Source organism: Microbacterium sp. NPDC058345 (genome assembly GCF_042723855.1).
Taxonomy (GTDB): Bacteria; Actinomycetota; Actinomycetes; order Actinomycetales; family Microbacteriaceae; genus Microbacterium.
The window spans coordinates 201560-257667 of record NZ_JBHXIG010000002.1; the positions used below are offsets into that span (position 1 = coordinate 201560).

Below are 56108 nucleotides of genomic sequence, written 5' to 3' on the forward strand. Positions count from 1 at the left end.
GTATACAAACACCCCTATTATCGGGGGCAGCGTCTTTTGTTAATAACAGCCCGGGCCCCTCTTTTTTACGCTCGGCGTCCAAACCGACGCCGAGCTTCTCGAACGTGCTCTGACGCATCGCTCCTATGCCTACGAGCATGGCGGCATCCCGCACAACGAACGACTGGAGTTCCTCGGGGACTCCGTGCTCGGCCTTGCCGTGACCGTGATGCTGTTCACCACGCATCCTGATCTCGATGAGGGTGCGCTGGCGAAACGACGTGCCAGCGTGGTCTCGACGGTGGCGCTGGCCGAGGTGGCCCGCGGCATCGGGCTCGGCGCCCACCTGCGGCTCGGGCGAGGCGAGGAGCAGACCGGTGGTCGCGACAAGGATTCGATCCTCGCCGACACCATGGAGGCCGTCTTCGGTGCGACCTACCTGTCGGCAGGCCCCGACGCCGCGACCGAGCTGGTGCTGCGTCTGACCGAGCCGCTGCTGGCCGATCCGGAGCGCTACGGCGCGGCCATGGACCCGAAGACCAGTCTGCAGGAGCTCGCGGCGCGCCTCGGAGGTCCGCCGCCCAGCTACACCGTGCTGTCGGCCGGCCCGGACCACGACCGGGTGTTCACCGCCACGGTGACGGTCGGCGAACTGGCCTGCACGGGTTCGGGCACCAGCAAGAAGACCGCCGAGATGGCCGCCGCGCTCACCGCGTGGCGGCGCCTCAGCGAGCGCGCCGAGATCCCCGGTGCCTGAGCTTCCCGAGGTCGAGGTGGTCCGCGCGGGCCTGGCCCCGGCGGTCGTCGGTGCGCGCGTCACCGCGGTCGACGTGCACGACGACCGCGCGCTCACTCGGCACCCGCTCGGCGCCGAGGACTTCGCGGCGCGTCTCGAGGGGCGCCTGGTCACGGCGGCCGCCAGACGGGGCAAATTCCTCTGGCTGCCGCTGCAGAGCGACGACGAAGCCCTCACCGCGCATCTCGGCATGAGCGGGCAGATGCTGCTCAGGGCGCCGGATGCAGCGGCCGAGCGCCACGAGCGCATCCGTCTGCACGTCGAGCATCCGCTGCACGGCCGCCTCGCCGTCGTGTTCGCCGACCAGCGGACCTTCGGCTCGCTGGCGGTCGACACCCTGCTCGACACGCCCGACGCGATGCCGGGCGGTCATGGCAGCACCATCGCGCGCGTGCCGTCGCAGGTCGCGCACATCGCTCGCGACCCGCTCGACCCCGCCTTCGACGACCGCGGGTTCGTGACGGCGGTGCGGCGCAGGGCGAGTGCGATCAAACGCATCCTGCTCGATCAGAGCCTGGTCAGCGGCATCGGCAACATCTACGCGGACGAGTCGCTGTGGGCCGCTCGCATCCATCCCGAGACCCACGGGCGGTCGCTGTCCGCACAGGCGGTGCGCCGGCTGCTCGGGGAGGTGCAGGTGGTGCTCGAGAAGGCGCTGGCCGAGGGCGGCACCAGCTTCGACGTGCAGTACGTCAACGTGAACGGGCAGGCAGGTTATTTCGCGCATTCCCTGAACGCGTACGGACGCAGCGGGCAGGCGTGCCCGCGTTGCGGCGGGCCGATCCTGCGTGAGGCGTTCATGAACCGGTCATCGCACTACTGCCCGCGCTGCCAGCGGCGTCGCTGAGCCTGCCGTGCCGTCCAGGATGGCCGGCCCCGATCGAGGTCGGCCATCGCGGACGTCGGCGTCGCTCAGGCCGGTGCGAACGCCTTCGCCAGTAGCGGACGGGTCGCCAGGGTGCTGAGCCACACCAGCAGGATCCCCGCGGTGAGCACAAGTGCGATCGTCATCAGCGACAGCGGATCGACGATCAGCGCGAGGCCGATCAACGGGAAGACGACGACCGCGGCGACGAGGGCCGATCCGACCGCCGTCAGCAGCAGGGGGGACATGATCGCGCGCCGGCGGGCGGAATCGACAGTCTTCAGCGGCATGCCCAGCTGGTGCAGGCTGCGATGCAGCGGCCGCTGATCGAGGGCATCCGCCGCCTGGGTCACGCCGACCGACGCCGCGACCATGAGGAACGAGCCGACCAGGGTGATGATCAGACCGGTGCGCATGTCGACGATGAGCTCGAGATCCTGCGGCGCGGCGCCGGCGCTCATCACGTTCATCGTCGAGACGCCGGTTCCCGCGAACACGCCCATGAAGCTCGCCATCGCGATGCCGCCGACCTGACGCCACGCCGCCTTTGGATCGTCGAGCACGGTGCGCGCCGCCAGCAGCCGCTCGGGCGTCGACGCGCGCTTCGCCTGGCGGCGTGCCCCCACCGCGAGCGCCCACGGACCGACGAGATTCAGCAGAGCGAGCGTCCCGCCGAAGAGCGCGGCCAGCACCACCGCCACCGAGAGGGATGCCGCGAGGGAGGGAACCGCCTGCGCCAGCAGGAACGCGCACGCCAGCAGGACCGCCGCCAGCACACCGCGGATCCAGTGCACCCCCGTCGCCTGCGCCCGCATGCGCACCCCCAGAGGCGAGATGATCACGCGCCGCAGCCCCATGATCGCGCTCACGGCGGCCAGGACCGCCGTGGCCGCGCAGACCGAGGCGATCGCGGCGGGGGAGAGCAGCACGGCTTCCGCACCGAGCGGTGCACCGCGGAACGGGATGAGCCCCACCAGAGGCACCAGCAGCAGGTGACCGAGGATGCCCGCGAGCACTCCGGCCGACGCGATGATGGTCGATTCCGTCACCGTGACCACGCCGACGCCCGCCGGGGTGACCCCGAGCAGCCGGAGCGTGGAGAGCCGCTCGTCCCTGCGCCGGGCCGAGAGGCGTGCCGCGGCGCCCGCCACCGAGGCGAGAGGCACGACGAGCAGAACCAGGGCGACGGCGGCGAGCGCCTGATAGACCACGGCATCCGGGTCGCTCCACGTCCAGAACGACTGCGCGCCGCCCACCACGGTCAGCGTTAGGGCGGTCACGATCGCGAACGCGGTGGCCGGGATGACGATGGTCGCCGTGCTGCCGGGCGCCGGGCGCAGCAGCATCCGCATCACGCTGAGATTCATGCGTGCACCTCGGCGGCGGGCGCGGTCTCCGCGGCGACGGCGCCGTCGCTCATGCGCAGGGTGCGCGAGCATCGGGCCGCGACCTGCGGGTCGTGGGTGACGACGACGAGTGTCCGCCCCTGTCCCGTGGTCGACCACAGCAGGGCGTCCATCACCTCCGTCGAGGTCTGCGAGTCGAGCGCCCCGGTGGGTTCGTCGGCGAAGATGAGTTCGGCGCCGGTCACCTGCGCTCGCGCGATCGCCACTCGCTGCGCTTGGCCGCCGGACAGCTCGCCGATGCGACGGTCCTCCATGCCGGCGAGTCCGAGCGCGTGCAGCCAGGAGGCGGCGTGGTTCGTCGCGTCCTGACGCTTCATCCCGTTGATCATGAGCGACAGAGCGACGTTCTCGATCGCGGTCAGCTCGGGGATCAGCAGTCCCTGTTGGAAGACGAAGCCGAAGCGCTCACGACGCAGCTTCGAGCGGCCGGTCTCCGACAGCCCCGTCACGTCGATGCGCTCGCCCGTGGCCGGAGCGAAGACGACGCCGCCGGTCTCGGAGTTCACGATGCCCGCCAGCACGTGCAGCAGCGTCGTCTTCCCCGAACCGGAGGCGCCCATGATGGCGAGCGACTCGCCACGCCGCACCTGGACGTCCACGCCGGCGAGGGCGCGGGTCGGGCCATAGGACTTGAACAGGGAGTGCGCATGCAGGACGAGATCGCTCATGGATCCAGCATCCGTGAGCGAACCGGGCGGGATCATCGCACCAGCGGATGATCCCGCCCTCGCCCCGTCATCCTCTCGGATGATCCGGGGTCAACGTCGTTCAGGCGAGTCGCTTCTGCCACGCGCCCGCGTACGACACCGGAGCGAAGCCGAGCGCCTCGTTGATGTCGAGCATCGGCCGGTTCTCCTCGGCGTTGAAGGTGCTGATGCGGGGGGACAGCGGGGCGATCCGACGCCAGCGCAGGATGTTCGCGCACTTGACGACGATCCCGAGCCGATGTCCGCGGTGCTCCTTGAGCACGAGCGTGCAGTACTGATGCGTGACCCCCTCGGGATCGGCACCGATCGCGAGCTCGTTGAACGCCGCCAGCGTGCCGGTCGGCACGTGCTCGACCGCCGCCACGGAGACCGTCTGACCTCCGTCGAGGAAGCGGGCGTCGCGTCGAGCGATCCGCTCTGCGTCCCAGGTCTCCTCGTCGACCTCGAGCCCTCCGCTCGGAGCATCCGTCGACATGCGCGACAGCGCCCACGCATAGCCGTCGCGACGCTCGGGCGGTGTCGGAAGTGTCCACTCCACCACGCGGTACTCTTCGCCGGCGACGGCGAGAGCCGCGTCGAGCGCGCTCTGGATCGGCGTGAGGTCGCCCTGCAGATCGAAGGCGCTGGTGCGCTCGACCTGCTCGAGCGCGTACCCGCTGTCGAGCAGGAGCGCCGCGAGCGGGCTCCGCGGGATCTCACCCCACCCGGTCGCCGGAGTCAGCATGGCCCCGGTCCGGTCCGCGCGGTGCAGAGTCCACGACTGGATGACACTGCGGCCGAGCTGCCGCACCTCGTCCTCGGCGCGCGCCAGTAGTGCCTGCTCGATGCCGCGTCCCCAGTTCTCCGGGAGGACCATCAGGTCGATCTCGGCGCTGGTCGGCTCGGCGACGGCGTAGTACAGCGTGATCGCGCCGACGAGGACGCCGCCCTCGCGCGCGAGCAGCGTGCGACGCACGGTGTCGGTGCGGTCCTGCCAATGCGGCAGCAGCTCCTCCGCCGTGCTCTGCAGGTCGAGCAGGCCGGTGTCATTGAGGCAGACCGCGTTGTTCAGCGCGACCGACGCATGGAAGTCGGCGGCGTCCACGTCATCCAGCCGGCCGGGGACGGTCATCTCGACGATGGTGAGTGCGGTGAGCGCGTCGATCGTGCTCATGTGAGGACCTTCTTCCAGGCGCCTTCGTAGGCGATGGGCGTGAAGCCGACGGCTTCGTTGATGGAGAGCATGGGCCGGTTCTCCTCGGCGTTGTACGTGACGACCCGGGGCGAGAGCGGGTACCGCTCGCGCCAGGACAGCAGCCCGGCGCTCTTCACCAGCGTGCCGAGACGGTGCCCGCGATGATCCGACAGCACGAGGGTGTCCTCCTGATCGGTGCTCGCGGAGTGATCGGCGCGGATGGCGAGTTCGTTGAACGCGCAGAGCTCACCGGTGGCGATGTGCTGCGCTGCCGTGACGAGCACGGATGCTCCACGAGCCGCGTAGCGCGCGTCGTGTCGCCGTACGCGATCGGCGTCCCACATCTCGACGGGCATCCCGAGCTCCGCGTCCGGCACGTCGGTGGACATCCGCGATTTCATCCACGCGTAGCCGTCGATGTGCGCGTCGGGGGTCGGAAGCATCCACTGCACCACCCGGTAGTCCCGGGAGTGCATCTCGGCGTCGCGTCTGAGCGCCTCGAGTCGTGCGACGGTGGAGCCGTCCCAGACCAGCGCGCTGACCCGCTCGACCTGCTCCAGCGTGAAGCCGTGCCGGATGAGGAACCGGGCGGAGCGCTCGCGGGGAACAGCGCCGAACCCGGTCGGCGACGGAAGGACCCCGTCCGCGTCGTCACCGGCATGGTGTTCGCTCCAGCCCACGAGCTTGCGAACGCCCTCGTGGCGCGCGCGATCCTCGACGAGCCGAAGCACCGCCCCTCCGATCCCGCGGGACTGGTGCGCTCTGCGCAGGGTGACCGTGCCGAACGCTGTGGCCGCGCCGTCGTCCTGGAAGACGTTCAGCGCCGCGCATCCGACGACAGCGCCACCGATCTCGACGTACCACTGGCTCCGCCGCATGTCCGCGTCGCCGTAGAGCAGCGGCAGCAGCGCTTCGGCGGTCTGTGCGTCGTCGTCGCGTCCTGTCTGCTCGCGGATGCACGCGTTGCGGACGGCTGCGTACTCGCGCACGATCGGGCTGGGCCCCGCGTCCGCCCGAGCGGGAAGCTCGAGCGGACGCAGGGTGGCGCCGGCGGGAAGTTCGACCATCATCTCCGCTCCTGCCCTCACAGCATCCTGCGCTGCAGGTCGAAGGTCAGCAGGGCGATCGCCTGCCGCTGGTCGAGCGCGAGGCGCTTCAGCTCCTCGCGCTGCTGGTGCCTCGCGGCCGCGTCCGTGCGGTCGACGTCCTCGGAGCGCAGGCTGCGCTCGAGCAGCCAGAGACCGACGCGGAGGCTGAGACGATCGGCCAGCGCGAGCTGACGGCGGTCGTCGTGATCGGGGATGGTGAGGATCTGACGATCCTCGGTATCCGGTGGATGGATGGACGTGTTCTGCCGCCGATCGGCGGTCAGCAGTGTGGTGCTCACAGTGCGTGCTTTCTTTCGATGGATGGGTGCGGACATCGCGGAGGATGCGCACAGCGCGGACGGCGCAGGCGCATCCGGGAGAAGACGCGCGGGCGGAGAGTCGCCCGCGCGCGGGAGCCCGTGAGAACGGGGCGGGAGCCTGCTGCGCGAAAGGCAGCGGCGTCGATCATCAACCGGACGTGAGACGTCGGGCGAGTCGAGAGTGGGGCGTGGCGGTGCTAGCCTGCGACGCCGGCGAAGGTCACCGGGAGCGCGGCGTTATGCGCGCCGACAGCAGCTGCGGCGTGGCGCCGGCTGTTTGGCTTCGTGATCATCATCGGTGACCTCCTCTCGTGTGATCGGAGAGTCACGCTAGCGACAATTCCCATCCGCCGTCAAGCATTTCGTCGATTCTTCGGCGTGTCGCGGCATCCGACATCCGTCGAAGAGGCGGGCGATCCGGGTGGGGCCGCGCGGGCTCCCGGTTGCGCGCCGTCGTTCCGGTAGCGTGTTGCCGTGCTCCACGCGAACGCTCATGCCCTTCCGACGCCGGGAGCTGCGGCATGCATCTGAAGAGCCTGACGCTCAAGGGCTTCAAGTCGTTCGCCCAGCCGACGACCTTCGTGTTCGAGCCGGGTGTGACCTGCATCGTCGGGCCGAACGGCTCGGGCAAGTCCAATGTGGTCGATGCGCTCGCGTGGGTGATGGGGGAGCAGGGCGCGAAGACCCTGCGCGGCGGCAAGATGGAGGACGTCATCTTCGCCGGCACCTCGACCCGCGGGCCGCTCGGCCGGGCAGAGGTGCAGCTCACGATCGACAACGCCGACGGGGCGCTGCCGATCGAGTACGCCGAGGTGACGATCAGCCGTACGCTGTTCCGCAACGGCTCGAGCGAGTACGCGATCAACGGATCCAGCTGCCGGCTGCTCGACGTGCAGGAGCTGCTCAGCGACTCCGGCCTCGGGCGGGAGATGCACGTGATCGTCGGGCAGGGCCGACTCGACACCGTGCTGCAGGCCTCGCCAGAGGACCGGCGCGGATTCATCGAAGAGGCGGCCGGAATCCTCAAGCACCGCCGGCGCAAGGAGAAGACCCTTCGCAAGCTCGATGCGATGGAGACCAACCTCACCCGGCTCAGCGATCTCGCCGGTGAGATCCGCCGTCAGCTGAAGCCTCTCGGCCGGCAGGCCGAGATCGCCCGCGAGGCGCAGACGATCGCCGCGGTGGTGCGGGATGCGAAGGCGCGGCTGTTCGCCGACGACGTCGTGGCGCTGCGCACCGCGCTGGCCGACCACACCCGCACGGAGCACGAGCGGCACACCGAGCGGCTCGTGCTGTCGGAGCAGCTCGACGCGGTGCGCGCGAACATCGCCCGGCTCGAAGCCGAGCAGAACTCCGTCGCCGTCGATGACGCACGCCGGGTGGCGTTCGGCCTGGAACAGGCGCAGGAGCGGATGCGGGCGCTGTACACCCTCGCGAACCAGCGGCTGGCGCTGCTGGGCACCGACGACGACGATACGGTCACCGCGATCACCGTCACGCAGGACACCATCGACGAGGCCAAGGACGAGATCACCCGGATCTCGGATGGACTCGGCGACGCGCAGGACGCCGCTGCGGCGGCGAGCCGCGCGGTCGTGAACGCCAGAGCCGAGCTGGACACGCTCGATGTCGACATCGCCGAGCAGAGTGCCCTGGTCTCGGAGTACGACATGCGCCTGACGGCGCTGCGCGGTAACGCGGATGCCGCCGCATCCGCTCTCGCCGCCGTGCGCGGCGCGGTGCTGCGTCAGGAGAACGCTCTGGAAGCCGCGCACGCCCGCAGGCGCGAGGCTGCGGAGGCGCTCGAGGCGATCGAGGACGCCGAGACTCCTGACGGCTCCGCCGCGGAGTTCGCCGCGGCGTACGAGGACGCCCAGAAGGAGCTCAGCGCAGCCGAGACGGAACGGGACTCGCTGCGCGAGCGTCTCCATGACGCCGAACGCGAGGCCGGCGCCCTGACGGCGAAGGCCGCGGCACTCGGCAGTGCGCTCGCGCTGTCCGGAGGAGCCGCCGAGATCGTCGCATCGGGTGCGTCCGGCGTGCGCGGGCTCGTCGGCGACTCCGTGCAGGTGCAGGCCGGCTTCGAGGCGGCGATCGCGGCCGTTCTCGGCCCTCTCGCCGAGGGCGTGCTGGTCGACGGCGTCGACCAGGCCTTCGCGCTGATCGCGGACGGCGGCGCCAGAGGCACGGTCGATATCGTCATCGCCGGGGCGTCGGCGACGTCCGAGACGATCGTCGTCGACATCCCGGGTGCGGTTCGAGCCGTCGATGTCGTGGACGCCCCTGACGGCGTGCGGGCGATCCTCGACTCCGTGCTCATCGCCGATGATCTCGCGGCGGCGCGGTCGGCGCACACCGCGCTGACCGCGGTCTCGGATTCGCGGACGACCATCGTCACGAGGACCGGCGAGGTGGTGACGGCCCACACCATGCGCGCCGGTTCAGGCGAGACCTCTCGTCTGGAGCTCACCGCGGAGCGCGACGCCGCCACCGAGCGCCTCCAGGAGGTCCGGGTCGTCGTCGACAGCCTGCGGGCCGCCCGCGGTGATGCGACCGAACGGGTCGAGCAGGCACGGCGGCGCTCGAAGGACGCGCTGCAGGCGCTGCGCGAGCACGACGCGGCGCTCGCCACCCACGCCGAGCAGGTGAATCGGGTGACCGTGCAGCACGAGGCGGCGGCCGCGGAATGCGACCGGCTGGAGACCGGCCTCGCCCAGGCGCAGTCCGCCGTCGCCGACGCGGAGAGCGCGGCGCAGAGAGCGAGCGCCGAACTGGCCGCGTCGGAGTCGGAGCCGCGACCGGTGCTCGACGCCTCGGCCCGTGACGGGCTGTTGGAAGCGCTGGAGACCGCGCGCGAGGGCGAGGTGCGCGCCCGGCTGGACGTCGAGACCCTGCGGGAGCGGGTCCGCGCCGCTCAGGCGCGCGTGGTGGCGCTCGAAAAGCAGCGCGAGCACGAGCGCGATGCCGCGGCCGAGGCGGCCAGGCGTGCGGTGATCCGGCGTGCGCAGCGCGAGGCCGCTTCTGCCGTCGCCGACGAGCTGCCGCGCGTCCTCGACTCCCTCGACCGCTCCGTCACCGAGGCGCGCATCGCCCTGACCAAGGCCGAGGAGGAGCGGTCCGCGCACAACGAGGAACTCACCGTGCTGCGCACGCAGGAGGGATCGCTGCGCGAGCGACTCGCCGGGTTGACCGAGAGCGTGCACGGACTGGAGCTGCAGATCCACGAGAAGAAGCTGCACCTCGCGGGTCTGCTCGAACGCGTGGCATCGGAACTCGCCCTCGACGAAGATATTCTCGTAGCGGAATATGGTCCTGACCAGCGCGTTCCGCGTGATCCCGATGCGACGGATCACGATGACGATGCGGCGATCCCTTACGACCGCCGCATCCAGGAGCGGCGGCTGAAGGACGCGGAGCGCAAGCTGACCCAGCTCGGCAGGGTGAACCCCCTGGCGCTCGAGGAGTTCGCGGCGCTCGAGCAGCGTCACGCGTTCCTCACCGAGCAGCTGGCCGACCTGACCAAGACCAGGCAGGATCTGCTGACGATCATCGCCGACCTCGACGAGCGGATGCAGGTCATCTTCGCGGCGGCGTTCGAGGACACTAGGCAGGCGTTCGGCGAGGTGTTCCCGCTGCTCTTCCCCGGTGGCTCCGGCAGCATCTCTCTGACGGATCCCGACGACATGCTCAGCACGGGGATCGAGGTCGCGGTGCGGCCGGTGGGCAAGAAGATCGAGCGTCTCTCGCTGCTCTCCGGCGGGGAGCGGTCGCTGGCCGCGGTCGCGCTGCTCGTGGCCATCTTCAAGGCGCGGCCGAGCCCGTTCTACATCCTCGACGAGGTCGAGGCAGCGCTGGACGATGCGAACCTCGGGCGGCTGCTCACGGTCTTCGAGCAGCTGCGCGAGAACTCGCAGCTGCTCGTGATCACGCACCAGAAGCGCACGATGGAGATCGCCGACGCGCTCTACGGCGTCTCGATGCGCCAGGACGGCGTCTCAGCGGTCGTGGGTCAGCGGGTCGGGGATCGCGCCGCGGCATCCTGACCACCCGGCCCGCGGGGTGCGTCGTGCGCCGTCCGCAGCCGGGCGTCGAAGGCGCGCACCGCCGGTGCGAATCCCGGCAGGTCCTGCGGGCGGTGCCCGGCGCCGGCCAGCACGACATGTTCCGCCCCTTCGCCGGTGAGCAGCCGGGCGATCTCCTCGTACTCCGCGTTCCAGCCGCCGGTGACGACGAGCGTCGGCAGGTCGCGGACCATACCGACGCGCACGCCGTGACCCCACGGCAGCTCGGCGACGGACCAGTGCTCGGCGACCGCGCGCTCGCGCTTCCAGCCCTCGTCATCGGCCGGGTCGAACGACCCGGCGAACATCACCGGTCGCAGGATCGCCCAGAACGCCCGCAGACCCGCCTCATCGACCTGGGCGCGTGCCTCGGTGATCGCGGCGATGTGCTGCTCGACGGCGCGGTGACCCCGCGCGACGTCATACAACGCCGGTTCGACGAGTACGAGACCCGCCGGGCGGACCAGGCTCGCGGCCAGCACCGCCGCGACCCCGCCGATCGAGTGGGCGAAGACGACCGTGCGGCCGGGCTCGATCGCATGGCGCAAGCGCGCGGCGCAGTCCGCCACCGGCGCGCCGGGCGCGAAAGCGAGGAAGCGGTCGTGGTCGGCATCCGCGTCCGGCCAGGCCTCGAGACCCGCGCGGTTCGCACCGTGCAGGCGGAGCCGCGGAGGGATGCTCATCCCGTCACCCTAGCGACCGCGCCCGAGAGCGCGGCACCGTAGGCTGGTCGCATGGCGGAGAAATCCTGGTCCCTCGGTCGCGCACTGCGCGGCATGTTCGTCAAGCCCACGATCGACGAGACGACGTGGGACGACCTCGAGACGGCGCTGATCACCGCCGACTTCGGCCCCGACATCACCGAGCAGCTGATCGACGAGCTGCATGAGAAGGTCGACCGCTATCGCACCACTGATCCCAGGGATCTGCAGCGGATGCTGCGTGAGACCCTCGAGGAGCGCTTCGCGAAGTTCGACACCACACTCAAGCTCACCGAGCGTCCGGCCGTGGTGCTCGTGGTCGGCGTGAACGGCGTCGGCAAGACCACGACGATCGGCAAGTTCACCAAGTTCCTGCGCGGCTTCGAGCGCAGCGTCGTCGTGGGCGGCGCCGACACGTTCCGCGCCGCGGCGGTGGACCAGCTCGCGACCTGGGCGCAGCGCGGGGGAGCGGCGATGGTGCGTCCCCAGCATGAGGGGCAGGATCCGGCGTCGGTGGCCTACCAGACAGTGGAGTACGCGCGGCAGCAGGGGATCGAGATCGCGATCATCGACACCGCCGGCCGGCTGCATACCAAGGGCGGCCTGATGGACGAGCTCTCCAAGGTGCGCCGCGTCATCGAGAAGCAGGCGCCGATCAGCGAGGTGCTGCTCGTGCTCGATGCCACCACCGGGCAGAACGGGGTCATGCAGGCCGAGGCGTTCCTGCAGCATGCCGGTGTCACCGGGCTCGTCATCACCAAGCTCGACGGCTCCGCCAAGGGCGGATTCGTGCTGGCCGTGCAGGAGCGCACGGGCATCCCGGTCAAGCTCCTGGGTCAGGGCGAGGGGATCGACGACCTCACCGGATTCACCCCGCACGTCTTCGTCTCGTCGCTCGTCGGCGCGTAGGGCTACCGCCGCACTCGAGAGGCTGGTTTCATAGCGATATGGCGATCGAACACGACTACTTCGGGGTTCTCTCCTCGGGACCCGACGGTGCCATCTTCTGGACCGAGCGGGTCGAGTTCGGCGACCAGTCGGTGACGGTGGATCTCACCGCGCCGGATCAGGATGACGTCTCTCAGGACGCGCTGGACATGGCGGCCGCGCTCATCGCGGGCATCGAGAACCTCGACGCCTCAGTGCGCCGCGCGATGCTGAGCGAGGTCGACGACCGCACCAGCGAGGTGACGGAGTACATCCTGCAGCAGCAGGAGGCGTTCGGGGAGGACCTCGAGGACGTTCTCGTCGATATCAGCGGGGACGCCGCCGTCGACATCATCCGCTCCCTGCGCCTGACGAGCATGACGATCCTCGCCGACGAGCACGGCGGCGACGACCCCTTCGCGGTGATGGAGTACGCACTCGACGCCGATGCGACCGACGAGGTGCTGCTGGTCAATCTCGGCTCCGACGGCGCGGTGCTCTCGGTGATGAGCGCGGACTAGATCCCCGTGCCCCGCAGGCCCCGGGCGCGCGACCCCGCTGCGGAGGTGACGTACTCCGCTAGACAGCCTGGGCGAACCCCCGCTCCGCGCCCTCGACGATGTGCGCGAGATGCGCGGGGATCGGTCGCCCCTTCGACAGCATGGACTGCGCCCAGAGGCGCCCGGCACGGTACGAGGAGCGGACCAGCGGGCCGGCGAGCACGCCGAGGAAGCCGATCCTCTCGGCCTCCGCCTTGAACTCGACGAACTCGTCGGGCTTCACCCAGCGCGCCACCGGCAGGTGGCGCGGCGACGGACGCAGATACTGCGTGATGGTGATGATGTCGCACCCCGCATCGTGCAGATCCTGCAACGCGTGGACGACCTCCTCGGGCTCCTCGCCCATGCCGAGGATGAGGTTCGACTTGGTGATCAGACCGGCCTCATGGCCTTGCGTGATCACGTTCAGAGAGCGTTCGTACCGGAACGCGGGGCGGATCCGCTTGAAGATCCGCGGGACCGTCTCGACGTTGTGCGCGAAAACCTCCGGCTTGGCATCGAAGATCTGCCCGAGGAACGCCGGGTCGGCGTTGTGCTCGTTCGCGAGCAGCTCGACCCCGGTGCTCGGGTTGAGCGCGTGGATCCGTCGCACCGTCTCGGCGTTCAGCCAGGCGCCCGTGTCGGGGAGGTCGTCGCGTGCGACGCTGGTGACGGTGGCATAGCGCAATCCCATGCGCCGCACGCTCTCGGCGACGCGGCGCGGCTCATCGGTGTCGTAGTCGGCGGGCTTGCCGGTGTCGATCTGGCAGAAGTCGCAGCGACGGGTGCACTGCGACCCGCCGATCAGGAAGGTCGCCTCGCGATCCTCCCAGCACTCGTAGATGTTCGGGCAGCCGGCCTCCTGGCAGACGGTGTGCAGTTCCTCGCTCTTCACCAGCGAGTGCAGCGCCTGGTACTCCGGCCCCATCCTGGCCTTGGTGCGGATCCACTCCGGCTTGCGCTCGATGGGGGTGGAGGAGTTGCGGATCTCGAGGCGCAGCAGCTTGCGCCCTTCCGGTGCTGCGGCGCTCACGCGGCGGCCTCCGCATCGGATGCCGCGTGGTCGTCGGCGAAGGCGACCGAGACGGCGTCGACGATGTCGGCGGGGGAGATGCTCTCGCCGAGGATCTCGCTGATGGTGGTCACCCCGGCATCGGTGATGCCGCACGGGATGATCCCGCGGAATCCTGCGAGCGTGTTGTCGCAGTTGATCGCGAACCCGTGCATCGTCACGCCTTGCTGCACCCGCACGCCGATCGCCGCCACCTTGTCCTCACCCAGCGGACGGCGCACCCAGACGCCGCTGCGGCCCTCGACCTGATAGCCGTCCACCCCGATCGGGCGCAGCACGTCGATCAGCAGACGCTCGAGCCTGCGCACATGGGCCACCACGTCCACGGGTGCCGGCAGGCGCACGATCGGGTAGCCGACCAGCTGTCCAGGACCGTGCCAGGTGATCTTGCCGCCCCGGTCGACGTCGACCACCGGAGTGCCGTCCTGCGGTCGCTCATGGGACTCCGTGCGCTTTCCCGCGGTGTAGACCGCCTCGTGCTCCAGCAGTAGCAAGGTGTCGGCGCGGTCGCCGGTGACGACCTCGCGGTGGATGCTGCGCTGCAGCTCCCAGCCCTCGATGTACGGGACGTAGTCCGGTGCGAGACCGGTGACGCGGATGTCGAGCATGGGCGGCTCCCTCCTTCACGGATGACGCGACACCAGCGCATCGCATCGTTATTGGATCGCGTCCAACAATAGATCAGAGACCACCATACGCCCGCCCCATCCTCGGTCCGGATCGCCGCGCGGGGCTACAGTGGCGACTATGACAACCGAGACCCGCGCCGGCCGGCCGAAGGCGTCCTCCCGCGAGACCCTCGCCGAGGCGGCCTGCGAGCTGTTCCTCGAGCAGGGTTACGAGGAGACGTCGATCGCCGACATCGCCCGTCGGGCCGGTGTGAGCCGTTCCAGCTTCTTCAACTACTTCTCGTCGAAGAGCGACGTGCTGTGGTCGGGGCTGGACGCGCGGATCGAGGCGGCATCCGTCGCTCTGGCCGGCCTGGGCACGGATGCCGACGGCGCCGCGGTCCGCGCCGCCGTGATGCCCATCGTGCACGGGTTCGCGCCCGATCCGCTCGCGCTGGCCCTGCGCAACGCCCAGGCGATGGGACTGGAGTCGGAGCTGCTGCGGGACACCGGGCTGCGCCATGCGCGGATCGCCTCGGCCGTGGCCGGCGCCGCGCGCAGCGCCGGTGTCGACGAGATCCGCGCCGACATCCTCGGCTCCGCGCTCGCGACCGCGGTGCTCTCGTCGCTCCGTGTCTGGGCCGAGCAGGGTGCGGGTCAGGCCTCTCTCGAAGCGCAGTTCGACGCCGCGCTGCGCAGCATCCACGATCTTCCCTGGCGCTGAGCGGACGTTTCTCGGAGAGCCGGACAGGTACAGAGTGAACCCGCTCTGAAGGAGGCGCTCATGTCCGATCCGCTCGATGACCTGCTGACGAGATCCGCCCCCCCTCTCGCCGATCGAGGCAGTGGTCAGGACGCGATGCTGCGGCAGATGGCGAAGGATGCCCGAGACACGGTGCGTCCTCGGACGGCGCCGAAGCGGCGCGTTGCCTTGCTGAGCGGGGTCATGGCTGCGCTCGTCCTGGGCGGCGCCGGTGCCGCTATGGCGGCGGGAGTGACGTTCCCCTGGACGCAGGAGCAGAGGGATCCCTACGTCGCTGTCGAGTTCACTCTTCCTAGCGGATTGGCCTGCGAGCAGCGGATCTCCATCGCAAAGGAGTCGGATTACCAGGACAGCGGGATGGGGGGATGGATTCGGACGTTCGCCGCCGAGAACGACCTCCTCGCACTCGCGGATGTCGATGGCTATCTGGCGATGGTGGAGGGCACTCCGACCCAGGGTGAACACGAAACGGAACTGAGCAAGGACGTCAAGTACTGGCATGCGGTGAGCGGTTCGCTGTCAAGAGTCGTGATCGAGGAGGCTCGGAAGGCTGGATTCAAGGTCGGTGAGCTGGGCGCACAGACCTATTGCACCGATGCCGCTGGCAACGTGGTGGTTCCGCAATGACGCGCCACAAGGATCCGTTGAGCTGCGCCCTCGAGATTTCAGCATCCGACCTGCTCGCCTACCTGGAGCGTCGAGTCGGGCCGGACGACGCGCCCGACCTCCTGGGCGAGACCATGGTGGTCGCCTGGCGCCGCGTCCGCGATCTTCCGCATGACGATGAGCGCGCACGCATGTGGCTGTTCGGCATCGCGCGCGCCACGCTGCTCAATCACGCTCGCGGTGTACGGCGCCGCTGGGCGCTGGCCGACCGCATCCGCCTGCAAGTGCGCGATTCGGCGACGGCGCCGGCCGCGGACGTGGGCGCGGAGGTGCGCGACGCGATCTCGAGGCTCGATCCCGACCTCGCCGAACTTGTGCGCCTCGTGCACTGGGACGGCTTGAGCATCGTCGATGCGGCGGAGTTGCTCGGCATCCCGCCCTCCACCGCACGTGGCCGCTACCAGCGTGCCAAGGAGCAGCTTCGGGTCGCGCTGAGCGTGGCGGCGTCGCTCGCGTAGAATCGGAGCCACCATGGCTACCTTTGGCACGCTCTCCGATCGGCTCACCGAGACCTTCCGCAACCTCCGCACGAAGGGGAAGCTGACTCCCGCCGACGTCGACGGCACCGTCCGCGAGATCCGTCGCGCCCTGCTCGACGCCGACGTGGCGCTCACCGTCGTGAAGGAATTCACCGCGAAGGTGCGCGAGCGCGCGCTGGGTGACGAGGTCAACAGAGCGCTGAATCCCGCCCAGCAGGTCGTGCAGATCGTCAACGAGGAGCTCGTCGCCATCCTCGGTGGCGAGCAGCGTCGTCTCGAGTTCGCGAAGAACCCGCCGACGGTCATCATGCTCGCGGGCCTGCAGGGCTCGGGGAAGACCACCTTCGCGGGCAAGCTCGCGAAGCAGCTCGAGGGCGAAGGGCACACCCCGCTGCTGGTCGCCGCCGACCTGCAGCGTCCCAACGCCGTCAATCAGCTCCAGGTCGTCGCCGAGCGCGCGGGAGCGGCGATCTACGCGCCCGAGCCCGGCAACGGCGTCGGTGACCCGGTGAAGGTCTCCAAAGACGGCGTCGAGCACGCCCGGCGGCAGCAGCACGACGTGGTCATCATCGACACGGCGGGCCGCCTCGGCGTCGACGCGGAGCTCATGAAGCAGGCCGCTGACATCCGCACCGCGACGAAGCCCGACGAGGTGCTGTTCGTCATCGACGCGATGATCGGTCAGGATGCCGTGAACACGGCCAAGGCGTTCCAGGACGGCGTCGACTTCACCGGCGTGGTGCTGTCGAAGCTCGACGGCGACGCCCGAGGCGGGGCCGCGCTCTCGGTCGCATCCGTCACCGGGCGACCGATCATTTTCGCCTCCACGGGTGAGAACCTCGAAGATCTCGAGCCGTTCCATCCCGACCGCATGGCGAGCCGCATCCTCGACCTCGGCGACATCCTCACGCTCATCGAGCAGGCGCAGCAGGCGTTCGACGAGGAGGAGGCGCAGAAGGTCGCCGAGAAGCTCGCGAACGAGGCCTTCACCCTCGAGGACTTCCTCGAGCAGCTTCAGCAGATGAAGAAGATGGGCTCGATGAAGAAGATGCTCGGGATGCTCCCGGGCATGGGCCAGATGAAGCAGCAGCTCGACGACTTCGACGAGCGGGAGATCGACCGCACTGAGGCGATCATCCGCTCGATGACTCCGGCCGAGCGCCGCAACCCGAAGGTTCTCAACGGCTCGCGCCGGCTGCGCATCGCCCGCGGCTCGGGGATGACGGTCACCGATGTGAACCAGCTCGTGCAGCGTTTCGAGCAGGCCGCGAAGATGATGAAGACGGTGGCGCGAGGCGGCATGCCGCAGATCCCCGGGATGGGGCCGATGGGCAAGCCCGGCGCCTCCGCGAAGCGTGGCAAGAAGGGCTCCAAGGGGAAGGGCGGCTCGCGCTCCGGCAACCCGGCGAAGCGGGCGGCGGAGAACGCCGGTCTCGCCGGGACGAGCTCCACGCCGACCGGATCCGGGTTCGGGCTCGGCGGCGGTCAGCCGGCGCCTAGCGAGACGGACCTCGCCGACATTCAGAAGCTGTTCGGACGGGGCTGATCCGCACACGAGAGGCGGGGTCGGGCGTGTCGCCCGGCCCCGCCTTTCGTGCATCGAACGCAGGCGGTCAGTTCACTCTCACGGTCCACTTGACCCACTTCGTGACGGCGAACAGGCCGATGTTCGAGCCGTGCACGACATGCCCGATGCTGCTGCCGCCCCCGCCCCCCGAATGCACCACCTGCGTCTCGGCGGGTTTCACGTCGTCGAGCTCGGGCGGCTGCCGGTCGAAGCAGATGCGGCCGATCGCGACGCCGTTGGTTCCGAACACCTCGTAGTGCCCGTCCACCGACCACACGGTCATCGCCGTGCCGTTCTTCGCGAAGTACTCGTCGACCATGGTGCCGCGCTTCTGGACGTAGCTGTACTCGCCGAAGGTCGAGGGCGATTTGTCGGGACAGCTGATCTGCCGCGCCGACGGGAGAGCCGGCGACGATGCCGACGCGGGCGATGCGACGACGAGCGCTGCGGTGGCGGCCAGCGCGGCGGCCGCGGCGACGGATGCGATGCGTGAAAGTCCGGTCATATCTCTTCTCCTCTGATGTCGACCCGGAGTCTGCGTGACGACAGCACGCTACGCGCATGGATCGGCATGCTGACCCGATTTTGTGGCATCCGCACAGCTCGGCGCCGTGACTGGTCGCCTGGCATGTGTGCCGGCATGCTCCGCCGGACCCGAGAAGACCGTTCGGCCCGGCCTCAGGTCTCAGCGCACGTCCTCGTCGACCCAGTCCATCGACTTCGTCACGGCCTTGCGCCACAGTCGCAGCTGCCGGTCGCGCTCCGCGACGTCCATGCGAGGTTCCCAGCGCCGGTCCTCCTGCCAGTTCGACGACAGGTCGTCCAGGCCGCTCCAGAAGCCGACGGCGAGCCCTGCGGCGTACGCGGCGCCGAGCGCCGTGGTCTCGGCCACGACGGGGCGCACCACCGGCACACCGAGCAGATCGGCCTGGAACTGCATGAGGGCGTCGTTCGCGACCATGCCGCCGTCCACTTTCAGCTCGGTGAGATCGACACCCGCGTCGGCATTCACCGCGTCGAGCACATCGCGCGTCTGGAACGCGACCGCCTCCAGCGCGGCACGCGCGATGTGATTCCTGTTCGCGTAACGCGTGAGGCCGACGATTGCGCCCCGCGCATCCGACCGCCAGTACGGGGCGAACAAGCCCGAGAAGGCCGGCACGATGTACACCCCGCCATTGTCGTCGACCGCGCGGGCGAGCTCCTCCACCTGCGGGGCGGTCTCGATGATCCCCAGCTGGTCGCGCAGCCACTGGATGAGCGAGCCGGTGACGGCGATCGAGCCTTCCAGGGCGTAGTGCGCCGGAGCGTCGCCGAGCTTGTACCCGACGGTCGTGAGCAGGCCGTTCCGGGACTGCACGATCTCCTCTCCGGTGTTGAAGATGAGAAAGCACCCGGTGCCGTACGTGTTCTTGCTCTCGCCGGCACGGAACGCGACCTGCCCGAAGGTGGCGGCCTGCTGATCGCCGAGGATGCCGGCGATGGGCGTCTCACGCAGCAGTGACGAGTTCTCCGCCCTGCCGTACACCTCGGACGACGATTTGATTTCCGGCATCATCGACCGGGGCACGCCGAACGCTTCGAGGATGTCGTCGCGCCACTCGAGCGTCTCGAGATCCATGAACAGCGTGCGTGAGGCGTTCGTCACGTCGGTCGCGTGCACGCCGCCCTCGACACCGCCGGTCAAGTTCCACAGCACCCAGCAGTCCGTGGTGCCGAACATCAGGTCACCGGCGTCCGCCTTCTCACGAGCGCCGTCGACGTTCTCCAGGATCCAGGAGATCTTGGTGCCGGAGAAGTAGGTCGCCAGCGGCAGACCCACGACGGCTTTGAACCGGTCGCCTCCTCCGTCGCGGGCCAGACGGTCGACGATCCCCTGCGTGCGCGTGTCCTGCCAGACGATCGCGTTGTAGACCGGTCTTCCCGTGGTGCGGTCCCAGACGACGGCGGTCTCGCGCTGGTTGGTGATGCCGACCGCGGCGATGTCGTGCCTGGTGAGGTGCGCGCGGGTCAGCGCGAGCCCGATCACCTCCTGCATGTTCTGCCAGATCTCCGCCGGATCGTGCTCCACCCACCCCGCACGCGGCAGGATCTGCGCGTGCTCCTTCTGTCCTGTCGCGACGACGGTCCCGGCCCGATCGAAGATCATCGCCCTGCTCGACGTCGTGCCCTGGTCGATGGACAGGATGTACTCGGGCATGGGCCCTCCTTCGTGCGATCGGCGTCGTCGGCGCGCGCTCAGCCCCGGGCGGGAACGGCCAGGGACAGGCCGTGCGCTTCGTTCAGAAGCTGCACGGTCGCCTCGACCTCCGCATCCCGGCGTTCGTCGTCCCATCCCATCAGATCGGCGAGCGCGTCCGCGACCTCCTCGAGCACCGCGGTGGTCGTGTCGCCCACGAACGCGATGGCCGTGCGGCGGAGGATGACGTCGGCGAGGCGCACCACGAGCTCGTCGTCGACCATCCACCCGAGTTCGCGGGTCGACAGCGCGCCGTCGGCGAGCGGGCTATCCTGCCCGCGCCGGATGTGCGCCCACACCTCCGCCGACCGCGTCCCGTACCGGGCGAGCAGCTGATCACCACGGGCGCCGGCGTCGGGCAGATTCGTCTGCTTCCACGATTTCCTGGCGCGCACCGTGCGCGGGAAGCCGCGACCACCGCCGATCGGCAGACCCACGGTCGAGACGACGCGCGGGCGGCCGAGCAGCTGCAGCACCCGGTCGGAGAGCGCCTCGCCGAGAGCGCGGAAGGTGGTCCACTTGCCGCCGACCAGGCTGAGCAGAGGCACGTCGCCGTTGCGGTCGAGCTCGATGCGATAGTCCCGCGAGACGAATCCGGGTGCGGTGTCCTCATGGCGAGGCAGTGGCCGGATCCCGGAGAAGCGATAGACGATCTGCTGTCGCGTCACCTCGATGCCGGGGAACACATGCGTGATGAGATCGAAGAAGTAGTCGATCTCGTCCTCGGTGCACCGCGCCGGCTCGCGCGGGTCCGCGTCGATGTCGGTCGTCCCGACGAGCACACGGCCCTTCAGCGGGTAGATGAGCACGATGCGACCGTCGGAGTGCTCGAAGAAGATCTCCCTGCCCTGCGTCGCCGCGAACAGCTCGGGATGGTCCAGAACGATGTGCGAGCCCTTGGTGCCGCCCATGAACCGGGTCGTGGCTCCGAGCGCCTCGTTCGTCAGGTCGGTCCAGGGGCCGGACGTGTTGACCACGACGTCGGCCGCGATGCGGAACTCCTCGGCCGTCTCGCGGTCGCGCAGCACGACGGTGTCGCCGTCGCGCCCCACCGCTTCGAGGTAGTTGACGGCGAAGGAGGAGGGATGGGCGGTGCGCCCGTCCTGCAGCACGTCCAGCGCGAGGCGCTCGGGGTCGTGCATCGACGCGTCGTAATACGTGGCGGTGTACTTGATGTCGGGGTCGAGCGCGGGCAGCTCCGACAGCGAGCGCCGTCGGCCGAGGAAGCGGTGCCGCGGCACCGAGCCGCCGTCGCGGGAGAAGGTGTCGTAGATCGTCAGGCCGGCCTTGATGAGCACGGCGCCGCGCTCCTGCGGCTTGCCGCTGCGGTGGGTCAGGAAACGCAGCGGCGCCGACAGAATGCCTGAGAAGGTCGAGTAGATCGGGATGGTCGTCTGCAACGGCTTGACGTAGTGCGGTGCCGTGCGCAACAGTCCGTTGCGCTCCTGCACGGATTCGCGCACCAGCCGGAACTCGCCGTTCTCGAGGTAGCGGATGCCGCCGTGGATCATGTGGCTCGACGCGGCGGACGCGCCGCCGCCGAAGTCGCCGCGCTCGACGAGCACGGCATTCACACCCTGCAGGGCGAGATCGCGGAACAGCGAGATGCCGTTGATCCCGCCTCCGATGATGAGAACGGTGGTGCGTCCGGCGGTGCGGATGCTGTGCAGCTCGTCATCGCGGCGTGCGGCGCGCGTTGTCGCGGTCATGGCCTGCCCTTCCCTCTGCCACCAGGATCGACTGGATGACGGCATCGTGCAAACTCGCTGCATGATGGATCCCGTCGAGGACGGCGGATCAGTTCGGTGCCGACCCCGCAGGACCCGCGCGGAACTCCCGGATCAGGTGATGCACGACGGCGCGCAGATCGCCCTCCGCCGCCTCGGCGGCACTCACCTGGCGCGCATAGCTCGCGCCGCCTCGGAGGATCGCGCGCACGCCTTCGAGCTCGGTGACGCAGCCGAGGTCGCGCGCGACGGGCAGCAGGTCGTCGATCACGGCGGCGAGGTGCTCCCGCACGGGCACCTGCGATCCTGCCTCGTCGACGATCACACGGGCATCGAGCCCGTAGCGGGCCGCGCGCCATTTGTTCTCGCGATGGAACCACGGTGCCAATGTGGGCAGCACACGGCCTTCGTCGAGCTCGCGGGAGAAGTGCTCGACCAAGCACTGGGTAAGGGCGGCCACCGACGCCAACTCGGTGATCGTCGACATCCCGTCGCACGCGCGCACTTCGATCGTTCCCCACTTCGGTGCGGGGCGGATGTCCCACCGCACCTCCGAGGCATCGGTCATCACGCCGGTGCGGAACATGTCGTCGAGATAGCTCTCGAACTCCCGCCAGGTGCGCAGCGGCCAGGGGAGACCCGCGGTCGGCAGCTGCTGGAAGACCAGCGCGCGATTCGAGGCGTACCCGGTGCGCTCGCCCGCCCAGTACGGGCTCGACGCGGACAGCGCCTGCAGGTGCGGCAGGAAGGAGCAGAGTGCGCCGATGATGGGCAGCACCTTGTCGCGGTCGTCGACCCCGACATGCACGTGGATGCCCCAGATCATCATGTTGCGCCCCCACCACTGGGTGCGCTCGATCAGCGTGTGATAACGGGTCTTGTCGGTGACCCGCTGATCGAACCACTGCGCGAACGGGTGGCTGCCCGCGCTCAGCAACGCCACGCCCGCGGGATCCGTCGACCGGCGTACGGCCGCGATCGCCGCGGCGATGTCGTCGACGGCGTCCGCGACGCGGGTTCCCACGCCGCTGGTCACCTCGATGGTGTTCGTCAGCAGCTCTCCGGTGACGGTGTGGCGCTCCCTGGCGCTCTGCGCCTCGAGGGAGGTGAGCAGCTCCGGCGCGCGTCCGACGAGATCGCCGGTCCGCGGATCGGCGAGCATGATCTCCCATTCCAGGCCCACCGTGGACCGGGCGGACGGCGCGAAGTCGAGCGGCACGCGCTCAGTCTGACACGCCGGTTCCGGGCCGACCACGGTCCGTGTCGCCCGGTTTCGCGCAGCGCGCCTGATCTGGCAGAATAGAGGGTCGGACGGCCTGCTCGACCCTCTATCCAGCATCCGTCCACCCGCAGAGCTTCCGCCGGGTGTGCACCCCACCTCCAGGCGACCGGTTCATCTTCCTTTCCACACCATTCAGGAGAATCGTGGCTGTCAAGATCCGTCTCAAGCGCATGGGCAAGATCCGCGCGCCGTACTACCGCATCGTCGTCGCCGACTCGCGCACCAAGCGCGACGGTCGTGTGATCGAGGAGATCGGCAAGTACCACCCCACCGAGGAGCCCTCGTTCATCGAGGTCGACTCCGAGCGTGCGCAGTACTGGCTGTCGGTCGGCGCGCAGCCGACCGAGCAGGTCACCGCGCTGCTGAAGATCACCGGCGACTGGGGCACGTTCAAGGGCGACAAGGACGCCAAGTCCACCCTCAAGACCGCCGAGCCCAAGCCGGCTTTCGAGGTCGACGCCGCCAAGAAGTCGGTCGTCAAGCCGAAGGCTGAGAAGAAGGAGGAGGCTCCCGCTGCGGAGGCTCCTGCCGACGCTCCCGCCGAGGACGCAGCCGAGGCTGCGACCGACGCGGAGTAATCCGTCGTGCTCGCCGCCGCGCTCGAACACGTCGTCAAGGGGATCGTCGATCACCCTGAGGACGTCCGCATCACCGAATCCGCGTCGCCTCGTGGCGACCTGCTCGAGGTGCACGTGCACCCGGATGACCGTGGTCGGGTGATCGGGCGCGGCGGCCGCACCGCCAAAGCGCTGCGGACGCTCATATCCGCACTCGCCGACGGCCGCCGCGTCCGCGTGGACGTCGCGGACGATTGACGTGGCCGCCGAGAGGAACCAGCTCCGCGTCGGCCGCCTTCTCAAGGCACACGGCCTCAAGGGTGCGCTGAAGCTGGAGCTGTACACCGACAACCCCGAGCGACGGTTCGTCCCCGGCGCGGAGTTCACCCTGCAGGTGCCCGAAGCCTCCACCTGGCACGGCAAGACCGTCACGGTGCGCGAGTACCGCGTCATGAACGGCAATTCGGTCGTCTTCCTGGATGGCGTCGAGGACCGCACGGCGGCCGAGTCGCTGGTGAGGGCGATCCTCTGGGTCGACCAGGATGACGAGCCCGAGGACGACGCCTGGTACGACCACCAGCTCGTCGGTCTCGACGTCGTGCGCGACGACGCCGTGATCGGCCGTCTGCTGCGTGTCGAACACCTTCCGGCACAAGATCTGCTGATCGTGAAGACCGGCGACCGCGAGGTCATGCTGCCCTTCGTGCAGGCCTTCGTGCCCTCCGTCGACCCGACGGCCGGCCGCATCGTCATCACCCCGCCCACCGGGCTGTTCGAAGAGCTCCCCGCGGACGACCAGACGACGGCGTCGGGCGGCGACGCGTCCGCCGCGTCGGAATGACCGTTGGTGAGCATCGACGCATGCGCATCGACATCGTCTCGATCTTCCCGTCCTACTTCGACGGCCTGACGCTGTCGCTGCTGGGCAAGGCGCAGAGCTCCGGCATCCTCGACCTGCACGTGCACGACCTGCGCGACTGGACCTTCGACCGTCACCGCACCGTCGACGACACCCCGTACGGCGGCGGAGCGGGGATGGTGATGAAGCCGGAGCCGTGGGGGCTCGCCCTCGACGAGCTCTCCACGTCCACCCCCGAATCGCGTCCCACCATCATCTTCCCCTCGCCGGCAGGCGAGGTGTTCAGTCAGGCGACCGCGCGCGATCTCGCCACCCGAGAGCATCTCCTCTTCGGATGCGGACGGTACGAGGGCATCGACGAGCGCGTGTTCGACTACGCGGCCTCCCTCGGCGAGGTGCGGCTGATCAGCCTCGGCGACTATGTGCTCAACGGGGGAGAGGTCGCGGTGATGGCGATGGTGGAGGCGATCGGACGACTGATCCCCGGCGTCGTCGGCAACCCGGAGAGCCTGGTCGAGGAGTCGCACGAGGACGGCCTGCTCGAGTACCCGTCGTACACCAAGCCCGCGGTGTGGCGGGAGCGTGAGGTCCCGCCGGTGCTCCGCAGCGGCGATCACGGCCGTGTCGCGGCGTGGCGGCACGAACAGCAGCTCGAGCGCACCCGGCGTCGCCGACCGGACCTGCTCGCGGACTGACGGCGCGGACGCTCCCGTCGGGTAGCGTCGACGTCATGGCCGACGACACCCTGGCGAAGTCCTTCCAGAACATCGGCGCGGACTACGACCGGTATCGGCCGGGCTTTCCGGATGCCGCCGCCGACGCGATCATCCCCGTGCCGGTCGACACGGCGCTCGACCTTGGCGCGGGCACCGGCAAGTTCACCGAGCGGCTGATCAGGCGGGCATCGCGGGTGATCGGCGTCGAGCCCTCCGCGCAGATGCTCGCGGTGCTCCGCGACAAGCTGCCCGGGGTCGACGCGCGCATCGGCAGCGCCGAGAGCATCCCGGTCGCCGACGCGTCGGTCGACGTCGTCACCGTCGCGCAGGCGTTCCACTGGTTCGACCGTGAGCCCGCGTGCGCCGAGATCCGCCGTGTGCTGGTGCCCGGTGGCGTGCTCGGCCTGCTCTGGAACCACTCCGACGCCGGCTGCGCGTGGGACAGGGCGTGCACTCGCGTCGCGCATCCCGGACTCGGCGACGGCCTGACGGCATCCGCCGATGTGGTGGAGCTGCTTCCCGGTTTCGCGGAGCCGAGGTTCGTGCAGATCCCGTGGCGTGAGCGGATCCGTCGCGGCGACTACCTCGCTCGCTGGCTCACGGTGAGCTCGTTCCTGGCGGCATCCGCGGTCGACCGCGCCCGCATGGTCGGGAAGATCGAGGACATCCTCGACGCGGACCCGGAGACCGCGGGGCGCGAGGAGTTCGAGCTGCCGCAGGTGACGGACGTGTACGTGTACCGGGCGGCCTGAGCGGACCGGCGCGGAGGCGGCGGTCAGTCGACGCCGAGGAAGGAGCGGTCGGTCAGGACGATCGGCCCGTTCTCGGTGATGGCGACGGTGTGCTCGGAGTGAGCGCCCCGCGAGCCGTCGGCGCTGCGCAGGGTCCAGCCGTCCGGGTCGGTGATCAGCTCGTCGGTGCTGCCGAGGAACCACGGCTCCAGGGCGAGCACGAGGCCCGCGCGCAGCGGGAAGCCGCGCCCGGCACGGCCGTCGTTGGCGACGTGCGGGTCGCCGTGCATGGTGCGCCCGACACCGTGCCCGCCGAAGTCGGTGTTGATCGAGTAGCCCTCGCCGTGCGCGACGAAGGCGATGGATGCGGAGATGTCGCCGATCCGATGACCCACCACGGCCGCCTCGATCGCCGCGGCGAGGGCGCGCTGCGTCGTGTCGATGAGCCGAAGGTCCTCATCGCGCGCGGTGCCGACCACGAACGACACCGCCGAGTCGGCCACCCAGCCGTCCACGGAGACCGCGAAGTCGAGCGAGACGAGGTCACCGTCGCGGAGGGTGTAATCGTGCGGCAGGCCGTGCAGGACCGCATCGTTGATCGACGTGCAGATGACCTTGCCGAAGGGACCGTTGCCGAACGAGGGCGCGTAGTCGATGTAGCACGACTCGGCGCCCGCCTTGCGGATCAGATCGTGCGCGCGGCGGTCGATGGACAGCAGGTTCGTGCCGACCTTCGTGTCCTCGCGCAGGGTCGCCAGCGTCTCGGCCACGAAACGGCCTGCGGCGCGCATCTCTTCGATCTCGGCGGGGGTGCGCAGTTCGATCATGTCGGGAAGATCCTCTCGTCAGCATCCATTCTCGCCGATGTGCGGTCTGCGAAAGCCCACAGCGAACTCGTTCGCCCGCCGGGAGTGCCCGGCGTACGATCGAAGCATGTGGTTGCGACAGGCGTTCTTCCGCTGGCTGCTGCCGGCCGCGTTCGTGCTGCCGCTGTGGATGCTCGTGGGCTGGGCGATCTTCGGCCAGAGCGGCTGGGCGCTGCTGTGGGTGCTTCTGATGGCGATGCCCGCCGTCTTCGTCGGACAGCTCGTGCTCACGCTGCTGACCCGCTCGCGTCCGTCGGTGCGCGCCGAGCGTGCGCTGTCCTGGTGGGACGTCGCCGGGTTCGGCCTGTGGCATGGGCTCACCATCGCCGTCGGCTGCTTCATCGACGGCGCGTTCGGCTGGCTGCTCACCGGGGCGATCGTCGTCGGCATCGCCCTGATCTGGCTGCAGCTGTGGCAGCTGTGGAGCGAGGCGCGGGGCAGCGGAGCACGCATCCGCGAGACGATCACCTGGTCGGTGAAGCCGTCCGCCGACGCGAACCGGTCCCGGAAGTCTCCCGACGTGATCATCATCGACGAGCTCCGCTCCCAAGACTGACGCGCCGCTTTTGGTGCGGTGCCCCGTTCATGGCAGAATGGACTCTTGTGCCGTGACCCGGCTCTGCCTCAGGGGAGCCCACGGACGCCACGCGCGCCGTTCGGCACACACCCGTTCTTGTTCCTTTGAATCATGCACCCGACCTGTGGCGAGTGCAGAGAGAGACGATCATGCAGATCCTCGACGCCGTCGACGCGGCTTCGCTCCGTTCCGACATCCCTGTCTTCAACCCCGGTGACACCGTCAAGGTGCACGTGAACATCACCGAGGGCAGCCGCTCGCGCATCCAGGTCTTCCAGGGCGTCGTCATCGCCCGTCAGGGCGACGGCGTCCGCGAGACCTTCACCGTGCGCAAGATCAGCTTCCAGGTGGGCGTGGAGCGCACCTTCCCGGTGCACTCGCCGGTGATCGACCACATCGAGGTCGTCACCCGCGGTGACGTGCGCCGCGCCAAGCTGTACTACCTGCGCAACCTGCGCGGCAAGAAGGCGAAGATCAAGGAGAAGCGCGAGAACTGACTCTCTCGCAGCAGCCTCGATGAGAACCCCGGGACACACCACGGTGTGCCGGGGTTCTCTGGTTCGCGCCGTCATGTGCGAACCTGGTACTGCCGTCTTGCGCGGCACGCTCGATTGACAGGATGCAGATGACGACCGCCGCCGCCGACCACGCCTCGCCGCCGAAGCGTCACCGCGGCTTCCTCGTGTTCCTGCGTGACGTCCTGGTGATCATCCTCATCGCGGCGCTCGTGTCCTTCGTGGTGAAGTCGTTCGTCGTCCGGTCGTTCTACATCCCGTCGGGATCGATGGAGCGCACGCTGCTCGTCAACGACCGCATCCTCGTCGACGAGCTCAGCCCCCGCTGGGCGGGCTACGAGCGCGGCGACGTGGTGGTGTTCAAGGATCCGGGCGGCTGGCTGCCGGCAGCACCGCAGACACCGGCCCGCCCTCCGCTCATCGAAGCGATCGACTGGGTGCTCACCTTCGTCGGGATCTCGGCCACCGATTCACAGGATCACCTCGTGAAACGGGTGATCGGCATGCCGGGTGATCATGTGGTGTGCTGCAACGCGCTCGGTCAGGTCACGATCAACGGGTCTCCGATCGACGAGCTGTCGTATCTCAACCTCCCCGACGGCGACACCGCCGCCTCCAACACGGACTTCGACGTCACCGTGCCGGCCGACGCGATCTGGGTGATGGGCGACAACCGCGACCGCTCCCAGGACTCGCGGGCCCACCAGGATCTTCCCGGCGGTGGATTCGTGCCGCTGGAGAACATCGTGGGCCGCGCCTTCCTCACGACGTGGCCGCTCGACCGGTTCGGGCTGATCGACACCCACGACAGGGTGTACCGGGATGTGCCGGAGGACGAATGACCGTCGTCGCGCCCAGACTCACCCTGGAACGGTCGCTGCTGAAGGAGTTCGACCTGATCATCGCCCTCGACGAGGTCGGTCGCGGAGCGCTGGCCGGACCGGTCGCCGTCGGTGCCACGGTGATGGATGCCGCGGGCGCGCGCCGGCGGGTGCCGGACGGACTGCGCGATTCGAAGCTCATCACGGAGAAGCGCAGACCCGCCATGGCGGATCGCGCCCGCGGGTGGGTCAGCCACTCCGGAGTGGGCTGGGCGACCGCGGCGGAGATCGACGAGGTCGGGATCACGCGCGCGCTCGGCCTGGCCGCGTCCCGTGCCGTGCAGGCCGTCGTCGATGATGGCGTGAGCCTCGAGCGCACCCTGGTGATCCTCGACGGCAACCACGACTACGTCTCGCGCGTGCATCCGGCACCGCTGCGCGTGCGACCGGTCGTCAAGGCCGATCGCGACTGCGCGTCGGTGTCGGCGGCATCCGTGATCGCGAAGGTCGCTCGCGACACCCTGATGGCCTCTCTGCATCCCGAGCATCCCGCCTATCAATGGGACCGGAACAAGGGCTACGCCAGTCCGGAGCACCGGCAGGCGATCCGCGACCTCGGCCTGTCGCCGCTGCATCGCTCGTCGTGGGCGATCGCCGACGCCCCGACCCTGTTCTGACCGGCGCGTCGGTGCTCATAGGATGGAGTCATCATGGATGAGGACTTCGACGAATACGACCGCGAGCTCGAGCTCGCGCTGTTCCGTGAGTACCGTGACGTGGTCTCGCAGTTCCAGTACGTCGTCGAGACCGAACGTCGCTTCTACCTCGCGAACGAGGTCAACGTCGTGCGGCGCGACACCGAGCACGACTTCTACTTCGAGATCTCGATGAACGACGTGTGGGTGTGGGACATCTACCGCGCCGACCGGTTCGTCAAGGCCGTGCGGGTGCTGACCTTCAAGGACGTCAACGTCGAGGAGCTGCAGCGACGCGAGTTCGAGCTGCCCGAGGAGCTGTCGCTCGACGGCAAGTGACACCGCGGCATCCCGTTCGCTCTGCACATCCGCAGATCCGCTCGGTCTTTCCCCAGGCACCGTGATCGGCGCCTTCCGCCACCGGGCACGTGCCGCAGGCTGTCGGCATGGCAGCGAAAGACGACTTCGGCAGAGCGGGGGAGCAGCGGGCGGTCGACCATCTCACCGCCCGCGGCTACGCGATCCTCGATCGCAACTGGCGGTGCGCGCAGGGCGAGATCGACATCGTCGCCGTGGCCGGCGGCTCGCTGTGCTTCGTGGAGGTCAAGTCGCGTCGCTCGGAGCTCTTCGGGCATCCGTTCGAGGCGATCGACGAGCGCAAGCGGCGTCGCCTCTGGCGACTCGCCTTCGCGTGGGCGCAGGCGCACCCTGATCAGGCGCGCCACCGCACGCTGCGTCTCGAGGCCGTCGGCCTGATCGGAGCGGATGCCGGCACAGCACGGCTCGAGCATCTGGTGGACCTGCTGTGAGCACCGCACGCACCTGGGCCGTCGCGCTCACCGGCGTCGACGGGCACATGGTCGAGGTCGAGGCCGATTTCTCGAACCAGACGCCGGAGTTCAAGATCATCGGGCTGCCCGACAAGGCGCTCGGCGAGGCCGTGCAGCGGGTGCACAACGCCTGCGCCAATGCCGGTCTGGACGTGCCGCGTCGACGGCTCACCGTGAATCTCTCACCCGCGAGCCTTCCCAAGCACGGGTCGGGTTTCGATCTCGGCATCGCGGTGGCCACGCTGGCGGCGGGCGGCGCCCTGCCGGCGAGGGCGATCCGCTCCACCGTGCACATCGGTGAGCTGGGTCTGGACGGCAGGCTGCGTCCCGTCGCCGGCGTGCTGCCCGCCGTCTACGCCGCCGCCAGGGCGGGCTTCGGCAGGGTGGTCGTACCGCACGCCAATGGGCAGGAGGCGCGGCTCGTACCGGGGATCGACGTGCGCACGGCTGCCTCGCTGGCCGAGGTCGCCGCCGCGCACGGCGCGGAGATCGAGGTGGAGGACGTCGAGCCGGTGCAGGGCCCGCCGCATCCGGCGACCGCGCCGGATGCACTGGATCTCAGCGACGTCGTCGGCCAGGACGAAGCGGTGGATGCCCTCATCGTCGCCGCGGCGGGAGGGCACCATCTGATGCTCAGCGGACCACCAGGGGCCGGCAAGACCATGCTGGCGCGTCGCCTGCCGGGCATCCTGCCGCCCCTGGACGAGCAGCAGGCGCTGGAGGTTGCGGCGATCCGCTCGCTCTCGGGCGAAGGGGTGATGAGCCTCGACCCCGTCCCGCCGTTCGAGGCACCGCATCACAGCGCCTCGGCAGCAGCCCTGGTGGGCGGCGGATCGCGTGTCGTGCGCCCCGGTGCCATCGTGCGGGCGCACCGCGGCGTGCTGTTCCTCGACGAGACGCCTGAATTCCAGCGCGTCGCGCTCGACGCTCTGCGGCAGCCGCTGGAATCCGGGCGCATCGAAGTGCATCGCACGGGCTTCACCGCGAGCTTCCCCGCCCGATTCCAGCTCGTGCTGGCGATGAACCCCTGCCCGTGCGGCAACTACGGCGTGCGGGGCGCCGAGTGCACGTGCCCGCCGATGGCGATCCGCCGGTACGCCGGACGGCTCTCCGGGCCGCTTCGCGATCGCATCGACATCGACCTGCAGGTCGCCCGCGTCGCGGCGTCCAGGGCGACCTCCGGAGAACGCTCCGCGGTGTCCTCCGACATCGCGAGGGGTCGCGTGCTCGCCGCGCGGGAGGCCGCCGAGGCGCGCTGGCGGGGCGCGCCGTGGCAGCTGAACGGCGACGTCCCCGGCGCGCGCTTGCGCCAGGGCGCACTGCGCCTGCCACCCGGCGTCCGGGCGCCGCTGGATCGCGCACTGGAGCGCGGCCTGCTCACACTACGGGCCTATGACCGCGTCCTGCGGCTGGCGTGGACGATGGCTGACCTCGCGGGATCGGATTCGCCCGGCGCCGATGAGATCGGCCGCGCGCTCTTTCTGAAGAAGGGACTTCTCGCATGACGGCGACGACCACCGCCCTCTCCCTCGTCGGCGACGAGCAGGTGCTCAGAACGGCCGCGCTTCTGCGGCCGGACGACGATCCGGCCGTGGTGGCCGCACGCGCCGCGTGGTCGGCGCTCGTGGAACCGGGTGACGGTGTGGCAGGCGCGCTGATCGCGGCCTGCGGCCCGGTCCACGCTCTCGAGCTCGCGCTCTCGGACAGCGCAGCACTCCCGGATCTCGGTGACCCGAGGGCGGTGTCCGAGGCACGGGCGCGCTGGCTGCCGCGCGCGCATCCGGGTGCGGTCGTGGATGCGCTGCGCGGCTGCCACGAGGTCGGCGCAAGGATGCTGCTTCCCGGTGATCCGGAATGGCCGGACATGCTCGAGGATCTGGGGCCGCATGCCCCACTCGTGCTCTGGGCGCGAGGCGAACCGGACACGCTCGGCGCCGCCCGCACCGTGTCGATCGTCGGTGCACGAGCCGCCACCCCGTACGGCGAGAGCGTCGCCGCGGAGCTGGCCGGCGACCTCGCGGCCGACGGCACCGTCGTGGTGTCGGGCGGCGCATACGGCATCGACGGCGCCGCGCACCGGGCGGCTCTCGGCGCGGGCGGACCCACGGTCGCCTTCCTCGCCGGCGGTGTGGACCGCTCGTATCCGATCGGGCATCAGCAGTTGTTCGACCGCATCCGCAGGTCAGGGACCGTGATCAGCGAGGTGCCCTGCGGCGGGGCGCCCACCAAATGGCGGTTCCTGCAGCGGAACCGGCTCATCGCGGCCGTCGGCCTCGCGACGGTCGTCGTCGAAGCGGGGTGGCGCAGCGGCTCGCTGAACACCGCCGGGCATGCCTCGAGTCTGGGCAGACCGCTCGGTGCGGTGCCCGGCCCCGTCACCTCCGCCGCGTCGGCCGGGTGCCACCGGCTACTGCGGGAATTCGACGCGGTGTGCGTCACCACCGCCGAGGAGGTGAGGGAGCTCTGGGGCGGCGGAGGAGGCTCGTCCTCGGCCGGCGCGAGCGCCGCGGATCCCGATCGGCGGCGTCTGCTGGACGCGCTCAGCGGCCGCACGCCGCTCTCGCCCGAGGAGCTGGCGCGGCGCACGGGGCTCCCTCTCGAGCGCGTCCGCGGGTTGCTGGGGATGCTCGGGCTCGAGGGCCGTGTGCAGCGGACGGAAGCCGGCTGGACCGCTCAGACCAAGGTGTAGCGTCTCGCCCGCACGGTCGCGGCGACGCCCCGGCGAGGCTCGCCCCGGAGCGCTCCGGGCACGCCATGCTGGAAGCATGAAGCTGGCAGTGGCCGCCGACGCGTTCCTGGCGCATCTCACGCAGGTGCGTCGCCTCTCCCCGGCGACCGTGCGCGCCTATCGTGCCGACCTGCGCGACCTGACAGCCGTTGTCGGGGACATACCCCTCGGCGAGATCGATCTCGAGGCGCTGCGCGAATGGATGTGGACGGCGACGCAGCGCGGCGACGCCCGCAGCACGCTGGCGCGGCGCGCTGCAGCCGCGCGGTCGTTCTTCGCCTGGGCGAAGGATGAGGAGCTGATCACGACCGATCCCAGTCTCCGACTCGTGACGCCCAAGCGAGGCCGCACACTTCCCGTGGTCGCCTCGGCGGAGGGTGTGCGCACCATGCTGGACGGCCGGCGCGCCGCGGCCGACGACGGAGATCCCGTCTCCCTGCGAGATCACGCCGTGCTCGAACTCCTCTACGGATCGGGGATGCGCGTGTCGGAGCTGTGCGGCATCGACATCGACGACGTGGACCTCGACCGCGCCACCGCGCGCGTCATCGGCAAGGGCTCGAAGGAGCGGGTGGTGCCGTTCGGCATCCCGGCGCGCGAGGGCATCTCGGCTTACCTCACGCGGGCGCGGCCGGTGCTCGCGTCACGCCGCGAGAGCGAGAGCGGGAGCGCGACGCCCGCAGTCTTCCTCGGGGCGCGGGGCGGGCGGATCGGACCGCGCACCGTCTATGCGCTCGTCGCGCAGGCTCTCTCTTCAGTCGTCGGCGCCGACACGGTCGGACCGCACGCCCTGCGGCACTCCGCGGCCACGCACCTGCTCGACGGGGGAGCGGACCTCCGCGCCGTCCAGGAGATCCTCGGCCACGCCAGCCTCGGCACGACGCAGATCTACACGCACGTGTCATCGGAACGGCTCGTCTCGACCTACCGGCTCGCGCACCCGCGCGCCTGAACGCGATCACTCGCAGCACGGCAGCAGAACGGCCCTCGGCACGGCGCCGAACAGCGGGCGCGGGTTGACGTAGACCTCATGCACGCGCACGCCGACATGCAGCGTGCCGCGTGCGGAGTGACCTCCCGTCGCCGTCGTGCCGACCACCTGCCCTGCCGTCACCCGTGCGCCGGGAACGAGCGCTGACCGCACCGGCTCCAAAGTCGTCACGTGTCCTGCGCCGTGGTCGATGGTGATCAGCGGCCGGTCGACGACGACCCCGCGGAACGCGACGACGCCGGCAGCCGGCGAGCGCACCTCCGTGCCGCTGAGCGCGACGACATCCATGCCCCGATGACCAGGGCCGTAGTCATGCGCCGGGGCGACGAAGGGCTCGACGACCGTCCGTGGGCCGGAGACCGGCCAGGTCCACGGGTAGCCGGGAGCGGCCGGCTCCTGGGTGCCGGGGCGGTCGTCCGCGCCGGCGGTCGTGGTGGTGGCGCCCAGCATCAGGGCGCCGGCGAGCATCGCGACGACGCCGACTCTGCGGACTCCGTGACGACCATGACCTCCGATGCCCGGCATGCGACGACTCTGTCACCACCCGACGCGGCGGTGAGCCCGGCTGCCGGCGCTGGTGGACAACCCGCCGCCTCCGGCAGACAGTGCAGAGCGAACGGATCCCGGCGGCAGCATGACGGGCGGATCCTGTACACTGGTCGATGCACCTCGACTTCGAGGTGACTACGCGTGCCCATTGCGACTTCGGTCGCGGCATCCACTCCCACAGGTCCCTCCGCAGGAGGGCGGGTGTGCGCCGGGCGCCAGGACGGCCGATCGCTCGATCGGCGTATCAACCTCAACGGCGCGAGAGCGCCAGAACCAGGAGAAGACCATGGCTGTGGTCACCATCCGCCAGCTGCTCGACAGCGGCGTGCACTTCGGACACCAGACCCGTCGCTGGAACCCGAAGGTGAAGCGCTTCATTCTCACCGAGCGCAGCGGCATCCACATCATCGACCTTCAGCAGTCGCTGTCGTACATCGACAAGGCCTACGACTTCGTCAAGGAGACCGTCGCCCGCGGCGGCACCATCCTCTTCGTCGGCACCAAGAAGCAGGCGCAGGAGATCCTCGCCGAGCAGGCGACGCGCGTCGGCCAGCCGTTCGTGAACCAGCGCTGGCTGGGCGGTCTGCTCACGAACTTCTCGACCATCGCGAAGCGTCTCGCCCGCATGAAGGAGCTCGAGGAGCTCGACTACGAGAACCCCGCCGCCTCGGGCTTCACCAAGAAGGAGCTGCTGCTCAAGAAGCGCGAGCTCGACAAGCTGCACAAGTCGCTGGGCGGCATCCGCAACCTGTCGAAGACGCCGTCGGCTCTCTGGGTCGTCGACGCCAAGCGCGAGCACCTCGCCATCGACGAGGCCAAGAAGCTCGGCATCCCGGTGATCGGCATCCTCGACACCAACGCCGACCCGGACGACTTCCAGTACCCGATCCCCGGCAACGACGACGCGATCCGCTCGGTCTCGCTGCTGACGCGCATCATCGCTGACGCCGCGGCCGAGGGACTGCAGCAGAAGCACAACCCCGAGTCGGGCGACGCCGAGCCGCTGGCCGAGTGGGAGAAGGAGCTTCTCGAGCAGGGTGCCGAGACCGCGGCCGCTGACGCTCCGGCGGAGACCGCTTCCGAGGCTCCGGCAGCCGACGCCGCCGAGGCTCCGGCAGCCGACGCCGCCGAGGCTCCGGCCGCGGACGCAGAGGCACCCGCCGAGGCCGAGACCCCGGCCGAGGCCGACGCCAAGTAAGCCCCACGCACACACACGCACAGATACGAAGCAAGGAGCCACCACACATGGCCAACTTCACCATCGCCGACATCAAGGCGCTGCGTGAGCAGCTCGGCACCGGAATGGTCGACACCAAGAAGGCGCTGGAAGAGGCTGACGGCGACGTCGCGAAGGCGACCGAGATCCTCCGTCTCAAGGGCGCGAAGGGCAACGCGAAGCGTGCCGACCGCTCCACCAGCGAGGGCCTGGTCGTCGCCCGTGAGCAGGACGGCGCCGTGACGCTGATCGAGCTCGCCTGCGAGACGGACTTCGTCGCGAAGAACGACCGCTTCATCGCACTGGCCGACAAGGTCGCCGACGCGGTCGCCGCCGTCGGCGCCGACTCGATCGAGGCGGCTCTCGCGGCTCCGGCCGGCGAGCAGACGGTCGAGCAGCTCATCTCCGACGAGGCTGCGATCATCGGCGAGAAGGTCGAACTGCGTCGCGTCCGCACCGTCAAGGGCGAGGGACTCTCGGTCTACCTGCACCGCACCAGCAAGGATCTGCCCCCGCAGATCGGCGTGGTCGTCGCCTACACGGGCTCCGACGCCGACACCGCGCGCAGCATCGCTCAGCACATCTCGTTCGCCAACCCCTCGTACCTCACCCGTGAGGACGTCCCGGCGGCCGAGGTCGAGAAGGAGCGCGAGATCGTCACCGAGATCTCCCGCAACGAGGGCAAGCCCGAGGCTGCCCTGCCGAAGATCGTCGAGGGCCGCGTGTCCGCGTTCTTCAAGCAGGTCGCCCTGCTCGAGCAGGACTACGCCAAGGACAACAAGCAGTCGGTCGGCCAGGTCGCGAAGGATGCCGGCATCGCCGTCACGGACTTCGCGCGCTTCAAGGTCGGCGCGTAACGACGACGAGGGGGTTCGGATCTCATGATCCGGACCCCCTTCTTCATGCCCTTCAGGCACTATCTTGAATCGGGACGAGAGGAAACCCATGACCGAACGCACCGGACGCCGTCGCGTCCTGCTCAAGCTCTCCGGCGAGGCCTTCGGCGGCGGCCGGCTCGGGGTGAACCCCGACGTCGTCAGTCAGATCGCCCGCGACATCGCGGCGGCCGTCGACCGGGTCGAGATCGCGATCGTCGTGGGGGGCGGCAACTTCTTCCGCGGCGCCGAGCTCAGTCAGCGCGGCATGGATCGGGGACGAGCGGATTACATGGGCATGCTCGGCACGGTGATGAACGCGCTCGCGCTGCAGGACTTCCTCGAGCAGGCCGGCGCCGCAACCCGCGTGCAGTCCGCCATCTCGATGACGCAGGTGGCCGAGCCGTACATCCCGCTGCGTGCGGAGCGCCACATGGAGAAGGGCCGTGTCGTGATCTTCGGAGCGGGAGCCGGGCTGCCCTACTTCTCGACCGACACGGTCGCCGCCCAGCGCGCGCTCGAGATCGGCGCGCAGGAGGTGCTCGTCGCCAAGAACGGCGTCGACGGCGTGTACACCGCCGACCCGAAGACCGATTCCACCGCTGAGCGCATCGAGCGCGTCACCTACCGCGACGCGCTGCAGCGCGGACTGCGGGTCGTCGACTCGACGGCCTTCAGCCTGTGCATGGACAACAACATGGACATGCGCGTGTTCGGCATGGAGCCCAGCGGGAACGTCACCCGCGCCCTGCTGGGTGAGCCCATCGGCACGCTGGTCACCGCCTGAGCGGCCTGCCGCTCGCATGCGGCACCGACCCCGACGGCTAGAATTGCTGGAAACCCCTGACGTAAGGAGCCCCCGTGATCGCGGATGTCCTCGCTGAAACCACTGCACGCATGACGCGCGCGGTCGAAGCCGCCAAGGAGGACTTCGCCACGGTCCGCACCGGGCGCGCCAACCCCCAGCTGTTCCAGAAGGTGCTGGTCGACTACTACGGTTCTCCGACGCCGCTTGCGCAGCTCGCCTCGATGGCCAACCCGGAAGCGCGTTCGCTCGTCATCACCCCCTACGACAAGTCGGCGCTGAAGGCCATCGAACAGGCCATCCGCGACATGCCGAACCTCGGTGCCAATCCGAGCAACGACGGCAACATCGTCCGGGTGACCATGCCGGAGCTCACTCAGGAGCGTCGCAAGGAGTACGTGAAGCTGGTGCGCTCCAAGGGCGAGGATGCGAAGGTGCACGTGCGCGGCATCCGTCGCAAGGCGAAGGACGAGCTCGACGCGCTCAAGGCCGACATCGGCGAGGACGAGATCGCGCGCGGCGAGAAGGAGCTGGATGCTCTGACCCGCCAGCACGTCGACCTGATCGATGAGGCACTGAAGCGCAAAGAGGCAGAGCTTCTCGAGGTCTGACTCGGATGTCTGGCGACAGCAGCGACGCCGACGATCGGCCGCGCACCCGGCGTGAAGCCCGGGCGGGCGACCCGTCGGCGCGGCGGCGGAAGAGCGAACCCGCTGCCGAACCAGGGCGAACCCCGGAGACGGCAGCGGCGCGCCCGCCCGGGCCTGCCGGGACGGATCCGGAGGACGTGGCGACGCCCGTCCGCGGTGTGCCGGTGCAGAGGGACGAACCCGCCGACTCCACGCCGCTGACCGACGCCGCCTTCCCGCGCTTCGACGTGGGCGATGTCCCGCCGCGTCCTCCTCTGCCGGGCACCCCGGACGCTCTGGCACGGCCGGCTCGCGCGGGATCGCCGGTGGCCCGCGACGCATCGCCGGTGGCCCGCGACGCGCAGCATCCCGTCGGGGAGAGGCGCCCGGATGCGAGCGGGGCCGCTCACCGCGAGCTCGGCACCGCTGATCACAGTGCGATCCGTGAGCAGTGGCGCGTCGCGCGAGGTGATCTGGGCGGTCACGTCTCGCAGGCACGCGATCAGCTCGAGTCGCACGTCTCGCATGCGCGCGACCAGTTCGAGCAGGCCAACGAGCGCATCAAGCAGCGCACCGGGCGGGACCTGATCGTCGCCATCCTCATCGGCGTCGGTTTCGGAGCCGTGCTGCTGGCCTCGCTGCTGTTCATCAAAGAGCTGTTCATCCCGATCGCCGTCGCGGTCGCGATGCTGGGCACCTACGAGTTGAGCAGGGCGCTGCGCGGGGGAGGACGACGCGTCGACGTCGTGCCCCAGCTGATCGCGGGCGCCGTCGTCGTGTGCACCGGATACTTCGCCGCGTTGTGGCTGAGCTGGGTGGTGCTGTTCGCCGCGACCGCCTTCGTCGCCGTCTGGCGGATGATCGGACAGATGATCGCGAAGGACGGCCGCACCTACGGCGACGTGCTCTCCGACGTCATGGTCGGCGCGTTCGTGCAGGTCTACGTGCCCTTTCTCACCTCCGTGGCGCTGATGCTGCTCAACCGCGACCGCGGCGAGCTGTGGGTGCTCTCGTTCATCATCATCGCGGTCGTCGCGGACACCGCCGCATACGCCTCCGGCCTCGCCTTCGGCAAACACCCGATGGCGCCGCGCATCAGTCCCAAGAAGACCTGGGAGGGCTTCGGGGGAGCCGTGCTCGCCTCGCTCCTCGCCGGTGTCCTTCTCGCCATCTTCCTCCTGCAGCTGCCGTGGTGGTGCGGGCTGGTGCTCGGCATCTCCATCCTCATCTCCGCGACCCTCGGCGACCTGAGCGAGTCCATGCTCAAGCGCGACCTCGGCATCAAGGACATGAGTTCCTGGCTTCCTGGCCACGGCGGTCTGCTCGACCGGCTCGACAGCATCCTGCCCTCGACCATCCCCGCGCTCGCGCTCTCGCTCCTGCTCACCCCCTGGACGGTGTCATGATGGCCAACGCAGACCTCGAGGACCTCGGCATGCAGGAGGAGCGTCCGCCCGCCTTCCCTCTGACGAGCGGCCGGGAGAAGGGCTATCACCGCGCGGCCGTCGACACGTTCCTGGAGTCCGCGCGCGCCGCCTTCGAGAGTGGCCGCGGCGACTTCTCGGCCGACGACGTGCGCATCGCGTCGTTCCCGCTGGTGAAGAACGGCTACGCCGTGAGCGATGTGGATGCGGCTCTCGGCCGTGTCGAGGACGCGTTCGCGGCGCGGGCTCGCGAGCGCGCCGTGCGCACGCTCGGTGTGGAGGCCTGGGTCGCGCGCGCTCGAGAGGATGCCCAGGTCATCCTCGATCACCTGGGCCGCCCGGCCGGCCACCGGTTCGCGCGCACCGGCATCCTGACCTTCGGTTACCGCGTCGATGAGGTCGATCACGTCGCCGGGCGCATCTCCGCGTTCCTGCGTGACGGAGATCCGCTCACGGTCGAACAGGTGCGCGCCGCCGCGTTCCGCATGCAGCGCGGCGGCTACCGCGAGGAGCAGGTCGATGCGCTGCTCGACGCCACCGTCGAGGTCATGCTCGCCGTCCGGTGAGTTCTCATGGATGTTTCAGGGACCTCTGCGTAGACTGAAGGCCATCGTGACTCCCGATAACGAATCGATCTCGGCCTCGCCGCGCCCGGCGACGGCGGGCCGGAAGAAGCCCGCGCCCGTGCGCCGCCGCGTGAGCGCGGTGCTCGCCGCACTCGCCGTGGTCGGATTCTCGGCAGCCATGATCGCCCCCACGGGCATCGCCACCGCCGGTTCGGCCGCGGCCGATGCGCCCGTGACCGCCTTCTCCCTCGCCGCCGACGACACCCAGAACATCACGGTGACCGTCGAGGGGGCAGACATCGCGCCGCTGGCTCGCGGGACCTTCGAGGTGTACGTCAAGCCGAAGCCCAAGCCCAAGCCGAAGCCCGTGCCGGCGAGCACCGACGGCGGCGGCAGCGCTCCCTCCGGGCCTCCGCATTACACCGGCGGCGGCAGCAAGGAGGACTGGATGGCGGCGGCCGGCATCGCGTCCAGCGACTGGCCGTACGTCGACTACATCGTCTCCCGGGAGAGCGGCTGGAACCCCAACGCCACCAACGCGTCCTCCGGCGCGTGCGGCCTCGTCCAGGCGCTGCCCTGCAGCAAGGTGCCCGGCAACGGCTACAACCCGGTGGACAACCTTCGCTGGGCCAACGGCTACGCGGTGGGACGCTACGGAAGCTGGTCGGCCGCGTACGACTTCTGGACGCGCAACCACTGGTGGTAGACCGGCGGCATGGCACGATCACGCAGACGACGGTCTGACCAGCAGTCCCGCGCCGACGAGTCGTTCGATCGTCTCCTCGCCGGATGGAAGCGCTCCGAGACGCGACGCGGCAGGGAGTGGACCGTGCAGCCCGTCTCGGCGATGCAGGCGGTGAAGGAGTACGTCTGCCCCGGATGCGGCCGTACGATCGCGCCGGGCACGGCGCACCTCGTCGCCTGGCGGGCGGACGGCGTCCTCGGTGAGACGGCCGATCTGGCGGCGCGCAGGCACTGGCATTCGCACTGCTGGCGAATCGCCTGACGCGCGGACTCCCCACGCTCACCGGCCCCGGTCGCGCACACGCCGCCGGGCGTCGTCGGCCGCGCCAGGATCACCTCTCGTTCATGCGCGGGATGAGCACCTGGCGATAGATGATCAGGATGCTCGCCGCCACCGGGATCGCGATCAGCGCACCCAGCAGTCCGAGCAGGGCGCCGCCGGCGAGGGCCGCGATCACCACGACGGCACCGGGAACGGCGACGGCACGGCTCATGATCCGCGGCGCGATGAAGTACGCCTCCACCTGCATGTAGACCAGGTACCAGATCGCGGCCGCGAGTGCGGTGCCGGGGGAGCCGACGCCGGGAAGCAGGCAGGCCAGCACGATCAGCGTGGATCCGGTGAGGGTGCCCACCAGCGGGATGAGCGAGAAGAAGAACGCGATGACGGCGAGCACAGCGGTGAAGGGGGCGCCGATGATCGACAGGTAGATGGCGCTGAGGATGCCGTTGATCACGCCGAGGGTGACCTGGCCCATCACGTAATGTCCGACGGAGTCGGTGATCTGGTCGGCGATGTCGATGAATCGCTCGCGCTTCGACGCCGGCACCAGCTGGTAGACGGCGCCCTTCAGCGACGGGGTGGAGGCGGTGAAGTAGATGGTGAGCACGAGCACGATGAACGCGCCGAACAGCCCGGCGAGCACTGCACCGCCGACCACGAGGACGCCCTGACCGATCGAGCTGCTCCACTCGGTGACGGTCCTGGCCCAGTCCTCCTCCTGCATCCAGTTCTCGACATAGGCGAACACCGCGTCGACCTGCAGATTCGGGAAGGTCTCGGTCATCCAGTCCTTGAAGTTCTGCACGGTCTCGTCGCCGTCGATGATCAGCAGCGTGATCCGCTCGACCAGCTGCGACACCTGCTGCACGACGACGGGCAGGACGATGAGCACGATGACGACGAAGATGCCGAGCACTCCCACGATCGTGGCGAGCACGGCGGCCCACCTCGGGAGTCCTCTGCTCTCGAGGAAGGAGACCAGCGGGTCCAGGCCCAGGCTGAGGAACAGCGCTGTTCCGATGTAGAGGATGACCGTCGACAGCGTCTGCGCGCCGGTGATCAGGATGACGCCGAGACCGACGCCGAGCGTGGCCACCAGGGCGGTGCGGAACGGATTATGGATCTTCATGTCTCTCCTGACCGGATGCGTGCAAGCCTAATTGCCGTCCACCCGCGCTGCCTGTTCGACGTGCCGGAGGCCCTCATGCGGTGCGTTCGTGGGCAATGCACAGGTGCTTTCGCTAGTCTGGAATGTCGAGCGGGGACCGTCGGCGGATGCCGGGGTCACGTAAGGAGTTGATTCGTGCGTTTCGTCTGGGCCGTCGTGGCCTTCGTGCTGGCCACGGTTCTCATCGGAGCCGGTATCGCTCAGCGCACCGTCTTCATGGGGCCGACAGAGCAGCGCATGGAGCTGAACGTGGAGCAGCCCGAGCCGTACGTCCTCGTGGACGCCGAGGTGCTGCGTGCGCACTCCGGTCTGCAGACACTGCTGGTGCGCGGCGAGGGCGAGATCTTCGTCGCCTACGGTCGCACCGCCGATCTGACGGCGTGGCTGTCCGACGCCTCATACAACGCGGTCACCCTGAACGGCGATGGATCCCCGGAGTCGACGCACGTCGACGCCGCCCTGCCGGCCGCGGACGACGAGGCGACGACCGGACGGGACCCCCGGGGTTCCGACCTGTGGCTCGACTCGTTCAGCGAGGAGGACTCGCTCGTCGCCCCGCTCCAGCTGACCGAGGGCAACAGCGTCCTGATCGCCCGCGACGGTGTCGAAGCGGCTCCGGCGGACATCCTCGTCTCGTGGCGCCTCGACACCCGCACACCGCTCGCCGGCCCGCTGATCACGGCCGGCGTGGTGATGCTCGCCGCGGGCCTCGTCCTCTACGTGCTGGCGATCCGGTACCAGCGCCGTGGCCGCGGCCCCCGCCGCAAGGGCCCTGGCCCGCTGCCGGCGACCGAGCCGATCCGGCTGCCGGCCGCGCCGGAGCGCGATGCGATCGAGGCGGGGCCCTCGTCCGGCGGCGGAGACGCCGACACCGGGCCTGCCACGGGGGAGACCACGGACCCCGAGGACACGAACTCCGGGCGTGCCGGGCGCAGGGCGGGCGGTGACCGCGGAACGCTCGCCCGGCGTGCCGGGCTGGCGGTTCCTGCGCTGGCGTTGACCGCCGTGCTCGCCACCGGCTGCTCGGCAGAGTCGTGGCCGCAGTTCGGCGGTGAGACGCCCACGCCGAGCCCGACGCCCAGTGTGGTGGCGCCGGAGAATCAGAAGCCGCCGGCGGTGGGCGAGAAGCAGGCCGACCGGATCATCGCCGATATCGTCGCGACGATCGAGAAGGCGGATGCGGACCGCGACATCGATCTCGCCGAGACGCGACTCACCGGTCCGGCGCTGGAAGCACGCCGCACCGACTACACGCTGCGCGGCAAGATCGCCGACCGCGAACCGCAGGTCGCCTCTCCGCGGAGCGAGGTCAGCATCCTGCTGCCGGAGGCCACAGACAGCTGGCCGCGGACGGTCCTCGTGCTCACCGTCGCTGAGGGGGACGACACCGTCGCACCCGTCATGCTCACCATGACGCAGGCGGATCCGTGGTCGAACTATCGGGTGTCCGACATCGCCGAGATGCCCGCGTCGGGACAGTTCCCCGACGTCGCGCCGGCCTGGCTCGGGACCACGCGGGTTCCCGCGGAGTCGCCGTTCCTGTCGCTGGCGCCGGAGGAGCTCGCCGCCGCGTTCTCGGACTTCGTGGATGCCGGTGACAAGAGCGAGTATGCGGGCAGCTTCGACGAGGTGGCGCAGAAGTTCGCCGCTGATGTGCGCGCAAGCCGCGCGGTCGTCGTCAAGGCACTGGCGGACAAGGGAGCCTCGAAGACCTCGAAGGCCAGCTTCGACATGAAACCGGCGGAGCTGGAGCCGACCTCCATGGCGACCCTCGACAGCGGCGCGATCGTCGTCGTCAGCGTCGTCGACACGGAGACCGTCACGCCCACCAGCAAGGACGCGGTCATCCGGTACGGCGACAACGCCGAGGCGAAGGCGCTCACCGGAGCCACCGAGGCCGCGAAGGGCGTGGTGACGACGTACGGGATGCAGCTGTACTTCTCCGTGCCCGCGCAGGGCTCGACCGAGCAGATCCGTCTGCTGGCCTACAAACAGAACCTCCTCAGCGTGAAGGTGATCAAGTGACTGATATCTCCGCAGCCGCGCTCCGCGGCGCCGTCGACCTGTCCACTCTCCGCAACCGTCCTCAGCCGTCGCAGACGCAGACGCAGGCGGATGCGACGCCGGCCGCGTCGGGCGGCGTGGTCGTGGATGTCACCGACGCGACGTTCGGACAGGTGCTCGAGCTGTCGCGCACCGTTCCGGTGGTCGTCGATCTCTGGGCCGAGTGGTGCGGCCCGTGCAAGCAGCTCAGCCCGGTGATCGAGAAAGTGACCCGCGAGCTCAACGGTCGGGTGGTGCTCGCCAAGGTCGACGTCGACGCGAATCCGCAGATCGCGCAGGCGTTCCGCGCCGAGTCGATCCCCATGGTCGTCGCCCTGCTCGGCGGACAGCCCGTGCCGATGTTCACCGGGGCGGTTCCCGAGCAGCAGGTTCGCGAGGTGTTCGCGCGGCTGCTCGAGGTCGCCGCGCAGAACGGCGTCACGGGCACAGTCGACGCCGGTGACGCGTCCGATACGCCGGTCGCCTCCGCTGAAGCCGCCGAGGCCCCGATGCCGCCGCTGCACGCCGAGGCCTACGAGGCGATCGAGGCAGGTGACTACGCCCGCGCCGTGTCGGCGTACGAGCGGGCGCTGGCCGAGAACCCCCGCGATGAGGACGCCAAGGCCGGGCTCGGCCAGGTGCGCCTGCTCGACCGCGTGCAGGGACTGGACCTGCAGAGGTCTCGCGACGAGGCCGCAGCCGCGCCGCATGACGTGGCCGCCCAGCTGCGCGTGGCCGACCTGGACGTCGCAGGCGGTCACATCGACGACGCCTTCGGTCGTCTGCTCGACCTGTTCGCGGCACTTCCCGCCGGCGAGCGCGCTCCCGTGCGCGAGCGGCTGGTGGAGCTCTTCGACCTCGTCGGAGCATCCGATCCGCGCGTGGCGAGCGCCCGGACGCGTCTCGCCTCGATGCTCTTCTGAGCGACACCGGATGCGGCGCGCCAGCGCCGGTCGGAGGTGGAGCCGATGGTGAGAGGTCGCTAACGTCAAAGCGTGAGTACACCTCTCGCGCACGGACACCTCGAGCGCTCTCATGGTGTCCGCATCTACTGGGAGCAGTTCGGCCGCGGTGCAGTCCCCGCAGTGTTCCTCCACGGCGGACCCGGATCTGGTATCACCTCCTTCTATCGCAGCTTCTTCGACCCTGCGATCAACAGCGTTGTCGCCTTCGACCAACGAGGCTGCGGCCGAAGCACACCCTCAGCCGTGGACGATCCCCCTTCCCTGGCACACAACAACACCCAGGCACTGATCGACGACATCGAGGCGCTGCGCGAACACCTCGGAATCGAGCAATGGATCGTCGCCGGACTTTCCTGGGGGTCAACGCTCGGGCTGGCTTACGCTGAGGTTCATCCTGAGCGAGTGATCGGGCTCGCTCTTGGCGCGGTCACGACGACGAGCCGGTCAGAAGTCGAGTGGATCACCCAAGACCTCCGACGAGTGTTTCCCGACGAATGGTCTCAGCTCGCACGCGCCGCGGCCCCCAGATCTTCCGAGCGCGTCGTTGACGCTCTCTACCGTGCTGTCACGAGTGCTGACAGCGAAGAGCGCGATCGTGCAGCAATTGCTTGGGGACGTTGGGAGAACACCCACGGGTCGCTGGATCCGAACTTCTCGCCTGACACGCGATGGAACGATCCGCGCAAGCGCCTCGAACTCGCCACGCTCGTTCTGCACTACTGGTCCCACCATGGCTTTCTTGGAGAAGCCGGCATCCTGGAGAACATTGCGAGAATCGCGATGGTTCCGGGCGTGATGGTCCATGGTCGCCGGGATCTCAGCTCCAGCATGTCCGTGCCGTTCGACCTGCACCAGGCGTGGACCGCAAGCCGGCTTGTTCAGGTACCGGATGAAGGCCACGGAGGACCGCAGACGGTTCGGCTGCTTCGCGAAGCCATACGGACGATGTCTACATGACCACGCGCACCTCGCGCGTGCACCCATCGTGAACGATCGTTTCTGGCGCGAGTTGCTGGAATGGCCTGAAACGGTCGCCACGAGCGTGTGTCAGAACTGTTGAACGGCGGGGCCTTCGGATGGCGTCAGTCGCCCGCAGTGGACGTGCGTAACGTCTTGTCCGTCGCGACAACGAGGGACGCGAGCAGGGCGATGCCTCCCGACGCGGCGATCATCGGGCCTGCTCCGACGGCTGCAACGGTCAGCCCGATCAATGGATTCACGATCAGTTGCGGTGCTTGTTGCACGAGGATCAGCAGGCTTTGGAATCTCGAAAGCATCGTCGGCGGCGCGAGCAGGATGTAGATCGGGAACACGTGCGCGGTGAAGATGACGACTCCGACACCGATGAGAGTGGTGCTTGCCGCCGCGACGGGCCAGCTCGGCGATCCGGCAAGGAGGCCGAGACCTGCGGCGACGATCAACGGGCCGGCGGCCATCGGGCGCCATGCCTTGGTCGCGGTGCCGCGCCAGGCGAACCATGCGCCGCTCAGCAGGCCTCCGGCGATCCAACCGGCTTCGGTCAAGCCCGCTTCGGCTGCCGTCCATCCCCGCTCGCGGGCCGCCAGCGGAATACCGAGCAGGACAGCAGGGATGACTGCGCCGGCGACGATCGCTACGCACAGCAGCAAGGCGGGCACGCCTCGGGTGACACGGGCGGTGGTGACGCCGGTGACAACCCCGCGGAGTGTGACGGCTTCTGCTGCGGGTACCTGCGTGAGCGGTGGATGGATCAGCAGAAGCGCGACCAGCATGGCGACGCAACCCAGCACGTCGACGAGCGCGACCCCGCTCACTGTGACCACGCCGATGAGCAGCCCGCCCAGAGGTGGTGCGATCGTTCGCGCGAGCTGGCCGGCCATTCCGGCTCGCGCCATGGCGGCACCGAGCACGCTGCTGTCCGCGACGAAGAGACGGGGAAAGACACCCACCGCGGGACGATGGAACGCCGCGACGATACCGATCAGTGTCGCCGTGACCATCAGCAGGAATGGAGGTGTTCCCCACAGCGCCACAGCGGCCGCGAGAAGGCCGCTCACGATCATCAGTGCCAGCGTGCCGAAGATCATGACACGGCGCGCCCCGAACCTGTCGGCAACCGCGCCCCCGAGAAGCCCGAGAGCGACCGAAGGAGCCACAGTCAGCGTCAGCACCCAGGACGCGACCTGCGAACCGTGACCGGAAGCAACCCATGTCAGGGCGAAGGCGAGCACGCCAGAGCCGAGTTCGGAGCCGACTGACGTTGCCACCCAGGCGTTGAAGCCTCTGGGGAGCTGCGGTCGGCTCATACCGCGCGGGACAACATCAGCGCCACGAAGTCGAGTTGACCACCGCTTGTGAGCCGTCCCGATCGCTCCTCACACGTGAGGAGTTCCGATCCGTCGCGCCACACGGACACGGGGCGGGAGCCGTCCCGATGATCAGTATCGGCTGGGTGTGGGCACATGCGGCTCGGGCTGATGGCGGAACCAGAGCGTGGCGAGTGCCGGCAGGGTGAGCGTCGCCACCGGGGGGCCCTCGTCGCCGTGGGGATGCGCCGTGATCATGCCGTAGTTCCCGGTGCCGCTGCCACCGTACTCGACGGCATCCGTGTTCAGCACCTCCTGCCAGGTGCCCTCGTCGGGCATCGCCAGTCGGTACCCCGTGCGACTGGTGCCCGCGAAGTTCGTCACCACCACGAGCCGGCCGCCGTGCGCATCACGGCGCTCGAAGGCGACGACGCTCGGATCCCACGTCGGAGCCCCCAGACGTGACAGCGATGAGCCGTCGCCGTCACGCTCCCACAGCGGTGACTGAGCGCGGTACGCGGCGTTCATCGATCCGACGAAGGCCTGCAGCTGCGCGTGCGACGGCTGATCGAGAAGCCACCAGTCCAGCTCGCGATCGACCGACCACTCGCCGATCTGACCGAACTCCTGGCCCATGAATAGCAGCTTCTTGCCCGGATGCCCCCACATGTAGCCCAGGTACGCGCGCACATTGGCGAGCTTGTGGGCATGATCACCGGGCATCCGTGAGATCAGGCTGCCCTTGCCGTGCACGACCTCGTCGTGGCTGATCGGCAGCATGTAGTTCTCGCCGAAGGCGTAGACGAACGAGAAGGTGATCTCGCCCTCGTGGTGCGAGCGGTGGATCGGGTCTCGCTTCATGTACACCAGCGAGTCGTTCATCCAGCCCATGTTCCACTTGAACCCGAATCCGAGACCGGCGTGGTCGGTCGGCGCTGTGACGCCGGGGAAGGCGGTGGACTCCTCGGCGATCATGACGATGCCCTTGTGCAGCCGGTACGCCGTGGCGTTGACCTCCTGCAGGAACCGGATCGCCTCGAGGTTCTCCCGGCCGCCGTGCACGTTCGGCTCCCATTCGCCGTCGCGGCGGGAGTAGTCGAGGTACAGCATCGACGCGACCGCGTCCACGCGCAGCCCATCCACGTGGAACTCGCTGAGCCAGTACAGGGCGTTCGCGACGAGGAAGTTGCGCACCTCGTTGCGGCCGTAGTCGAAGATCAGCGTGCCCCAGTCCTGGTGCTCGCCGCGCCGCGGGTCCGCGTGCTCGTACAGCGGCTGCCCGTCGAAGCGGGCGAGGGCGAAGGCGTCCTTGGGGAAGTGCCCCGGCACCCAGTCCAGGATCACGCCGATGCCGGCCTGATGCAGGCGGTCGATGAGGTGGCGCAGATCGTCAGGGGTGCCGTAGCGACTGGTCGCGGCGTAGTAGCCGGTGACCTGGTAGCCCCACGACCCTCCGAACGGATGCTCCGCCAGCGGCATGAACTCGACGTGGGTGAAGCCGGTCTCGAGCACATGCGCGATGAGCGGATCGGCCGCCTCACGGTAACCGAGCCCGCCTCTCCAGGAGCCGAGATGCACCTCGTACACCGACATCGGCTGCGCCACGGCGTGTGTCGCGGCGCGACGCGTCAGCCATGCGCCGTCGTTCCAGCGGTAGGCGCTCAGCGACACGACCGACGCCGTCGCGGGCGGCACTTCGGCCTGCTGGGCCATCGGGTCGGCCTTCAGCCGCCAGGTCCCGTCGCGCCCCATCAGCTCGTACTTGTACCGCGCGCCGACCTGGACGTCGGGCACGAAGAGCTCCCACACGCCGCTCGCGCCCATCGACCGCATGGCGTGACCTTCGCCGTTCCAGTCGTTGAAATCCCCGACGAGGCGCACGGCCTGTGCGTTGGGCGCCCACACGGCGAAGTCCACGCCCGTCTCTCCGTCGAGCGCGCGCGGGTGCGACCCGAGCACCTGCCAGAGCTGTTCGTGACGGCCCTCGCCGATGAGGTGCAGGTCGAGTTCGCCGATCGTGCTGAGATGACGGTACGGGTCACCGGAGATCGTCTCCGCGCCGTCCTCGTACCCGGTGGCCACGCGGTACGCCACCGGAGGGCCTTCGTGGCGACCCTCCCAGATGCCCTGCGCGGCATGCTCGAGTTCGAGTCGCGTGCCGTCAGTGAACACGGCCTCGACCGTGCGGGCCAGCGGTCGTCGCACCCGGATGGTGGTCGCCGTGCGTCCCACGGCATCCGTCTCGGGGTGCGCCCCGAGCACCGAATGCGGATCGTGATGCGCACCCTGGGCGATGCTGGCCCAGTCCTCGGAGACGTCCTCGACATGGCTCATGGTCGCTCCTTCACCCTCAGGATGTGCACCGGCTCGGCGAAGGCGTCGAGTCGCACGTAGTTGTGATCCCGCCAGGTCCACTCCGCCCCGGTGAGCAGATCCTCGACGAGGAACTCATCGCCGGGCTCGACACCCCAGATGCGGGTGTCGAGGTGCACCGTCGTCTCACGCACCGAATGCGGATCGACGTTCGCCACGATGATCAGCGTATCGGGGCGTCCCGTCCCGGTGAATGCCGCATCCAGGTGCTTCGAGTAGACCAGCACCGCGTCGTCGTCGCTCCAGTGCACCGAGAGGTTGCGCAGCTGGCGCAGCGCCGGGTGCGCACGGCGGATCTCGTTCAGCCGGCGCAGCAGCGGCGCGAGGGATTCGCCGCGCTCCTCCGCGGCGTCCCAGTCGCGGAGCTTGTACTCGTACTTCTCATTGTCGATGTTCTCTTCGGAGCCGGGACGGGCGACGTTCTCGACGAGCTCGTACCCGGCGTACACGCCGTAGACCGGAGCGGCGGTCGCCGCGATGCACGCCCGGATGCGGTAGGCGGCCCGACCGCCGAACTGCAGATACTCGGTGAGGATGTCGTGCGTGTTCACGAACAGGTTCGGCCGCATGTAGTCGCTGGTCTCGTGCGCGATCGTGGTGAGGAACTCCTCGAGCTCGGCCTTCGTGTTGCGCCACGTGAAGTACGAGTAGCTCTGCTGGAATCCCACCGCGGCCAGGGCACGCATCACGGCGGGGCGGGTGAACGCCTCGGCGAGGAAGATCACGCCCGGATCCTGGGCGTTCACCTCGGCGATCAGCCACTCCCAGAACTGCAGGGGCTTGGTGTGCGGGTTGTCGACGCGGAAGATCCTCACCCCGAAACCGACCCAGTGCATCACCACGCGCAGCATCTCGGCGTAGATCCCGTCGGGGTCGTTGTCGAAGTTCAGCGGGTAGATGTCCTGGTACTTCTTCGGAGGGTTCTCCGCATAGGCGATGGTGCCGTCGGGCAGGGTCGTGAACCACTCCGGATGCTCGGTCACCCAGGGATGGTCGGGAGAGGCCTGCAGAGCCAGGTCGAGGGCGACCTCCAGGCCCTCCTTCTGCGCCGCACGGACGAACGCGAGGAAGTCCTTCTCGGTGCCGAGGTCGGGGTGGATGGCGTCGTGTCCGCCCTCCGCCGCGCCGATCGCGTACGGTGAGCCGGGGTCGCCCGGTTCCGCTGTGAGCGTGTTGTTGCGCCCCTTGCGGTTGGTGGAGCCGATCGGATGCACCGGCACCAGGTAGATGACATCGAAGCCCATGCCGGCGACGCCGGGAAGACGCTTCGCCGCGGTGCGGAACGTGCCGCTCTTCACGGTGCCGTCCTTCCGCTGTGCGGCGCCCTCGGAGCGGGGGAAGAACTCGTACCAGGCGCCGACGCCGGCCGTGGCCCGCTCGACCGTGAGAGACAGTGCAGCGGTGCGACTGCCCACCCCCTGCACGGGCCGGTCGTGCAGGGCCGCCGTGACGGCGGCATCCGTGGCCACGGCGCCGAGCTGCACCGCATCCGGCTTCTTCAATCGCTTCGCCGCCGCCTTCAGCAGGGTGCGCTCCGGCGCGGGGCGATCCTTCTCGGCGGCAGCCGCTGCGAGCAGCTCTGCGCCGAGGGCGCACATCACGGCGATGTCGACGCCTGCCTCGGCCTTCACCGCGGCGGAGGAGGCCCACGTGGCGAACTCGTCGGCGTACGCCTCATAGCGATAGGTCCATGTGCCGGTCGCGTCCAGCGCGACCTCCACCTGCCAGCGATCCGTGCCGTCGCCGAGCGGCGCCATGCGGTGCAGCGTGTCGTTCCCCGCGGGGTCGGTCAGGCGCAGATGCACGCCGATCCGGTCGTGACCCTCGCGGAAGGACACCACCCGGAACGGTACGACCTCACCCGCGAACGCCTTCGCGGAATAGCCCTGCGGCACGTGCGGAGTCGGCTCGAACAGCGGGATGCGGCCGACCCGTACGCCGTGCCGCGGCGGTGTCTCGGCGGCAGGGCGCAGAGGAATCCTGGCGGGGCTTCTCAGCGCCGCGGGTTCGAGAGCGGTTCGTGCTGCCACCCCTTGAATGTACCGCTCGCGGCTTGGCCCGTCACGCGTTCCCGGGGTGGGCCGCACCGGCCGGGCGGGGCGCGCTCACTCCACGCGGAACAGGCGCATCGACGTGCCGGGAACGGGCAGCACTTCGCCGGGCGCGTACCTCCGGTTCTCGGTGCTCGGCGTCTCATCGGCGCTGGACCACAGCGACACGAAACCGGTCGCGCCCTCGATCGAGTCCGGCAGACGGACGTCGATGGGCGCCTCGGTGCCGTGCACGATCAGCAGGATGCGGTTGGTCTCGCCGTTCTCAGGAACGCTGGCCGCGACGTACTGCAGGGTGCGATTGCGGGGGTCGTTCCACTGCTCGGCCTCCATCGTCTCGCCGTTCTGGTCGTACCAGTCCATCTCGGAGGCCTCGGGCACATGCTCGCCCAGCCGCGCGTACCGGCTCGGCCGCAGCGCGCGGTTCTCGGCCCGAAGCCTGGTGAGCAGCGACAGATGAGCGATGAGGTCGCGCTGCCATGGCTCGTGATCCCAGTCCAGCCAGGTGAGCGCCGAGTCCTGACAATAGGCGTTGTTGTTGCCACGCTGGGTGCGCCCGAACTCATCGCCCGCCGTGATCATGGGGATGCCCGCCGACAGCAGCAGTGTCCCGAGCAGGTTGCGCATCGCCTTGCGGCGCGCCGCGAGGATCGTCGCGTCGGTGGTGGGACCTTCGACGCCGTGGTTGAACGAGCGGTTCATGTCGGCGCCGTCGCGGTTGTCCTCGCCGTTGGCCTCATTGTGCTTGACGTCGTACGAGACGAGGTCGTGCAGGGTGAAGCCGTCGTGAGCGGTGACGAAGTTCACGCTCGCCAGCGGACCGCGCTCCTCGCTGTAGGTGTTCGCCGATCCGGCGAGACGGTTCGCGAATCCCCCGACGCCGACCGGGGCCGAGGCGCGCCGGGCGTAATCGATGTCGCTGAGCCAGAAGTTGCGCACGCGGTCGCGGTAGCGGTCGTTCCACTCGCTCCACCCGACGGGGAAGTTCCCCGTCTGCCAGCCGCCCAGCCCGACGTCCCACGGCTCGGCGATGATCTTCGCGTCCTGCAGCGCGGGGTCCTCCCGGATCGCGCGCAGCAGGGGGTGCTCGGGGTCGTACTCGTGGCTTGCGTCGCGTCCGAGCGCTGCGGCGAGATCGAAGCGGAAGCCGTCGATCTGCATCTCCGTGGCCCAGTAGCGCAGCGAGTCGAGCACGAGGCGGGCCGCGGCATCCGTCGCGGTGTTCAGAGTGTTGCCCACCCCGGTCGTGTCGATGTAGGTGCCGTCGGGCTGCTGGCGGTAGTACGCGGCGTTGTCGAGCCCGCGCAGGCTGGAGCGCGGACCGCCGATGCCCTCCTCGCTGGTGTGGTTGTAGACCACATCGAGGATGACTTCGAGGCCTGCCTCGTGGAGCAGCTTCACCATGCCCTTGAACTCGGCGAGCACGGCCTCAGGGCCGCCCTTCCGGGCGGCTTCGCTGGCGTAGGCGGTGTGCGGGGTGAAGAAGCTGAGGGTGTTGTACCCCCAGTAGTTCGTCAGGCCGCGTTCGAGCAGACGCGGTTCGGGCATGAACGCGTGCACGGGAAGCAGTTCGACGGCGGTCACGCCGAGCGACTGGAAGTACTCGATCATGGCCGGGTGGGCGAGTCCGGCGTAGGTGCCGTGCAGAGCGGGTGTCACGTCGGGGTGACGCTTCGTGAGGCCCTTGATGTGGCCCTCGTAGATCACGGTGCGCTCGAGCGGGGTGCGCGGCTTCTGCACGCCGCCCCAGTCGAAGCCGTCCTCGATCACCACGGATCGCCATTCCTCATAGCCCTCGCCCTGCGCCAGGCCACGGGCATACGGGTCGAGCAGCAGCGTCTCGGAGTTGAAGAGGTGACCGGGGCCGTGCGGGCCGTCCGCCCGCAGCGCGTAGCGAGCGCCCGGTTGCAGCAGCTCGGTGGTGACCTGCCAGACACCGCCGGGTCGGCGCTCCAGCGGCAGCTGCGCGATCTCCCAGTCGAGGTCGTCGGCGTCGAAGACGACGAGCTGCACCGCGGACGCATGCTGCGACCAGACGCGGATCGTGCCGACGCCGTCGTGCAGGCGCACGCCGAGGTCGTCGAGTGCGGAACCCCCGAGGGGCGGCGTGGTCGGCGAGGGCATGAGGAACAGCCTAAACGGCGGGGAGCCCGTCTCGTGAATCCGCGTACCAGCCTGAGTGAGCCCGCGTACCGGCGCCGGGCGCGGCGCGAATGGGAGAATGGACGGATGCGCTTCTACCTCGATCACGCCGCTTCGGCGCCGCTGCGGCGCGAGGCCCGTGAGGCATGGCTGGCGGCGAGTGAGATCGTGGGCAACGCCTCCTCGACGCACGGCGCGGGCCAGGACGCGCGACGGATGCTGGAGGAGTCGCGCGAGGAGGCGGCGGAGGCGCTCGGATGCGACCCGATCGAGGTGGTGTTCACCTCCGGCGGAACCGAGTCCATCAACACCGCGCTGCGCGGCCTGTGGTCGTCGCGCACGCCCGGAGCCGATGCGATCGTGCTGCCGGATGCCGAACACCACGCCACGATGGACACGGTCGCCGCGCTGCGTGCGGAAGGCGCGGAGGTGCGCCCGGTCCGCGTCGACCGCGAGGCGCGCATCGATGCATCCGCCTTCGCCGCGGCGCTGCCCGGTGCCGCCGTCGCGACAGCGCTGGTCGCGAACAACGAGGCCGGCACGATCAACGACGCGGCCCTGCTCGCGAACGCCGCGGCGGAGTCCGATGTGCCGCTGCACCTGGACGCGGTCGCCGCGTGGGGGCATCTGCCGCTGTCGTTCCGGACGCTGCGCGCGCAGGCGCCCGCGGGGGCCGGGCTGGTCGCGATGAGCGTGGCAGGACACAAGATCGGCGCACCGGTCGGCACCGGAGCGCTGGTGGTGGCGCGGACGGCACGCATGACTCCGCTGCTGCACGGCGGAGGCCAGCAGCGCGGCCTGCGGGCCGGCACGCAGGATGTGCCGGGCGCCGCGTCGTTCGCGGCCGCCCTCGTCGCGGCCGAGGCGGAGCGGGAGTCGGAGACCGAGCGGCTGAGCGCGCTGCGCGAGCGGCTGATCGCCGGTATCTGTGCTGCCGTGCCGCGGGCGGAGCTGCTCGGCGACCGGACGCGGCGGCTGCCCGGCAACGCGTACGTGCTGTTCCCCGGCGCGGTGGGGGAGAGTCTGCTGTTCCTGCTCGACATGGCCGGTGTCGCGGCATCCACCGGCTCGGCATGCCAGGCCGGCGTCGCCGAGCCGTCCCACGTCGTGATGGCGACGGGCCGCAGCGAGCAGGACGCCCGCAGTGTGCTGCGCTTCACCCTCGGGCGCACGTCGACCGATGCCGACGTCGACGCGGTGCTGGCCGTGATCGCCGACGCGTATGCGCGCGCTTCGCGCTGAACCGGCCCGCTGTCAGCCGGGCGCTCGTACACTGGAACCCATGCGTGTTCTGGCGGCGATGAGCGGGGGAGTGGACTCCGCGGTCGCCGCGGCGCGCGCGGTGGAGGCCGGGCACGACGTCGTGGGCGTGCACCTGGCGCTGTCCCGCGCGGGCGGAACCCTCCGCACCGGAAGCCGAGGATGCTGCACGATCGAGGACGCCCTCGACGCGCGACGCGCCGCCGATCTGCTCGGCATCCCGTTCTACGTCTGGGACTTCTCCGAGCGGTTCCGTGACGACGTCATCGACGATTTCATCGCGGAGTACAAGGCGGGCCGCACCCCGAACCCGTGCCTGCGGTGCAACGAGAAGATCAAGTTCGCGGCGCTCCTCGAACGGGCGATCGAGCTGGGCTTCGACGCCGTCTGCACGGGGCACTACGCGACCCTCGTCGACGGCGAGGGCGGCCTGGAGCTGCACCGCGCCTCGGATGCCGCGAAGGACCAGTCCTACGTGCTCGGCGTGCTGAACGCCGAGCAGCTGGCGCACACGTACTTCCCGCTCGGCTCCACCCCGTCGAAGGCGCTCGTGCGCGCCGAGGCCGAGCAGCGCGGGCTGAGCGTCGCGCAGAAGCCGGACAGCCACGACATCTGCTTCATCCCCGACGGCGACACCCGTGGCTGGCTGGCCGAGAAGGTCGGCGCCGAGCAGGGCGAGATCATCGACCGCACCGGTGCGGTGGTCGGCTCCCACGACGGTGCGCATGCCTTCACCGTGGGTCAGCGCCGCGGCCTGAGGCTGGGTGTGCCGGCGTCCGACGGCAAGCCCCGGTTCGTGCTCGAGGTGCGTCCGGTGTCGAACACCGTGGTCGTCGGCCCCAAGGAGGCACTCGCCATCGCCGAGATCTCGGGCGAGC

Annotated in this window: 54 protein-coding genes and 1 pseudogene (1 of these 55 cut by a window edge); 36 read left to right on the forward strand and 19 right to left on the reverse strand. The window is 69.6% G+C overall.

Going from position 1 to position 56108, the window contains the following annotated elements; all coding sequences use genetic code 11:
- Nucleotides 1-70: 70 nt before the first annotated feature.
- Nucleotides 71-736, forward strand: a pseudogene (gene rnc, locus ACFWH5_RS08580) (ribonuclease III); the annotation flags it as partial.
- Complete coding sequence (gene mutM, locus ACFWH5_RS08585) at nt 729-1622, forward strand: bifunctional DNA-formamidopyrimidine glycosylase/DNA-(apurinic or apyrimidinic site) lyase (protein ID WP_378833993.1); 894 nt, start codon at nt 729-731, stop codon at nt 1620-1622. The pseudogene rnc and the gene mutM, both read left to right, overlap by 8 nt.
- 65 nt (nt 1623-1687) lie before the next feature.
- Here the strand turns inward: mutM and ACFWH5_RS08590 are convergent, their stop codons facing one another.
- The 5 genes from ACFWH5_RS08590 to ACFWH5_RS08610 all read right to left on the reverse strand — a co-directional run bounded on the left by ACFWH5_RS08590 (nt 1688) and on the right by ACFWH5_RS08610 (nt 6314).
- Nucleotides 1688-3007 carry a permease gene (locus ACFWH5_RS08590; RefSeq protein ID WP_378833994.1) on the reverse strand — a complete coding sequence of 440 codons (1320 nt, stop codon included), beginning with the start codon at nt 3005-3007 and terminating at the stop codon, nt 1688-1690.
- A complete protein-coding gene (locus ACFWH5_RS08595; RefSeq protein ID WP_378833996.1) occupies nt 3004-3714 on the reverse strand; it encodes an ABC transporter ATP-binding protein in 711 nt (236 codons plus the stop codon). The genes ACFWH5_RS08590 and ACFWH5_RS08595 overlap by 4 nt, the downstream gene beginning before the upstream one ends.
- A gap of 100 nt (nt 3715-3814) precedes the next feature.
- Complete coding sequence (locus ACFWH5_RS08600) at nt 3815-4906, reverse strand: GNAT family N-acetyltransferase (protein WP_378833997.1); 1092 nt, start codon at nt 4904-4906, stop codon at nt 3815-3817.
- On the reverse strand, nt 4903-5994 hold the full coding sequence (locus tag ACFWH5_RS08605; protein ID WP_378833999.1) for a GNAT family N-acetyltransferase: 1092 nt from the start codon (nt 5992-5994) through the stop codon (nt 4903-4905). The genes ACFWH5_RS08600 and ACFWH5_RS08605 overlap by 4 nt, the downstream gene beginning before the upstream one ends.
- A gap of 17 nt (nt 5995-6011) precedes the next feature.
- A complete protein-coding gene (locus ACFWH5_RS08610) occupies nt 6012-6314 on the reverse strand; it encodes a hypothetical protein (RefSeq protein ID WP_378834001.1) in 303 nt (100 codons plus the stop codon).
- A gap of 542 nt (nt 6315-6856) precedes the next feature.
- Here ACFWH5_RS08610 and smc point away from each other — a divergent pair.
- On the forward strand, nt 6857-10378 hold the full coding sequence (gene smc / locus ACFWH5_RS08615; RefSeq protein WP_378834002.1) for a chromosome segregation protein SMC: 3522 nt from the start codon (nt 6857-6859) through the stop codon (nt 10376-10378).
- On the opposite strand, the gene ACFWH5_RS08620 is transcribed toward smc, so the two are convergent.
- Complete coding sequence (locus tag ACFWH5_RS08620) at nt 10345-11079, reverse strand: alpha/beta fold hydrolase (protein WP_378834004.1); 735 nt, start codon at nt 11077-11079, stop codon at nt 10345-10347. The two genes, smc and ACFWH5_RS08620, sit on opposite strands and share 34 nt — an antisense overlap.
- Nucleotides 11080-11130: 51 nt before the next feature.
- On the opposite strand from ACFWH5_RS08620, the gene ftsY reads away from it, so the two are divergent.
- Together ftsY and ACFWH5_RS08630 are read left to right on the forward strand one after the other, a co-directional pair.
- On the forward strand, nt 11131-12006 hold the full coding sequence (gene ftsY / locus ACFWH5_RS08625; RefSeq protein WP_378834005.1) for a signal recognition particle-docking protein FtsY: 876 nt from the start codon (nt 11131-11133) through the stop codon (nt 12004-12006).
- A gap of 38 nt (nt 12007-12044) precedes the next feature.
- On the forward strand, nt 12045-12545 hold the full coding sequence (locus ACFWH5_RS08630; RefSeq protein ID WP_378834006.1) for a DUF2004 domain-containing protein: 501 nt from the start codon (nt 12045-12047) through the stop codon (nt 12543-12545).
- A gap of 58 nt (nt 12546-12603) precedes the next feature.
- Here ACFWH5_RS08630 and lipA read toward each other — a convergent pair whose 3' ends face one another.
- Both lipA and lipB read right to left on the reverse strand, forming a co-directional pair.
- Nucleotides 12604-13596: a lipoyl synthase gene (gene lipA / locus ACFWH5_RS08635; RefSeq protein WP_378834007.1), complete on the reverse strand. Its 993-nt coding sequence runs from the start codon at nt 13594-13596 to the stop codon at nt 12604-12606.
- Complete coding sequence (gene lipB, locus ACFWH5_RS08640) at nt 13593-14243, reverse strand: lipoyl(octanoyl) transferase LipB (protein ID WP_378834009.1); 651 nt, start codon at nt 14241-14243, stop codon at nt 13593-13595. The genes lipA and lipB overlap by 4 nt, the downstream gene beginning before the upstream one ends.
- 139 nt (nt 14244-14382) lie before the next feature.
- Here lipB and ACFWH5_RS08645 point away from each other — a divergent pair, with 139 nt between their 5' ends.
- Genes ACFWH5_RS08645 through ffh form a run of 4 tightly spaced genes read left to right on the forward strand, consistent with a single transcriptional unit; the run spans nt 14383 to nt 17697 of the window.
- Nucleotides 14383-14967 carry a TetR/AcrR family transcriptional regulator gene (locus ACFWH5_RS08645; RefSeq protein ID WP_378834011.1) on the forward strand — a complete coding sequence of 195 codons (585 nt, stop codon included), beginning with the start codon at nt 14383-14385 and terminating at the stop codon, nt 14965-14967.
- Between the two features lie 60 nt (nt 14968-15027).
- Nucleotides 15028-15633, forward strand: a complete 606-nt coding sequence (locus ACFWH5_RS08650) for a hypothetical protein (protein WP_378834012.1) — start codon at nt 15028-15030, stop codon at nt 15631-15633.
- Nucleotides 15630-16130 (forward strand): RNA polymerase sigma factor, encoded by a 501-nt coding sequence (locus tag ACFWH5_RS08655; RefSeq protein WP_378834014.1) that lies wholly within the window; start codon nt 15630-15632, stop codon nt 16128-16130. The genes ACFWH5_RS08650 and ACFWH5_RS08655 overlap by 4 nt, the downstream gene beginning before the upstream one ends.
- Nucleotides 16131-16143: 13 nt before the next feature.
- Nucleotides 16144-17697 carry a signal recognition particle protein gene (ffh, locus tag ACFWH5_RS08660; protein ID WP_378834015.1) on the forward strand — a complete coding sequence of 518 codons (1554 nt, stop codon included), beginning with the start codon at nt 16144-16146 and terminating at the stop codon, nt 17695-17697.
- Between the two features lie 67 nt (nt 17698-17764).
- Here ffh and ACFWH5_RS08665 read toward each other — a convergent pair whose 3' ends face one another.
- The 4 genes from ACFWH5_RS08665 to ACFWH5_RS08680 all read right to left on the reverse strand — a co-directional run bounded on the left by ACFWH5_RS08665 (nt 17765) and on the right by ACFWH5_RS08680 (nt 22903).
- Nucleotides 17765-18223: a hypothetical protein gene (locus tag ACFWH5_RS08665; RefSeq protein WP_378834017.1), complete on the reverse strand. Its 459-nt coding sequence runs from the start codon at nt 18221-18223 to the stop codon at nt 17765-17767.
- 180 nt (nt 18224-18403) lie between these two features.
- Entirely contained in the window at nt 18404-19918 is a 1515-nt protein-coding gene (gene glpK / locus ACFWH5_RS08670) for a glycerol kinase GlpK (RefSeq protein WP_378834018.1), read from the reverse strand.
- A gap of 38 nt (nt 19919-19956) precedes the next feature.
- The gene (locus ACFWH5_RS08675; protein ID WP_378834020.1) at nt 19957-21666 is read right to left on the reverse strand and encodes a glycerol-3-phosphate dehydrogenase/oxidase; all 1710 of its coding nucleotides are present in this window, start codon (nt 21664-21666) and stop codon (nt 19957-19959) included.
- Between the two features lie 88 nt (nt 21667-21754).
- Nucleotides 21755-22903, reverse strand: coding sequence for a glutamate--cysteine ligase (locus ACFWH5_RS08680; RefSeq protein ID WP_378834021.1), 1149 nt, complete (start codon nt 22901-22903; stop codon nt 21755-21757).
- A 206-nt stretch (nt 22904-23109) separates the two neighbouring features.
- Here ACFWH5_RS08680 and rpsP point away from each other — a divergent pair, with 206 nt between their 5' ends.
- Genes rpsP through ACFWH5_RS08705 form a run of 5 tightly spaced genes read left to right on the forward strand, consistent with a single transcriptional unit; the run spans nt 23110 to nt 25850 of the window.
- A complete protein-coding gene (rpsP, locus tag ACFWH5_RS08685; protein WP_378834022.1) occupies nt 23110-23544 on the forward strand; it encodes a 30S ribosomal protein S16 in 435 nt (144 codons plus the stop codon).
- 6 nt (nt 23545-23550) lie between these two features.
- Nucleotides 23551-23781, forward strand: a complete 231-nt coding sequence (locus tag ACFWH5_RS08690) for an RNA-binding protein (protein ID WP_378834024.1) — start codon at nt 23551-23553, stop codon at nt 23779-23781.
- Nucleotides 23777-24364 carry a ribosome maturation factor RimM gene (rimM, locus tag ACFWH5_RS08695; RefSeq protein WP_378834793.1) on the forward strand — a complete coding sequence of 196 codons (588 nt, stop codon included), beginning with the start codon at nt 23777-23779 and terminating at the stop codon, nt 24362-24364. The genes ACFWH5_RS08690 and rimM overlap by 5 nt, the downstream gene beginning before the upstream one ends.
- A 20-nt stretch (nt 24365-24384) precedes the next feature.
- Nucleotides 24385-25077: a tRNA (guanosine(37)-N1)-methyltransferase TrmD gene (trmD, locus tag ACFWH5_RS08700; protein ID WP_378834025.1), complete on the forward strand. Its 693-nt coding sequence runs from the start codon at nt 24385-24387 to the stop codon at nt 25075-25077.
- Between the two features lie 35 nt (nt 25078-25112).
- Nucleotides 25113-25850, forward strand: a complete 738-nt coding sequence (locus ACFWH5_RS08705; protein ID WP_378834027.1) for a class I SAM-dependent methyltransferase — start codon at nt 25113-25115, stop codon at nt 25848-25850.
- Nucleotides 25851-25873: 23 nt separating this feature from the next.
- Here the strand turns inward: ACFWH5_RS08705 and map are convergent, their stop codons facing one another.
- Nucleotides 25874-26656, reverse strand: coding sequence for a type I methionyl aminopeptidase (gene map / locus ACFWH5_RS08710; RefSeq protein ID WP_378834029.1), 783 nt, complete (start codon nt 26654-26656; stop codon nt 25874-25876).
- 106 nt (nt 26657-26762) lie between these two features.
- Between map and ACFWH5_RS08715 the strand changes: the two genes are divergently transcribed.
- From ACFWH5_RS08715 to ACFWH5_RS08755, 9 genes are all read left to right on the forward strand, one after another.
- Nucleotides 26763-27251 (forward strand): MFS transporter permease, encoded by a 489-nt coding sequence (locus ACFWH5_RS08715; protein WP_378834030.1) that lies wholly within the window; start codon nt 26763-26765, stop codon nt 27249-27251.
- 170 nt (nt 27252-27421) lie between these two features.
- Nucleotides 27422-27769, forward strand: a complete 348-nt coding sequence (gene rplS, locus ACFWH5_RS08720) for a 50S ribosomal protein L19 (RefSeq protein WP_309129139.1) — start codon at nt 27422-27424, stop codon at nt 27767-27769.
- A gap of 128 nt (nt 27770-27897) precedes the next feature.
- A complete protein-coding gene (gene lepB, locus ACFWH5_RS08725) occupies nt 27898-28629 on the forward strand; it encodes a signal peptidase I (RefSeq protein WP_378834032.1) in 732 nt (243 codons plus the stop codon).
- A complete protein-coding gene (locus ACFWH5_RS08730) occupies nt 28626-29285 on the forward strand; it encodes a ribonuclease HII (protein ID WP_378834034.1) in 660 nt (219 codons plus the stop codon). Before lepB ends, ACFWH5_RS08730 begins: the two co-directional genes overlap by 4 nt.
- 33 nt (nt 29286-29318) lie before the next feature.
- Nucleotides 29319-29642 (forward strand): DUF2469 family protein, encoded by a 324-nt coding sequence (locus ACFWH5_RS08735; protein WP_309129142.1) that lies wholly within the window; start codon nt 29319-29321, stop codon nt 29640-29642.
- A 107-nt stretch (nt 29643-29749) separates the two neighbouring features.
- The gene (locus tag ACFWH5_RS08740) at nt 29750-30112 is read left to right on the forward strand and encodes a YraN family protein (protein ID WP_378834035.1); all 363 of its coding nucleotides are present in this window, start codon (nt 29750-29752) and stop codon (nt 30110-30112) included.
- Nucleotides 30109-31638 (forward strand): YifB family Mg chelatase-like AAA ATPase, encoded by a 1530-nt coding sequence (locus tag ACFWH5_RS08745; protein WP_378834037.1) that lies wholly within the window; start codon nt 30109-30111, stop codon nt 31636-31638. Before ACFWH5_RS08740 ends, ACFWH5_RS08745 begins: the two co-directional genes overlap by 4 nt.
- Nucleotides 31635-32822, forward strand: a complete 1188-nt coding sequence (gene dprA / locus ACFWH5_RS08750) for a DNA-processing protein DprA (protein ID WP_378834038.1) — start codon at nt 31635-31637, stop codon at nt 32820-32822. The genes ACFWH5_RS08745 and dprA overlap by 4 nt, the downstream gene beginning before the upstream one ends.
- Nucleotides 32823-32898: 76 nt before the next feature.
- Entirely contained in the window at nt 32899-33813 is a 915-nt protein-coding gene (locus ACFWH5_RS08755) for a tyrosine recombinase XerC (protein WP_378834040.1), read from the forward strand.
- Between the two features lie 6 nt (nt 33814-33819).
- Here ACFWH5_RS08755 and ACFWH5_RS08760 read toward each other — a convergent pair whose 3' ends face one another.
- Entirely contained in the window at nt 33820-34377 is a 558-nt protein-coding gene (locus ACFWH5_RS08760) for a murein hydrolase activator EnvC family protein (protein ID WP_378834041.1), read from the reverse strand.
- A 310-nt stretch (nt 34378-34687) separates the two neighbouring features.
- On the opposite strand from ACFWH5_RS08760, the gene rpsB reads away from it, so the two are divergent.
- From rpsB to ACFWH5_RS08800, 8 genes are all read left to right on the forward strand, one after another.
- Nucleotides 34688-35599 (forward strand): 30S ribosomal protein S2, encoded by a 912-nt coding sequence (gene rpsB, locus ACFWH5_RS08765; RefSeq protein ID WP_378834043.1) that lies wholly within the window; start codon nt 34688-34690, stop codon nt 35597-35599.
- Nucleotides 35600-35646: 47 nt separating this feature from the next.
- Complete coding sequence (tsf, locus tag ACFWH5_RS08770) at nt 35647-36474, forward strand: translation elongation factor Ts (RefSeq protein ID WP_378834044.1); 828 nt, start codon at nt 35647-35649, stop codon at nt 36472-36474.
- An 88-nt stretch (nt 36475-36562) separates the two neighbouring features.
- Nucleotides 36563-37279, forward strand: a complete 717-nt coding sequence (gene pyrH, locus ACFWH5_RS08775; protein ID WP_378834045.1) for a UMP kinase — start codon at nt 36563-36565, stop codon at nt 37277-37279.
- A gap of 74 nt (nt 37280-37353) precedes the next feature.
- A complete protein-coding gene (frr, locus tag ACFWH5_RS08780) occupies nt 37354-37908 on the forward strand; it encodes a ribosome recycling factor (RefSeq protein WP_378834047.1) in 555 nt (184 codons plus the stop codon).
- Between the two features lie 176 nt (nt 37909-38084).
- Nucleotides 38085-39332 carry a phosphatidate cytidylyltransferase gene (locus ACFWH5_RS08785; RefSeq protein WP_378834048.1) on the forward strand — a complete coding sequence of 416 codons (1248 nt, stop codon included), beginning with the start codon at nt 38085-38087 and terminating at the stop codon, nt 39330-39332.
- Nucleotides 39332-39916, forward strand: a complete 585-nt coding sequence (locus ACFWH5_RS08790) for a DivIVA domain-containing protein (protein ID WP_378834049.1) — start codon at nt 39332-39334, stop codon at nt 39914-39916. Before ACFWH5_RS08785 ends, ACFWH5_RS08790 begins: the two co-directional genes overlap by 1 nt.
- Nucleotides 39917-39962: 46 nt before the next feature.
- Nucleotides 39963-40622 carry a transglycosylase SLT domain-containing protein gene (locus tag ACFWH5_RS08795; RefSeq protein ID WP_378834051.1) on the forward strand — a complete coding sequence of 220 codons (660 nt, stop codon included), beginning with the start codon at nt 39963-39965 and terminating at the stop codon, nt 40620-40622.
- 9 nt (nt 40623-40631) lie between these two features.
- Nucleotides 40632-40922, forward strand: a complete 291-nt coding sequence (locus ACFWH5_RS08800) for a hypothetical protein (RefSeq protein WP_378834052.1) — start codon at nt 40632-40634, stop codon at nt 40920-40922.
- 70 nt (nt 40923-40992) lie between these two features.
- On the opposite strand, the gene ACFWH5_RS08805 is transcribed toward ACFWH5_RS08800, so the two are convergent.
- Nucleotides 40993-42072: an AI-2E family transporter gene (locus tag ACFWH5_RS08805; protein ID WP_378834053.1), complete on the reverse strand. Its 1080-nt coding sequence runs from the start codon at nt 42070-42072 to the stop codon at nt 40993-40995.
- A 174-nt stretch (nt 42073-42246) separates the two neighbouring features.
- On the opposite strand from ACFWH5_RS08805, the gene ACFWH5_RS08810 reads away from it, so the two are divergent.
- The 3 genes from ACFWH5_RS08810 (at nt 42247) to ACFWH5_RS08820 (ending at nt 46076) form a co-directional block, all read left to right on the forward strand.
- Nucleotides 42247-44136: a glycosyl transferase gene (locus ACFWH5_RS08810; protein ID WP_378834055.1), complete on the forward strand. Its 1890-nt coding sequence runs from the start codon at nt 42247-42249 to the stop codon at nt 44134-44136.
- Nucleotides 44133-45077 carry a tetratricopeptide repeat protein gene (locus ACFWH5_RS08815; protein WP_378834056.1) on the forward strand — a complete coding sequence of 315 codons (945 nt, stop codon included), beginning with the start codon at nt 44133-44135 and terminating at the stop codon, nt 45075-45077. The genes ACFWH5_RS08810 and ACFWH5_RS08815 overlap by 4 nt, the downstream gene beginning before the upstream one ends.
- Nucleotides 45078-45149: 72 nt before the next feature.
- Nucleotides 45150-46076 carry an alpha/beta fold hydrolase gene (locus ACFWH5_RS08820; protein WP_378834057.1) on the forward strand — a complete coding sequence of 309 codons (927 nt, stop codon included), beginning with the start codon at nt 45150-45152 and terminating at the stop codon, nt 46074-46076.
- A 125-nt stretch (nt 46077-46201) separates the two neighbouring features.
- Here the strand turns inward: ACFWH5_RS08820 and ACFWH5_RS08825 are convergent, their stop codons facing one another.
- From ACFWH5_RS08825 to glgX, 4 genes are all read right to left on the reverse strand, one after another.
- Nucleotides 46202-47404, reverse strand: a complete 1203-nt coding sequence (locus ACFWH5_RS08825; RefSeq protein ID WP_378834059.1) for an MFS transporter — start codon at nt 47402-47404, stop codon at nt 46202-46204.
- A gap of 132 nt (nt 47405-47536) precedes the next feature.
- Nucleotides 47537-49738 (reverse strand): 1,4-alpha-glucan branching protein GlgB, encoded by a 2202-nt coding sequence (gene glgB / locus ACFWH5_RS08830; RefSeq protein ID WP_378834060.1) that lies wholly within the window; start codon nt 49736-49738, stop codon nt 47537-47539.
- Nucleotides 49735-51807: a maltotransferase domain-containing protein gene (locus tag ACFWH5_RS08835; protein WP_378834061.1), complete on the reverse strand. Its 2073-nt coding sequence runs from the start codon at nt 51805-51807 to the stop codon at nt 49735-49737. The genes glgB and ACFWH5_RS08835 overlap by 4 nt, the downstream gene beginning before the upstream one ends.
- 75 nt (nt 51808-51882) lie before the next feature.
- Nucleotides 51883-53952 (reverse strand): glycogen debranching protein GlgX, encoded by a 2070-nt coding sequence (gene glgX / locus ACFWH5_RS08840; protein ID WP_378834063.1) that lies wholly within the window; start codon nt 53950-53952, stop codon nt 51883-51885.
- A 105-nt stretch (nt 53953-54057) separates the two neighbouring features.
- On the opposite strand from glgX, the gene ACFWH5_RS08845 reads away from it, so the two are divergent.
- Together ACFWH5_RS08845 and mnmA are read left to right on the forward strand one after the other, a co-directional pair.
- Entirely contained in the window at nt 54058-55212 is a 1155-nt protein-coding gene (locus tag ACFWH5_RS08845; protein WP_378834064.1) for a cysteine desulfurase family protein, read from the forward strand.
- 40 nt (nt 55213-55252) lie between these two features.
- Nucleotides 55253-56108, forward strand: the 5' portion of a protein-coding gene (gene mnmA / locus ACFWH5_RS08850) for a tRNA 2-thiouridine(34) synthase MnmA (RefSeq protein ID WP_378834065.1). The gene runs 242 nt beyond the window's last position; 856 of the gene's 1098 nt are visible here — the first part of the coding sequence; the start codon lies at nt 55253-55255; the stop codon falls past the right edge of the window.

Excerpts from the sequence above, each read along its gene's own strand:
- ACFWH5_RS08590 (WP_378833994.1), bottom strand. The coding sequence starts at position 3,007 with ATGAATCTCAGCGTGATGCGGATGCTGCTGCGCCCGGCGCCCGGCAGC.
- ACFWH5_RS08595 (WP_378833996.1), bottom strand. The coding sequence starts at position 3,714 with ATGAGCGATCTCGTCCTGCATGCGCACTCCCTGTTCAAGTCCTATGGC.
- ACFWH5_RS08600 (WP_378833997.1), bottom strand. The coding sequence starts at position 4,906 with ATGAGCACGATCGACGCGCTCACCGCACTCACCATCGTCGAGATGACC.
- ACFWH5_RS08605 (WP_378833999.1), bottom strand. The coding sequence starts at position 5,994 with ATGGTCGAACTTCCCGCCGGCGCCACCCTGCGTCCGCTCGAGCTTCCC.
- smc (WP_378834002.1), top strand. The coding sequence starts at position 6,857 with ATGCATCTGAAGAGCCTGACGCTCAAGGGCTTCAAGTCGTTCGCCCAG.
- ACFWH5_RS08620 (WP_378834004.1), bottom strand. The coding sequence starts at position 11,079 with ATGAGCATCCCTCCGCGGCTCCGCCTGCACGGTGCGAACCGCGCGGGT.
- ftsY (WP_378834005.1), top strand. The coding sequence starts at position 11,131 with ATGGCGGAGAAATCCTGGTCCCTCGGTCGCGCACTGCGCGGCATGTTC.
- ACFWH5_RS08630 (WP_378834006.1), top strand. The coding sequence starts at position 12,045 with ATGGCGATCGAACACGACTACTTCGGGGTTCTCTCCTCGGGACCCGAC.
- lipB (WP_378834009.1), bottom strand. The coding sequence starts at position 14,243 with ATGCTCGACATCCGCGTCACCGGTCTCGCACCGGACTACGTCCCGTAC.
- ACFWH5_RS08645 (WP_378834011.1), top strand. The coding sequence starts at position 14,383 with ATGACAACCGAGACCCGCGCCGGCCGGCCGAAGGCGTCCTCCCGCGAG.
- ACFWH5_RS08650 (WP_378834012.1), top strand. The coding sequence starts at position 15,028 with ATGTCCGATCCGCTCGATGACCTGCTGACGAGATCCGCCCCCCCTCTC.
- ACFWH5_RS08655 (WP_378834014.1), top strand. The coding sequence starts at position 15,630 with ATGACGCGCCACAAGGATCCGTTGAGCTGCGCCCTCGAGATTTCAGCA.
- ffh (WP_378834015.1), top strand. The coding sequence starts at position 16,144 with ATGGCTACCTTTGGCACGCTCTCCGATCGGCTCACCGAGACCTTCCGC.
- ACFWH5_RS08665 (WP_378834017.1), bottom strand. The coding sequence starts at position 18,223 with ATGACCGGACTTTCACGCATCGCATCCGTCGCCGCGGCCGCCGCGCTG.
- glpK (WP_378834018.1), bottom strand. The coding sequence starts at position 19,918 with ATGCCCGAGTACATCCTGTCCATCGACCAGGGCACGACGTCGAGCAGG.
- ACFWH5_RS08675 (WP_378834020.1), bottom strand. The coding sequence starts at position 21,666 with ATGACCGCGACAACGCGCGCCGCACGCCGCGATGACGAGCTGCACAGC.
- trmD (WP_378834025.1), top strand. The coding sequence starts at position 24,385 with ATGCGCATCGACATCGTCTCGATCTTCCCGTCCTACTTCGACGGCCTG.
- ACFWH5_RS08705 (WP_378834027.1), top strand. The coding sequence starts at position 25,113 with ATGGCCGACGACACCCTGGCGAAGTCCTTCCAGAACATCGGCGCGGAC.
- map (WP_378834029.1), bottom strand. The coding sequence starts at position 26,656 with ATGATCGAACTGCGCACCCCCGCCGAGATCGAAGAGATGCGCGCCGCA.
- ACFWH5_RS08715 (WP_378834030.1), top strand. The coding sequence starts at position 26,763 with ATGTGGTTGCGACAGGCGTTCTTCCGCTGGCTGCTGCCGGCCGCGTTC.
- rplS (WP_309129139.1), top strand. The coding sequence starts at position 27,422 with ATGCAGATCCTCGACGCCGTCGACGCGGCTTCGCTCCGTTCCGACATC.
- lepB (WP_378834032.1), top strand. The coding sequence starts at position 27,898 with ATGACGACCGCCGCCGCCGACCACGCCTCGCCGCCGAAGCGTCACCGC.
- ACFWH5_RS08730 (WP_378834034.1), top strand. The coding sequence starts at position 28,626 with ATGACCGTCGTCGCGCCCAGACTCACCCTGGAACGGTCGCTGCTGAAG.
- ACFWH5_RS08735 (WP_309129142.1), top strand. The coding sequence starts at position 29,319 with ATGGATGAGGACTTCGACGAATACGACCGCGAGCTCGAGCTCGCGCTG.
- ACFWH5_RS08740 (WP_378834035.1), top strand. The coding sequence starts at position 29,750 with ATGGCAGCGAAAGACGACTTCGGCAGAGCGGGGGAGCAGCGGGCGGTC.
- dprA (WP_378834038.1), top strand. The coding sequence starts at position 31,635 with ATGACGGCGACGACCACCGCCCTCTCCCTCGTCGGCGACGAGCAGGTG.
- ACFWH5_RS08755 (WP_378834040.1), top strand. The coding sequence starts at position 32,899 with ATGAAGCTGGCAGTGGCCGCCGACGCGTTCCTGGCGCATCTCACGCAG.
- ACFWH5_RS08760 (WP_378834041.1), bottom strand. The coding sequence starts at position 34,377 with ATGCCGGGCATCGGAGGTCATGGTCGTCACGGAGTCCGCAGAGTCGGC.
- rpsB (WP_378834043.1), top strand. The coding sequence starts at position 34,688 with ATGGCTGTGGTCACCATCCGCCAGCTGCTCGACAGCGGCGTGCACTTC.
- tsf (WP_378834044.1), top strand. The coding sequence starts at position 35,647 with ATGGCCAACTTCACCATCGCCGACATCAAGGCGCTGCGTGAGCAGCTC.
- pyrH (WP_378834045.1), top strand. The coding sequence starts at position 36,563 with ATGACCGAACGCACCGGACGCCGTCGCGTCCTGCTCAAGCTCTCCGGC.
- ACFWH5_RS08790 (WP_378834049.1), top strand. The coding sequence starts at position 39,332 with ATGGCCAACGCAGACCTCGAGGACCTCGGCATGCAGGAGGAGCGTCCG.
- ACFWH5_RS08800 (WP_378834052.1), top strand. The coding sequence starts at position 40,632 with ATGGCACGATCACGCAGACGACGGTCTGACCAGCAGTCCCGCGCCGAC.
- ACFWH5_RS08805 (WP_378834053.1), bottom strand. The coding sequence starts at position 42,072 with ATGAAGATCCATAATCCGTTCCGCACCGCCCTGGTGGCCACGCTCGGC.
- ACFWH5_RS08825 (WP_378834059.1), bottom strand. The coding sequence starts at position 47,404 with ATGAGCCGACCGCAGCTCCCCAGAGGCTTCAACGCCTGGGTGGCAACG.
- glgB (WP_378834060.1), bottom strand. The coding sequence starts at position 49,738 with ATGAGCCATGTCGAGGACGTCTCCGAGGACTGGGCCAGCATCGCCCAG.
- glgX (WP_378834063.1), bottom strand. The coding sequence starts at position 53,952 with ATGCCCTCGCCGACCACGCCGCCCCTCGGGGGTTCCGCACTCGACGAC.
- ACFWH5_RS08845 (WP_378834064.1), top strand. The coding sequence starts at position 54,058 with ATGCGCTTCTACCTCGATCACGCCGCTTCGGCGCCGCTGCGGCGCGAG.